This window comes from Algoriphagus sp. NF (assembly GCF_028823735.1).
Classification (GTDB): Bacteria; Bacteroidota; Bacteroidia; order Cytophagales; family Cyclobacteriaceae; genus Algoriphagus; species Algoriphagus marincola.
In genome coordinates, this window is record NZ_JAPEIB010000004.1 from 1 (window position 1) to 57,671 (window position 57,671).

Sequence of the window (57,671 nt, forward strand, 5' to 3'; positions counted from 1 at the left end):
CATGATGAATGCCGAGAAAAAGTAAGGCTGATTCTTTTCCAATACCAATTAGCTCGGTATTGTAACTAGTCGGTTGATTATTCGGAGTCCTAAGTGACCAAGTCCCCTCTGTAGGATCAAAGGAAAGCAAATCTGTATGGTTATTCCAAAAGCCATAGCCACCCAAAAAGTGAAGCTGGTCTTGATAGAAGAAAGGCCAAGCACCACAAGTATAACCGTGATTATTAAACAAGTAGTGGTTTTGCCAAGAACCACCTTCCCATTTATACACATCAAAATAGCAACTTGAAATAGCGTAGATTTCAGAATTGTAGGCTAGCAATTGAACTTTTCGGTTGTAGGCAGCCGGTATTTTGGAAAGTCCCTGAATCATTTCTTTGGAGAAATAGGGAGGAGATGATGGGCTCTCTAAAATATCAACAATTTTATCTACCTCTAATTTAAGGCGAACCATTTCTTGCGCCTTTGAATCATGCAATACCATGATAATCAGACATAAAACAGTCACTTGAAGCTTAAATAATATAGTTGAAATATTGAAAAACATCTTAATTAAATAATAAAACTATGCTTCAAACATCAATGAATATTAGAATAGTTCAAATCTAAGTTTGATAAATGGTTGTAATTTTTTAAAAATTTAAGGGATGAAAATTCCAAATAGGTTTTCTAAAAAATAGAATGAAGGGTAAATGAACGAGGTGAGGTATATCTCAGGAGGCGCAGCCGACTATATCTTTCCGAACGAAGTGAGGGATATCTTTTTGAACATAGTGAAGATTCTTAAAAGATAGCTTCGCAGATAAGTGAAGATATGGCATCGCCAAGTTAGGATCTAAGACCTTTATCTGCGGACGGAGTAAAACCAATGTTTCACCGAAGGTGTATTTCAGGAGGCGAAGCCGACTTTATTTCGCTGAACGTAGTGAAGCATATTTCGCCGAAGGCCTATTTCCAACAATCTATTGAGACTGCCACTCCGCTCCGCGGCTCGCAGTGACGGTAAAACCAATATCTCACCGACTGAAAGGAGGTGTATCTTGGGAGGCGCAGCCGACTATATCTTTCCTAACGAAGGGAGACTTAATTCACCGAAGGTATCTTATTTCCTTCTCAATGCTCGTTTCCACCAAGGCAATTGGACTTCTTCATGGTAGCCATAAGAATTGTTGCCATAACCATAACCATAGCCGTAACCATAACCGTAGCCGTAGCCCTTATCGATATGGACGTCATTCAGGATACCGTAGATCTTTTTGACTCCGCCTTTTTCTACCAGGTTGTTGAGGACCTCAGCATTTCCCTTCATGGAGTAGCCTTGACGGAATACGAAGAAGCTGATATCCGCATGTTTGAAAAGCTCTTTGGTCTCAGACACTAGTCCTACAGGAGGACAGTCAAAGACAACCACGTCATATTCACCACGGATTTCTTCGATGATTTGTCCGAATTTTTCTTGAAGCAGGAGTTCGGCAGGGTTAGGTGGAATAGGCCCTGAAAGGATAATATCTAGATTCTCATGGGAAGATGGCTTCACGACTTCTTTCCAGGAAGTATCCGAACTCAAAGCTGTACTCATCCCCTTGTCATTGATTAGACCAAACTCTTCCGCAATCTTTGGCTTCCGAAGGTCCAATCCGATCAAAATGGTCTTTTTTCCCATCAGTGAAAAAACAGATGCCATATTCATAGAGACGAAGGTCTTTCCTTCTCCTGAAATAGAGGAAGTAAATAAAACGGTCAATTTATCCCTATTGGGACTCAGATAAGACATATCCGCTCGAAGGGAGCGAAAGGATTCGGTCACAGTAGATCTTGGATTGAGTAAGACCGGCAAACTATCGGAGGTATTGCTTCGTCCAATCATGGAGATCAAAGGAACCTTAATGGCCTTTTCGAGCTCCTTAGGATCTTCAATCTTGGTATTTAGAAAGTCTTTTACCGTTATAAATCCAATCGGAAGAATCAGTCCCAAAATTAGACCTATCAAGAGGTTTAAACTGGTCTTTGGTGCTATTGGCAATTGCCCCGCTTTGGCATAGTCCAAAATCTTGTTTTTGGGCATATTGGATGCCATGGTAATCTCTGCCTCCGCTTTCTTCTGTAGCAGGTAGATATAAATATTTTCATTGATCGTAAACTGACGGGTGTAGTTCAACAAGCTTCGTTCAGTAGCTGGTAGGGAATTGATGTCCTGTTCGATCAAGCGAATTCGGGAATTGATATCGGAAAGCGTGTTTCTTGAGTTTTCTATGGCAGAACGAACATTTTCCTTCAAAGCATTGGAGGTACTTTGGATACGGGAATTGATATCCCGCATTTGAGGAGTTTGATCATTGAAGGTAGCAGATATCCGTACCCGCTCAGCCTGCAATTCGGAAAGACTTTCCACCAAGGAGGTTAAAAGCGGATCAGTTACACCTACTATGGCTGGTGCGACCAAATCTCCAAGTTGATTATTATCTAGGTAGGACTGAAGAGTCTGAAGATACTTCAGGTTTAACTCAATCTGACTTCGCTCCTGTTCCAGATCTGTCAAGCGTTCAAAGATCATGGAACCTTCTTGAGAAAGGTTAAAAATCCTGTTTTTTGATCGAAACTCCTGCAGTTGGCTTTCGGAATACTCCAAGGAATCCGAAATGCCACTTAGCTGCTGCTCGATAAAGCGAATGGTATTTTCCGATGCCTGATTCTTTTCATACAATTCCCGCTTCAAGTACTCTTCCATCAACTTATTGATGTAATTCTCCCCCAATCTCCGTAGAGGAGTTTCCATGGAAAGCGTCAGAATCGATGCTTGCTTGTTTAGAGGATTAGCCTGCAAGTCCTCCTTCATTTTAAGTGCCAAAGACGGAGTATCGATCAGTCTAAAGAAAAAAACCTCACCGGGAAGAGCTGAAATTTGATTGACAGTAAAAGAGAAAAACTCTCCTGAAATCTCTTGACCAAATTCAAAGATTGACTTCGAGAGCGAAAATGACTCCAACTTACTTTTATAAAAAGGGTCTTTAGGGTTAAAAACGGCAAAAGCTTCCTCATCCTCTACGCTAAGCTCGAAACTCTGCTCATTGATTACTTCCAGTCGGAATAGACCACCGACAACTTGTTCGCGATCCCAATCCACTGCCACATAAATAGGAGTATTTCCATAGATTTGTCGGGGCTTGAAAATCTCATCCTGAAAATATGCCACATTCAAATCCATTTCGGAAATGGTGGATTGAGCTAAGGAATAGGACTTCAAAATTCCTATTTCATTGTCGATGTTACTTTTATTTTGAAGTCCCAATCCGGCTGATTCGAAGAGATCAGCTCCAAGGGTTGGCTTATCATCTACTACCAGCACGGTAGATTCTACCTTATAAATCGGGGTGGTGAATTTGTTGAACAAAAAAGCAGATAGAACCCCCAAAAACATGAAAACAGCAATCAGTGGCCAATATTGGAGGTAGTTGAATAATAATACCTTCAAGTCGATTTCATCCTCTTGCTGCGCTAGAAAAGGGTTGGGCTGAGTTTGTGGATTGGAAGGAGAATTGGGATACATTATCTATTGATCGCAATTATAAGGTTGATAATCAAAGCAGTAGCTGTAATAGCCGAAATCACGAGTGAAATGGATTGTGCGGCATTTTCTCCGGCACCTATCTCACGAACCTTCATAGGCTCTGCATATAGCTGATCATTGGGCTGAATGAAGTAAAAAGGTGAGCTGATCAAGTTTCTATCAATGAGGTTTACCCGATGCAAGCGGGTTCCATCTGGATATTGACGAATCAATAATATTTCGTCTCGCTTTGCAATCGGCGAAAGATCTCCTGCATTGGCGATTGCCTCAAAAATGGTCATTCTATCTTGCAAAACCACATATTTGGAAGGTCTTCGAAATTCACCTAATGCTGAATAGCGAATCCCGCCTAACTTTACCTTTACATACAATTCATTTTTCAGGTATTCCCGGAGTGACTCTTCGATTTTTACTCTTGCCTCTTCCAGGGTTAAATCTTTTACCTGAATATCTCCAACGATCGGAAGACGGATAGACCCATCTTTGTTAACAGTATATCCAGTCATATAATAAATATCCCCTCCTGTTTGCCCTGCAATATTTCCCATTTGATTGTTCATCATAGGGGGCCTGCCATTGAAACCTGACTCAATGATATCTTGGGCCGTTTGCACATTGACATCGATGATATCATTGTATTGGAGGCGATAGTCAGGCACCTCGTATTCTATGAGTTCGCCTTCTGCAATGGGATCGTTGCCCTCTAGGTTTTGGAGGTAGATAATTTTTTCGTTTGATACACAAGAAAAAAGACCTAGAAAAAGTGAGGCAATGACGGCGATCGTCAGTCTTTTAGTCATAGGGTGAATGAAATATTAATTGATGTAATTGGGCAAACTTAGGAAAAAAAGGCCTAAAAACAGTCAAAATTAAATCACCAAATTCACTAGTTATACCTTAAAAAAGACCGATTTTGAACAAGAGTTGACTTTGAATACATAAAAATGTTGGTGATGCTTAATAAAGTAATATTTCCGTTCTAACGGAAAAAGCAAATAAAAAGATAGCTAAAGGTAAGATGGTGAGCCAAAGTATGAAGCCTATCTCGACGACTGAAAGGATATGTATCTTAGAAGACTAAGTCGACGAGATTAGAGAAGATAGCTACGCAGATAGGTAAAGATATGGCTGCACCAAGATAGGATTCAGGACCTCGATCACCGGATGTAGTAAAAACCAGTATTTCACCGAAGGTGTATTTCAGGAGGCGAAGCCGACTTTATTTCGCTGAGCGTAGTGAAGTATATTTCGCCATAGGCGTATTTCTTTCAATTTCGAGACTGCCTGCCCTCCGGGAGGCGGGCTGCTACACTACGCGGCTCGCAGTGACGGTAAAAACAGTAATTTCTGGAACGAAGTGAAGCCTATTTCCTCCTCCCCGGCTGATATATTTCCTCCATTCTTTTTTCTACCTCTTCTCTATAAAAGGCTACATCCTTAAAATTAGCATCGGCATAACGCTGGGCTTGATCAAGAAAGTGAGGAGAATCGGGATCGGAACTCTGACCACCTGCCAAAATACTTTTAGCTTTTACTTTCTCTCCAAATTCCACCACAGCCACAAAGCTGTTGCCTGAGCTACCATAAAGTGCATTGGTTCCCTCCTTTTGACTGGCACCATAGGATGCCAATGCTCCCCATCTTCCAGAAGCCAATCCAATCGGAATGAAGGGCTTGTCATCATCATATTTCAGATCAATATCTCCACTGAGTCGCTGAAACCTGTTGACTTGTCCCCAGGCTAAGTTCCAAGTTCCAAAGTCTTCTTTCAATTGCTCAAGGGTCTCTTCAAAAACTTGAACCATCTGCTTCTGAACATCCGCTTGAGAATGGGATTCCAGCACTTCATTTTCTACCAAATTATTTAAATCGCGGAATTGACGCTGATAGTTAATCCCATAAAAATGAGCCAAGGTCATCGCTTCGGATTCCTTGGAGGTTTTAAAATCCCAGGCCTTAAGAATCTCTTTTGCAGCCATCAGATCGGTATTGTTTCCATACTTTTCAAGAGCGTTCACCAATGCTGGAATCAAACGCTGAAAAGCAGGAATTACCGGGTCATAGGCCAATTCAATAAAGGAATCCAAATCTAGATTTTCAGCCTTTGATAACACATCCACCGCATGAATGCCACGGAAATTTTCCTGGTCAGGAGCCATATAAAAAGGATAATCCTCGGCTTTTGGACTGAATGGACCTGCTGCCGTAAATGGAGTTGAATTACAGTTTTGAATCCAGTTGGTCGGAGGATTCAGGATTGTAATGCTTTCATCTACCGTATGCAAGCCTTGCCAATCAGTTGCAGGATCTGAGCCATCTACAGGTTTGGAATAATCGTATTGTGGGTCTCTTTTGGGAATAAAATTACCATGGAAGTAAGCGATATTGCCTTCTGCATCCGCAAAGACCGTATTGTTGGAAGAATTGGTTCGAATATCCATCATCTCCCGAAACTCCTCATAATTATCAAGCTTGGTTCGGGTATAGCTCTGAATCAGGGCATTGACTGGGTCCCAATTGATTCGGGTAGCCACCCAATTGTCCCCAAGTTTGTGAGTAATTGGACCCTGATGAGTTCGGTACATGGTAAAGTCCTTAGTCTTGAGCCCCTCCGAGGTTTTGCAAGCGAGTGTCACAGGAACTTCCTCAAGTTCACGCTTTTCATCACCATACTGATAAAAATATTTACCGTTTTCCTCAACAACCTCCTGCTTAAACTCATCGATAAAATCCACACGCGTGGAAGTATGAATCCATCCTGTTTTCTCATTAAATCCTTGATACACAAAAAACTGGCCCCAAGTGACAGCACCATAGGCATTCAATCCCTCCTCGCTTACCACGTGAACTTCAGGTCGAAAATAAAAAGAGGTATGAGGATTGATTAGCAGCATGGCATTTCCGGAGGCAGTCATATCCCCACGGATTGCAATTCCGTTACTTCCCTTGGGCTCTTCATATGGATCAGGGTGATTCAAACCATCACCAAAGTCAGAGTAAGCCAAAGCCTTATTTTCTTCATAAAATGCTCTGATTCGGGAGGTAGGTATTTGCTCTATATCCCCTCCAATGGAACCCTCAAAAAAGTACATAGGAAACCAAGGTTCATAGCGCTCAATAACTTGAGGTTCCACTTCAGGATGCGTGTGCAGGTAATAATTGACACCGTCTGCAAAAGCCTGACAAAGTTCCTTCAACCAATCCGGGGCCTTTTCATAGGCAGCCTTTGCCTCTGCTTCGGTCATGTATAGATTTGCTCTCAAATCAGAATAAAGCGCTTCCTCTCCTTCGAGTTCGGCCAATCTACCCGTAGCCCAAATGTAATTTCGCTCTACCCTTCTGAAGTCGTCCTCACATTGGGCATAAAGCAATCCAAAAACCGCATCCGCATCACTTTTTCCATAAATATGAGGCACTCCAAAATCATCCCGAATGATCTCCACCCGCTCCGCTTGGGCTTCCCAATTATCAATTTCAGTCGGAGTCTTACAGGCAAAAACGAAAGAAAGAAAAGCTGCTAAGAAGAAGGTAGATCGGAGCATGTTTTTGAATTTGGGTGAAACTCTAAATAAAGTAAATATTGGGAAATTTGGCTTGGAAAATTTGAAGGGCGGTTTTTTCTTCTCTCCCTAAGGGGAAAAGATATCTCTCTTGCAAAGGAGAAAAGTAAGAAATATAACTTCGGTGAAATACACTTTGTGAAATACGATTTCAGCGAAATACACTTCGTGAAATATGCCTTCGGCGAGATAGGCTTTTTTGCAGGCAAAACGAAAACGAATTGAACTGACGAAGTACGATTTACGAAATACGGCGTTTCTGCCTCAATTGACCTCAAATCATTCCTCTGATGAACATCTTCTCTTTCGGCTGTTTTAATGTCGAATTATGAACTTGCCTGCTGCAAGCAGGTTTTGATTGATGAATATCGAAGTTTTGGTTTGCTCACAACGACGAGACAGCGCAAAGAAAAATAGGGCGGTAGGCAATTCAATAACCTCACCCTGACCCTCTCCTCAAGGAGAGGGAAATGGTTGCATGATTAGAATTAGGATTTGAAACAATCCTATTGGGTAATGTTGAATGATAAGCTTGCCTGCTGCAGGTTTTGAATGATGAACATCGAAGTTTCGGTCCTTACTACAATCTAGAAGGTTTGATCATTTTTCTCCCGCAACGTTGCAAAGGAGCAAAGAAGGAGTGCTGAAGGCACGAAATATACTAGCCCGGGGTTTCAACCCCGGGTAAAGAAACCAACCATATCACCAGCGCTGGCCCATGATCTTTGAATGGAAAACGAACTACTTTGCCAGCAAGACGGAGAAGGTCTTACGGATAACCTCTTTATAGATCAACCCGTCATAGTTGATTTTTGCGAGTTTTATCTTGATACTTTTTCGCCAAAAAGTATCCAAAAGGCTTTGTCCCAGCAAAGCCTGCCTGGCAGACAGGCTTCCACCCGCAGGTTCTACGCATGGCTCGCTGCTGCGACGACCCCCGCGCCCTAAAGACCTCTATCTCGGGTAGAACACCTATTATAGGAAGGGTTCTAGTAAAGGCAGAATGGACAAACATCGGTGTAGAGTGCTGAAGTGCCAGTCCGCCGTGGTGTACACGACTTATAACAGCCCAGTATGAGCGAAGAGGAACGATGAGCGAAATGCTGGGTAAAAAAGAAATAAAATCACCCCAGCGCTGGCACTTGATCGTTGAATTGAAAACGAACTACATTGCCAGCAAGACGGAGACGGAATTAAAAACCCACTCGATATTTCGGAAAATTCTGTAAATCTTCATTTTTCTATTCAAAATTTTACCTTTGAACAATCATAAAAACCCAACACCCATGGACTACCGATCTTTGATTTCCTCTCCTACTCTTTTGATTGATGAAAAAATCTGCCGTGCCAATATTAAAAAAATGGCGGATAAAGCATCTCTCCACCAAATGAAACTGATTCCCCATTGGAAAACTGCCCAGTCAAGGACTATTGGCAAGTGGGCAAAAGATTACGGCATTCGGCAAATCACGGCTTCTTCCATAAGGCAGGCTGCCTACATGAGCAATCAAGGTTGGGAAAATATCCACATTGCCTTCCCCTTCAATGTTAGAGAAATACCAAGGCTGAATAAAATCACAGAAAGCCAGTCCATTTCTGTTCAGATCGTCAATACCTTCACCATCTCCAAATTAGCCGAAGAACTTAAAAACTCCATCGGATTTATGATTGAAATAGATGCTGGATATGGTAGAACGGGGGTTCACATGAGTGATTTTGGGAAAATTGACGAAATTCTTCGGATTGCAGCAGGGTCTGATAAATTGAATTTTATTGGCTTCTACATACATCCCGGGCATACCTATTACATGCCAGACAAGGAGGGAATCTATCATGAGACCCGGCAGGCATTAGCCATGCTCAAATCTAAATATCAGGCTCAATTTGAAAGTTTAAAAACCCGAATCGGGGATACTCCCGGCTGTGCTGTGGCACATGATTTTGGAGATATCGATGAGATGGGTCCGGGAAATTTCGTCTTTTATGATTTAATGCAAGCAGACTTAAAAAGCTGCGAAAAATCAGATATTGCCGTTGCGCTTGCGGTTCCTGTGGTAGATATTATTCCTGAGAGAAATGAGATTCTAGTCCATGGAGGAGGTGTTCATTTAGCGAAAGATTTTTTACAAAGAGAAGATGGTCAAAAGATCTTTGGAGAAGTGGTGCTTCTGAATGAAAAAGGTTGGGAAATCCCAAGTGAAACCAGCATTGTCAAAAGTATTTCTCAGGAACATGGCTTAATTAAAGCTTCGAAGGAATTATTGGAGCAAGTGAAAGTGGGAGATCTTTTGGGAATCCTTCCTGTCCACTCTTGTATGACCGCCGATGCGATGGGCGCTTATTTAAGCTTGACAGGCGAATGGGTAGATCATGCGGAAAAGAAGAGTTTTTAAATCGACGATTTACGATTCAATTTTTCAACTGAACCGTTTTTCAAATTTTGATCGCCAGATTTTTTCTAATCGGTTTAATATCGAATGATGAACTTGCCTGCTGCAAGCAGGTTTTCAATGTCGAATGTCGAAGTTGCCTGCTGCAATCAGGTCTCGAATTTGGTAAAAGTGCTGAAGGCACGACTTATAACAGCCCAGTATGAGAGAAGAGGAACGATGAGCGAAATGCTGGGTAAAAAAGAAATAAAATTACCCCAGCGCTGGCCCATGATTTTTGATTTGTAACCCAATTAATTGTGCCAGCAAGACGAAGAGGAATCTTTATAGACGAAATACGATTTACGAAATACGGCGTTTTTGTCTCAATTGACCTCAAATCATTCCTCTAGAGTTCTTCTTCTCGCTCGGCAGTTTTAATGTCGAATGATGAATGTTCAATTTCGAATGTCGAAGTTTTGGTTTACCACAAAGACGAGACGGTGCAAGGAAAAAAAAGCGCTGAAGGCGCGATACGTAATAGCCCTGGGTAAGCAAGTCGAGGTACGAGGCGCAGCGTAACCCAGGGTCAAAGAAACAATTACCAACCCCAGCGCTGGCCCATGATTTTTGATTTGTAACCGAATTAAATGTGCCAGCAAGACGGAGAGGAATCTTTATAGACGAAACACGATTTACGAAATACGGCGTTTTTGTCTCAATTGACCTGAAATCATTCCTCTAGAGTTCTTCTTCTCGCTCGGCAGATTTAATGTCGAATGATGAATGTTCAATTTCAAATGTCGAAGTTTTGGTTTACCACGAGACGGTGCAAGGAAAAAAAGCGCTGAAGTGCCAGTCCGCCGTGGTGGACACGACTTATAACAGCCCAGTATGAGAGAAGAGGAACGATGAGCGAAATGCTGGGTAAAAAATAAATAAAATCACCCCAGCGTTGGCCCATGGTTTTTGATTTGTAACCCAATTAATTGTGCCAGCAAGATGGAGAGGAATCTTTATAGACGAAATGCGATTTACGAAATACGGCGTTTTTGTCTCAATTGACCTGAAATCATTCCTCTAGAGTTCTTCTTCTCGCTCGGCAGTTTTAATGTCGAATGATAAACTTGCCTGCTGCAAGCAGGTTCTCAATTTCGAATTGCACTCCACCTTATCTGTGGGCTCCATACTTTGAAACGGGGATTCTATCACGCAATTCCTTTATCGTACTACTCGGAACTTCTTGGCTTAACTCATAGGCTTTCGCCAAGCGACTCACCTGCTCTACCGAACTAGAACCTACTGAGAGCGATGCAATGGCAGGCTCTTCCAAGCCAAAACGAAGCAAAACAGCCTGAGGATCAAAACCACTTCCATAGATTATCTCCCGTATTTCCTCAACCTCTGCTTCTGAAAAGTTCAAATACTCCTTTGTAGGCTTATCCAATAAAATGCCTTTCGCCAAGCTACCTCTCACCAAAACCCTTGATTCACTCTCTCTTATCATTGGGAAAATCGATTCTTCAGGCCTCCTATCCAATGGACTGTATTGAGTCATAAAAAGTGCAGGAGGGTTTTGCTTAAGTACATTCCGCACCACATTGGGTCGAATTGAAGAAATCCCAAAAGCTCTGATTTTCCCTTTCTCTTTCAATATCTCAAAAGCTTCCAAAGTTTCATCCCAAGGATCATCTATGGTACCTCCATGAAGGAGGTAAAAATCCAAATAATCAGTTTGAAGTCGTTTGAGACTTTCATCCACAGCTTTCAAAATATAGGCTTTCTTAGGATTCCAATCCCATCCTGATCCATCCGGACGCCATTCATTCCCCACCTTGCTGGAAATCAACACCTGATCTCTTCTTCCTGCTATGGCCTTTCCTACATTCGATTCATTGATTCCTTTTTGATATAAATCGGCTGTATCCAGCAAATTGATTCCAGAATCCAAGGCCTGATGAATGATTTCCATGCTTTCCTTTGTGTTTTCGGGAAGGGACATACAGCCTAGGCTTATTTCGGGAATTTGAAAATTAGTTTTGGGAAGCTGTATTTTATTCATCACATTTTATCATTTTGATTTATCCCCAAGTTTTCAAAATTTATGGTTTATTCATATCAGAAAATGATTCTTTCTGCCATTAATAGCTATTTTTGCGACGCTTAGAACCTATTAAAATGAAAAAAATCGCAGTTTTTACCTCAGGAGGAGATAGCCCAGGCATGAATGCCTGTGTACGGGCAGTGGTACGTACAGCCATTTTCAAAGGCCTTGAAGTTTACGGAATCTACAGAGGCTATGAAGGTATGATTGAGAATGATATCAAACGGATGTACACCTACTCCGTCAGTAATATTGTGCAAAGAGGCGGTACTATTCTTAAGTCTGCTCGCTCAACTGAGTTTCGAACTCCTGAGGGCAGAAAAAAGGCCTATGAAAATCTTAAAGCTCACGGAATTGAAGGTTTGGTAGCTATCGGAGGTGATGGAACCTTCACAGGAGCAAAGATTTTTCATGAGGAATTTGGCATTCCGGTAGTTGGCTGTCCCGGGACCATTGATAATGATATCTATGGCACCGACTATACGATAGGTTTTGATACAGCGGTGAATACTGCTTTGGATGCTATTGATAAAATCAGGGATACGGCAGCGGCACATGACAGGATATTTTTCATTGAAGTAATGGGGCGTGATGCGGGCTTTATCGCAGTAGAGTCAGGAATTGGAAGCGGTGCCGAATTTGTCATGGTGCCAGAAACCGCCACAGACCTTGACGCTGTGGTCAAATCCCTTAAAAATCTCCGAAAAACCAAAACTTCAAGCATTATCGTAGTGGCTGAAGGAGACGATGAAGGCAGTGCTGAGGTAATCATGAATAAGGTCAAGGAGAAAATCAAAGACAAGAAGAAGGAGTTTAAAGTGACTACTTTGGGTCATATTCAGCGTGGCGGAAACCCTACGGCCCGAGATCGGGTTTTAGCTTCAAGATGTGGAATGGCAGCGGTGGAAGGATTGCTTGAAGGCAAGTTTGCCTGTATGGCTGGCATCATGAATCAAGAGGTCGTATATACACCTTTCGGAGACTGCATCGGAAAAGAAAAACCCCTGATCCAAGATCACCTGAAATTAATTGAGTACTTAAGTATCTAATATGGGCTTTATCCCGATTTTCCTTACCCTTGGAGGTGCTTGCCTCCTGTTTTTTCTCACCGTAAGAAATACCTTTCAGCGGAAAATAGCACTTGAAAAAGAACTGTTTTTCAATCTTGGGGAAAAGCTCCCTGAGTTGAAGGGGAAATCTGAAGAGTTGACTAGCAGCGAGCAGATTCTAAAGCAAATCTCTGGGCTTGAATTGAGTCCTAAAACCAAAAAAGAGGTATTAGAGCTGCTTAGAGACATGAAAGTTAATCGATCGCAATACAACAAACTGATCAAAAAAGCTCCTTACAATTGGGTCGCCAAAATCAGTGGCTTTCGGCCAATTTGATATTGATCCACTTGAGAATTTGCTCAAAATAATCTGGGTGAAACCACTGATAATCAGACTCTTTTCGAAACCAGGTCAGCTGTCTTTTGGCGTAGCGTCTTGAATTACGTTTCAGTAACCGGATAGCTTCTTCCCGATCATACTTTCCTTCCAGGTATCCGAATATTTCTTGATAGCCTACAGTTTGAAGAGCATTCAGATGACGCTGTTCGAAAAACTGCTTCGCCTCCTCAAAAAGTCCATTGACTATCATTTGATCCATTCGTTGATCGATCCTTTGATAGAGCTCTTCACGATCTCGCTCAAGTGCGATTTTTAAAATTCGAAAAGGCCTTTCCACTTTTTTTCGTTTCCTGAAAGAGCTAAAAGGTTTTCCTGTCCCTCGAATCACCTCCAAAGCGCGCATCAATCGCTGTGGATTCTGAATATCCACTTGGCTGAAATATTCTGGATCCGTGTTCTTGAGTTCTTCTTGCAGAAATTCCAGACCATTTTCTTGATAGTCCCGAATCACCATCTTTCGGAAGGAATCCGGAATATCCGGCATATCATCTAAGCCATCGGTGATAGCTTTTGCAAAAAGCCCCGAACCTCCGGTCATGATGACAAGAGATTTCTCCGAAAAGAGATCCTCTAAAATTCGCAAGGCATCGCTTTCGAATTTTTTGACATCATAGTCTTCTGAGATTGAAACAGAATCGATTAAATGGTGTTTTACCTCCGCTAATTCAAGGGAAGTAGGTTTCGCTGTTCCAATGGATAGTTCCCTATAAAACTGTCTGCTGTCGCAGGATATGATTTCTGTATTAAAATTTTTGGCTAGTTTTAGACACAAATCTGTTTTGCCCACAGCAGTAGGACCAACTATCAAAATCAGGGTCGGATTTTCGGACAATGGATCAGGAATTTTGATTTACTTTCAAAAGTCCAAACTTATAGAATGAAAAGCAAAAGCATACTAATCGTAGAGGATAACGATCTGAACCGAAAGTTTTTCGAAAATCTGATCGGTCAAATCTGGGAGTTTGAAAGTGCTCTCAACGGACGTGAGGCCATCGAAAAATTAGAAAAAAGGGATTTTGATTTGATCCTGATGGATATACAGATGCCAGAAATCGATGGTATCACTGCCCTAAAAAGAATTAGAGAAAAAAATCTGAGTCTCAGTCCCGTCATTGCGGTAACAGCTTTTGCGGATGAAAGTGAACGGGATTCCTTTTTGAGTCAAGGCTTTGATGGCTTTATTACCAAGCCCATTCGCCCAAAAGAATTCATCCTGCAAATCCAAAAAACCATCAACGGGGAAAAGCCAAAGGTATCCAAAGCCAAAAGCCCTCTGGATGTAGATGACTTGATATTGGACAAGAAAATATTCAATCAACTAAGTAAATACAATAAACCAGAAACTATACAGCAAATCTACCGTGACTTCATGGAGGAAGCTGATCAACTCCTTCCAGCTATAAATAGAGATTTTGCAGATGGGCTATACGAGGAAGTCAGCAAACACTGCCACATCATCAAGGGAAATGCCGGCACACTCGGAATCAATCGAGTGTACATAGCTGCCGCAAAAGCGGAAAAAGAAAGCCGACAAAATCAAATTTCCTCCCTTGATAAATCATTGGCTGAAATGGAGAAAGAAATCATCAGATTTAGTAAATATTTATCAGAAGAAACTATTTTTAACTCATGAGCGAAACAAAAAGAATATTAGTCGGTGAAGACAGTTCTATTATCATCAATCTTACCAAAAGTGTACTTGCATTCGAAAACTACGAAATGACTGCTGCCAAAAATGGCAAACAAGTTTTGGAAAAGTTTGAGAAAGAAGACTTTGATTTGATTCTGATGGATATCAGCATGCCTGTCTTAGATGGAATTGCCTGTACCAAGGAAATCCGTAAAATGACCGACGAAAAGAAGGCAAAAGTCCCCATCATTGCCATCAGCGGTAATATCCATAACATGACCCACGATGAATTCCGAAAGGCAGGCTTTGATGATTTTCTTCAGAAGCCTCTTGATTACGACCGCCTTTTGGCCACCGTCAAAAAATTCCTGAGTTAAATGGCAATCAAGTACACAAGGCATTTTTTGGACAAACTTGAAAACTTATTCGCTTCCTCGGAGTATATTCTACGATACGAGAAGGGAAGTTTCAAGTCAGGATATTGCATCCTGAAAGACACCAAAATTGTGATTGTGAACAAATACTTTCCCCTGGAAGGTAAAATCAATGCATTGGTAGATATCCTTGGCGAATTGCAGTTTAACCCTCAAGATTTTAAGGAAAAATCTGTTCAGGACTTCCTAAAGGAACTACAACAAACCCAACTGAAATTTTGAATATTCGATTTTTAGGTACCGGTACCTCACAGGGAGTTCCAGTCATTGGCTGTGACTGCGAGGTCTGCCGGTCGGTAGATTTCAGAGATAAACGATTTCGATGTTCTGTTCACATTGAGACAGAAGGCAAAAGCCTCGTGATTGATACGGGACCCGACTTTCGGATGCAAATGCTTCGAGCCGAGATACACCAACTTGATGCAGTCATCTATACCCACGAGCACAAGGATCACACAGCTGGACTAGACGATATCCGACCTTTTAATTTTCGCCAAAAGAAAGACATGCCAATCTATGGTCGAAGTCAAGTACTCAATCAGATTCGTCAGGAGTATTCCTATGTTTTTTCGGAGAAAAAATACCCTGGAGTGCCTCAGGTTTTGCCCATTGAAATTGACGAAGAGCCATTTGAAGTGGAAGGGATTTCCATCAATCCTATTCCCGTGATGCATCATAAATTGCCGGTTTTGGGTTTTCGGGTGGGTGACTTCACCTACATTACCGATGCTAACTACATCTCTGAAGAATCCAAAGAGAAAATCAAAGGATCAAAAATCTTGGTTTTAAACGCTCTTCAAAAAACTCCCCACCTCTCCCACTTCACACTGGAAGAAGCCATCGAAATGGCACAAATGCTGGGAGCTGAGCAAACTTATTTCACTCATATTTCCCACAAGTTGGGACTTCACCGGGAGGTAGAAAGTGAGCTACCAGAGGGCATTCATCTAGCTTATGATGGATTGATGCTATCTTTGCCTTGATGCATTTAAATTATCATTTTCTTCGCTTCCTCTGTCCTCGGCTTCAGGAAACAATGCAAGGTTTTGTGGCAGTGGCCTGCTTTTCGCAAAACAAAGATGAGCTTGTCATCGAATGGAAAAAAGAAGAGGAGACGCGGTTTTTGCGTGCACACTTTCTTCCTCCGCAGATCTTCTATTCTTTCCCTGAAAACTTTCAGCGGGCCAAACGAAATTCCATTGATCTTTTCCCTGAACTGATTGGTGAAAAAATAAAGTCCTGTCAGGTATTGAGTTTCGAAAGAGCATTCTATTTCGAAATGGAATCAGGTATGATTTTGCTACTCAAACTCCATGGAAACCGAAGCAATATTCTGCTCTACGAACCCAATAAGGAATTCCCAATCCGAGTATTCCGAAATGCACTTTTGGAAGATAAATCCTTGAATTGGAGAGAGCTCGAAAAATCCCTTGATCTCAGTCAGTCTCAATTTGAAGCGCTTAGCGGCAGTGCTTCTAAATTTCTCCCCACCTTGGGCAAAATCCCAAGAGCATTTCTGCTCAAAAAGGGTTATCCTGAGGCAGATTTGGGGGAAAAGTGGAGTCAGATGCAAGAAATAATCGATATGCTAGACAGTCCGCTTTTCACTTTGGTTCAAGAGGATGAGGATGTCCACCTTACCCTTCTTCCCAGCGAAAATGCAATTGGTCAGTATTCAGACCCTTTGGAAGCTTTAAATGCGCTTTTTCATAAGGCTTTGGTGATTGGGGCTTTGGAAAAAGAAAAGAAGCAGCTAGCCAAAAGTTATGCTGATCAAATCAAGCGAACGGAAAATTTCATCCAAAAAGCCAAGGCCAAATTGGAAGAACTCCAAAACTCACCTCCACCTGCACAGATTGCAGACGTAATCATGGCTAATCTTCATGAATTTTCTGATGGAGTACTGAGTAAAAATCTTTTCAACTTTTATACAGAGGATGAAATCAAAATTACCCTCAAACAAAACCAGAAACCACAAGAATTAGCGGCTAACCTTTATCGAAAAAGCAAAAACCGAGAGATCGAATGGAAGCAATTGGAGGAGGCGATTGATTCCAAAGAGAAAAGGCTATCGGAATTGCAACACTTGGCAGAGCAGGTGGAACTGATGGATGGGTTTCGAGACCTGAAAGAGTTTAAAAAGAATCATAAATCTGAAATCAAAGACGCTAAAAATCAAGAAAATCTGCCTTTCAGACAATTCAATATTTATGGTTTGGAAGTTTGGGTTGGAAAATCATCCAAGGACAATGATGAGATGCTACGAAGGTTTGTACATAAAAATGATATTTGGCTACATGCAAGGCAGGCTCCAGGGTCGCATACCATCATCCGAAATCCTGCAGGAAACAAGATAGCAAATGCCGTTTTGGAGCGCGCTGCATCGCTGGCAGCGTACTATTCCAAATTGAAGAATGAAAGTCTCGCTCCTGTGATTTACACAGAAGCTAAATATGTGAGAAAGATCAAAGGCTCTGCTCCAGGTTCGGTCATGGTGGACAGAGAAAAAACCCTTTTGGTGAAGCCTGAGGGCCCAAATCAAGAAATTTCGGGGGATATCAAGGACTGATTCGTGGTGGATCAGGAGCGCGAAGAGAAATTTTATTGAAGCCATTGACAAGGACCACTGTACCAACTATCCCAGTAGCCCCACCCACATACAAAAGAGCTTTCCCTGCATCTGGATTACTGCCTAAAAGCTGACCGCCGATGATAGTTACCGTGTACCCAATAGTGGCAATAAAAATCCCTGTCTTTAACTGCTTTTTGGAATTATGAAGGTTGAGTTGGACCTCATATAACTCTTGATCCATCTGGACAATAGACCTTCTCAAGGAGTCCAAATTGGCCTGTTGGGAGCTACTTTGAGCCCAAGAATTTGACATGGACAATATGCCCAAAAAAGTCACTGCAATAAAAAACCGACTCATACTATTGATTAATCCAGCTTTTGAATTCGTTTACACGCTCTCTTGCCACTACCAAGGCATCTTCTGATTTGGCGTTCATGGCAAGGGCTAATCGCCCGTTAAGATAAGGCTTGATTTCGACCAAACCATCTAAATGAATAATCATTGAACGATTAATTCTATAAAACTTTAACGGATCTAGCAAGTCGGACTCCAATTCACTGAGGGAATGATCGATTACATATCTCACTGAAGAACCAATTTCTACCAAGTAGGTCAAGCCTTCTTCTGCATAGAAATAAGCCACATTTTCAACCGGAATAAAGACAAATTTATTACCCAGTTTAGTTAAAAACCTCTTCTTATAACTTTTTGATGTATAATGCTTTACGATGTTATTAATAAAGCTCTGATCCAGTGATGGTGTTTTAGAATTTGGATTGAATTTCTGAGCCTTTTGAAGAGCTTTCACCAACCTCTGTTCATCTATTGGCTTGAGTACATAATCCAAGCAATTATGGTCAAAAGACTGAAGTGCGTATTCATCATAAGCCGTTATGAAAATTACGGGAATTTTCAAATCAGCCATCCCGGCAAAGGCTTTGAAACTCAACCCATCTGCCAAATGTATGTCGCACAGGATCAAATCATAATTGGAAATATTTTCCAATTTGGACCTAAACTCGCGGACACTTTGAACAGAATCGATGACTTTCCAATCAGAAAAATTTTGAGAAACGATGGATTTGATTCGCTTCTGGGCGAGGGGTTCATCTTCGACTAACAGTATTCTCATAGCTTCCTATCAAAGGGAGTTTAACTTCAAAAATCTTTTCCCCATCAAGAATCTCGATGGAATGATCTAAAAACCTATATCTTTCAGAAATGTTTTGAAGACCTATTCCGGTGGATTCTTCTACCGCCATTTTTGGCTGCTTGGGATTACTCACTATAAGATAGTCACCCTTGGTGTATATTTCAACCTGTAGCGGTTCTGTCTCTGTAAAGTAATTGTGCTTGACAGCATTCTCTACCAGTAATTGAAGTACTGCAGGTGGAATAAGTTTCGATTTACTTTCCTCTTCAATTTCCACTTTAAAGGAAAGCGATTGATCAAATCGAATAGAAAGCAAATCCATGTAATCATATAAAAATTTAAGCTCCTCTTTCAAGGTGATGAGTTCATTTACCTTGTTATTGAGCATGTAGCGATAGATAGAACTTAGCTTTTGCAAGTAGCTATCAGCCACTTGAATGTTTTCATGAATCAGTACTGACAAAGCACTGAGATTATTAAAGAAAAAGTGAGGGTTAAGTTGTGTATTGAGTGATTCCAATCTTGCCTCGGCGCTCAAAAGCTTAAGCTTTTCAGCCTCCAGGTTTTTCTCACTGAATTTTTTATTGAAATAATAGATCGCATTGACACAATTGAGGAAGAGATTTACTCTGAAGAGAAATCCCAAGGTCAAGAGGAAGTTTTGTTTGGTCAGGTCAAAAGGACCTCCAAAGATTAATCCGGTTGATTTTACAGAAATCAGAGCTAGTCCGGAGATCAAAACGAAGCTGGACAAAAATTGAACTGCTAAAGGATGGACTTTTTTGAAAAGTGGAAGGGTATTTTTTTCGATGAAATAATTGGCAAACCAAACGAGGTAAGACAGAATGATGATTAGGGGAAAAAGTTGATTTTTAGGAAGAGCAGCTTGAAATAATCTATCCCCATCCAATATGAGAATATTGAAAAAGGAATACAATCCCAAAAGTCCCGGATAAATGAATTTATATCTATGGCTAAACATGCCCGCTGATTTCTTCCCCTGAAATGATAAATGAATGAAAAGCAAGGGTGGGGCAATGCCCTACCCCTGCTATATGGTGGTTAAATAATTCTCTTAAAGTGTCGGTAATAATACTCCGTTGATGACATGGACTACGCCATTTTCAATCGCGACGTCAGCTACTACTACATTGTAGGTATTTCCTTCTGCATCTGTCACGGTTACATTCGCTCCAGTTCTAGTCACAGTCAAGTCCTCTCCAGCAAGTGAAGGCACCGTCTGAGAACCTTCTGCAAGGTCAGTGGAAAATGCAACTGTAGGAACCACGTGGAAGCCAAGTACTTTTTGTAATCCTTCCAAACCGATTGCATCAACCAATTCATCAAGATCTGCCACTCCAAGGGTACCCAAAAGATCTACAAAGGCATCATTGGTAGGAGCGAATACAGTGATAGCTTCTGCATCAAGCAAAGTTTGACCTAGTCCAGCAGCAGTCACCGCATCTAGTAAGACTGTCAAACCAGCATCTGTAGCAGCTTCAACTACATTTGGAAGATTTTCTTCAGGCAATAACACACCGTCAATGACATGGACTACTCCATTTTCGATCTCAACATCTGCTACAGCCACATTATAGGTATTCCCTCTTGCATCGGTTACTGTAACTGCATTTCCATTACGAGTAACAGTCAAATCCTCTCCTGCAAGTGTAGGAACGGTCTGAGCTCCTTCTGTCAAATCTGTGGAGAAAGCAACAGAAGGCACAACATGGAATCCAAGGATTCTTTGAAGTTCTTCGATACCTACGGCATCAACCAATTCCTGAAGAGACCCTAGGCCTAATGCTCCAAGAAGATTTACAAAAGCATCATTGGTAGGTGCAAATACTGTGATTGCTTCAGCATCAAGTAATGTTTGACCAAGACCGGCAGCGGTAACAGCGTCCAAAAGAACAGTAAGGCCTGCAGCTTCTGCAGCCTCGACAATATTCGGCACATCTGGCTCATTCGCAGTAGGCAATACCACTCCGTCGATTACGTGAACTACACCATTTTCGATTGCTACGTCAGCAGCTACTACATTAAAAGTGTTTCCTCTGGCATCAGTCACAGTCACATTGGATCCAGTACGGGTAACTGTCAAGTCCTCACCTGCCAAAGTAGGTACTGTTTGTGCACCTTCAGCCAAATCAAAAGAGAATGCTGTTGCAGGCACTACATGGAAACCAAGGATTCGTGTCACTTCTTCAATTCCAACAGCAGCGACCAATTCCTGTAGAGAACCTAGGTTCAATGCAGCCAAAAGATCAAGGAAAGCTTGATTGGTAGGAGCAAATACGGTGATAGCTTCAGCATCAAGAAGTGTTTGGCCAAGGTTAGCAGCAGTAACTGCATCCAAAAGAACAGTCAAACCAGCTGCTGTAGCTGCTTCTACTACGTTTGGAAGCGAGAACTCAGGTAAAAGCACTCCGTCGATCACATGAACAACTCCATTTTCAATGGCTACGTCTGCGACTACTACATTTGCTGTGTTACCCAAAGCATCTGTCACAGTCACTCCGCTTTCACTAGCTTCTACTGTCAATTCCTGACCAGCTAGAGTCGTGAATGTATTGGTAGCTTCTAGATCTGTAGAGAAAGCTACTGCAGGTACTACGTGGAAACCCAAAATAGTCTGGAGATTTTCGATTCCTCCGATTTTAGCAACCAATTGGTCTAAATTCTCTGCATCATAAGCAGCCAAAGCAGCTGCAAAAGCATCATTGGTTGGCGCAAAAACAGTCATTGCTTCTGCTCCTAACAAGGCTCCACCAAGATCGGCAGCAGTAACAGCATCAATCAGCGTGGTCAATCCAGCACTTTGTGCAGCTTCTACCACATTTGGAAGCATCAAATCAGGAAGCATCACACCGTTAATTACATGGACTACACCATTTGCAATTTCGATATCTGCTGCAACCACTTGAGCTGTACGTCCTAGTTGATCGATAACAGTCACAGTTCCACCAGCAACTTCAACGGTGATTTCTTGTCCGGATACGGTTGTGAAAGTATTGGTAGGCTGTAGATCGCCAGAAAAGGATACTGCAGGCACTACATGGAATCCAAGTACAGTTTCTAAGTTTTCGATACCTCCAATTTTCAATACCAACTCATTCAAGTCAGCAGCATTGAAAACCTCCAAAGCAGCAGCAAAAGCTTCATTCGTTGGAGCAAAAACAGTAATAGCTCCAGCTGAAAGCAGAGTATTTGCCAATCCGTCAACTGCAGTCACCGCATCTAGTAAGGTAGTAAGACCAGCCTCAGTAGCTGCTTCTACCAAATTAGGAGCAGGCAATTCAATAGAAGGAATCAAAACACGGTCAATCACATGGACAACTCCGTTTTCGATTTCCACATCAGCCTGTACTACTCGCGCAGTATTTCCAGCAGCATCGATTACAGTTACGATACCTGGAGCGCGGTTTACTACTAATTGCTGACCAGCTAAAGTGGTCACTACATTAGTCTCATTAAGTTGGTCTGAGAAAATTGTGTTTGGTACAACGTGAAAACCAAGGATGGTTTCAAGATTCATTGGACCTCCGATTTTTTCTACCAAATCATTCAAATCTGTCGCTCCAAACTCAGTCAAAGCATTCGCAAAGGCATCGTTGGTTGGGGCGAAAACAGTAATTGCGCTTTGCGCTTGCAAAGTCGCTTCCAAGCCGGGAATAGCCCGAATGGATGTCACAAGAGTGGTCAAACCAGCATCCTCAGCTGCTTCTATGAGCGTGGGATAAGGTAAAGGGCCTTGATAGTCTTCATTCTCACAAGCGACGAATGAAAAAAAGACGACCCCGACTAAAAGGTACTTTAAGAGTTTTGTCATAGCATGTTATGGTTAGTTTGCTTTCAAAACTCTGTATAGACACGAATTGATTTCTGAATAATCGCGAACTGTAGATTTTTCACTGTGAACTGTAAGATTTTCACCCTGAATTGAAAAAAGCCCCGGAGGGCTTTTAATTCTAAATCCAATAATTGGAGGTTGAAATGCAGTTTTAAACTCAGATCAGTCTCTACTTCTTAATTCACAATATGAATTTTGAGCATGTTGGTCTTGCCTTTGGCTTTGAGTGGCATACTGGCAGTATTGATAATGATATCACCAGAATTTACATGGTCATCACGCTTCAGGGTATTCTCGATATCTTCGAATGTAGCGTCTGTGGAAATTTGATTCTCATAGTAATAAGCCCGCACTCCCCATACCAAAGACATTTGAGTAATCAATTTTTGGTTTCTGGTGAAAACAAAAATACTTGCCTTTGGACGATGAGATGAAATTCGGAAAGCTGTAAAACCTGAAGAAGTAATCCCCACGATAGCTTTTGCCTTGACGTTTCTTGAAAGTCTGGAAGCCATCAGGATGAGGTTATTGCTCAAGAAAGTCGGTGCACTTTCTGGGATTTTGTAGAGGTTGTGGTAAATATCTGAGTTATCTTCTAGATACTTGATAATGCTAGACATAGCCTTTACAGCATTCACAGGATATTTCCCTGAGGCTGTTTCGGCAGAAAGCATCACCGCATCTGCACCATCAAGAACCGCATTCGCCACATCATTGGTTTCTGCCCGGGTAGGTCGTGGATTCGAGATCATACTTTCCATCATCTGAGTGGCGATGATGACTGGCTTGCAAGCAAGCTTACATTTCTCGACCATTTTCTTTTGCCATAAAGGGACGATTTCCTGAGGCACTTCCACCCCTAGGTCTCCCCTAGCTACCATGATGGCATCTGTCGCTTCGATGATATCATCGATATTGTCCAAAGCCTCCGGTTTCTCGATTTTTGCCACAATCCTGCAGACTTTTCCTGCTTTTTGGATTCGCTCTCGCAAATCCGTGATATCATCTGCTGATCTGACAAAAGATAGCGCAATCCAATCTACCTCTTGCTCCAAACCAAAAACTAAATCTTCCAGATCCTTTTCGGTAAGAGAAGGGGCAGACACTTTCGTATTGGGTAGGTTAATTCCCTTTCTGGACTTTAAAATACCACCGTGAACTACCGTGCAGTTTACATTTTTACCATCGGTATCCTCTACGATCAGCTCCAGATTACCATCGTCAATCAAAATACGATCACCAGAAACCACATCGTTAGGCAGGTTTTGATAAACCGTAGATACCAAGGAAGCATTTCCCACCACAGGGTCATTGGTAATCGTGATTTTATCCCCTGGAACAATTTCAACTCCGTTATTCTCTACTTCTCCCACTCGGATTTTTGGACCTTGAAGATCCTGTAAAATACCAAGGTGTAGATTTTCTTCTTTATTGATTCTTCGGATAATTTCAATTACCTCTTTATGGATAGCATGACTACCGTGGGAAAAGTTAAGCCGAAATACATTGGCCCCAGCAGCTGCTAAGCTTTTGATCGTTTCATAATTATTGGAAGCAGGTCCAATGGTAGCAAGAATTTTAGTCTTGTTGAATTGATTCATTATTAATAGGTTAATAGGTTTTCTTTTGATTTTAATTTCGAGATATCAAGCTTCATGACATTTTGTACATAAGGAATCTGCCGGAGATTGGAAACAAAAATTTGAGCGTCAAGTAGCTCTGTTTCATCTTGTACCAATAGAAAATAATCCATGGTCCTTAGTTCGGGGATTAAGTAAGATACATTTCTTTCTGAGGTGATTGCCTTGTTTTTCAGAAGCTGAATAAATCCATGAGGTAAAGAAAGGAAATATTGGCTAATTTTCAGATTGGGAGCAGACAAAAACTCCAATTCGATATCATCCTCCCGCGTCAGATCTAATTGGAGCGCACGATTAATCAGCCAGGCCATTTTGTAGTCCTTGACAGGAGATACAATACCCAAAAGCTCAAAATCATAGGTATGCTCAATTTCTAATCTGACTTTCTTCATTTAGGCTTGGCAAGACTTAGCTCAAAGTTAGAAATAAAAAAATGACGAAAAATGAAGCAGCACCTCTTTCAGATTTTTTTTGGGAAAATAAGCCCTTGAAAAAAGGGCTAACAACAAACCAATCAAAAGGCTAGCTTCTTCGACAAAGATTGAAAAATCCTCAAATACTAGGAATATTGACCCTGAAATTTGAAGATTTTAATTAAATTTCTGTGTTGAGTAACAAAGTTGGTAAAAAATTTACTTAGACCTTTTCTTTGCCTATTCGCTTTTAAATATATTTCTTTGCGGAGTGTTATTAACTAAACTGATCACAAAATGTCTGAAATTGCACAAAAAGTAAAAGCCATCATCGTAGACAAACTTGGCGTAGAAGAATCTGAAGTGACTATGGAAGCGAGCTTCACCAATGATTTGGGAGCTGACTCTCTTGACACTGTAGAACTGATCATGGAATTCGAAAAAGAATTCAACATCTCTATTCCAGACGACCAAGCTGAGCAAATTGGCACTGTAGGTCAAGCTGTCTCTTACCTTGAGGCTAACGTAAAATAATCATTCTTTCATTCATTTTATGAATTTGAAACGAGTTGTAGTAACGGGTATAGGCGCCATCACTCCCATTGGCAATACTTCCGAAGAATTTTGGAAGGGATTGACAGCGGGCGTAAGTGGCGCTGCACCTATTACCAAATTCGACGCATCACTTTTCAAAACCCAATTTGCCTGCGAAATCAAAAATCTCGATGTAGATAATTTTATCGACAGAAAAGAGGCAAGGAAAATGGATCCTTTCACGCAGTATGCCATGATCTCCGTAGATGAGGCGATGGCTGACTCAGGATTGGATTTGGACAAAATTGACAAAGCACGTGCAGGGGTTATTTGGGGATCTGGAATCGGTGGATTGCGTACATTCCAAGACGAGGTTACTAGCTTCGCTTTAGGAGATGGAACGCCTAGATTCAATCCTTTCTTTATTCCTAAGATGATTGCTGATATCAGTGCAGGTTTTATTTCCATCAAATATGGATTTAGAGGCCCTAACTTCGTCACCGTTTCGGCATGTGCTTCTGCCACTAATGCGCTAATCGATGCATTTAATTACATCCGAATGGGCAAAGCTGATATTTTCATATCAGGTGGCTCTGAAGCTGCTGTAACCGAAGCAGGAATCGGTGGATTCAATGCGATGAAAGCATTGTCGCAAAGAAACGATTCACCTGAAACAGCTTCTAGACCTTTTGATAAGGATAGAGATGGTTTTGTGTTGGGTGAAGGTGCCGGAGCTCTTATTCTTGAAGAGTATGAGCATGCAGTAGCGAGAGGTGCCAAAATCTATGCAGAGCTAGTCGGTGGTGGAATGTCAGCAGATGCAAATCATATTACCGCTCCACATCCTGAGGGATTAGGAGCTAGCGAGGTGATGGAATCTGCATTGAAGGATGCCAATCTGAGTCCTGCGGATATTGATTATATCAATGTGCATGGAACCTCCACTCCGCTGGGTGATGTGAGTGAAACCAAAGCAATCCAAAAAGTATTCGGAGAACACGCTTACAAGCTCAATATCTCCAGTACCAAGTCCATGACTGGTCACTTATTGGGAGCTGCTGGAGCTATCGAAGCAATTGCCTCTATCATGGCTATCAAACATGGGATTATTCCTCCGACGATCAACCATTTCACGGATGATGAAACCCTTGATCCCAAACTTAATTTGACATTTAATCAGGCTCAAAAGCGTGATGTAAATGTCGCTTTGAGTAATACCTTCGGTTTTGGCGGACACAATTGTTCTGTCATCTTTAAGAAAATAAACTGATTACCAGTTGAATTTGCTGAAGCGTCTGGGAATTCAAAACTTATTTCTGAGTAAAAAAGACAAAAGGCTTGCCTCCTCCATCAAAATGATGACTGGAGGCAAGCCTTTTAATATTTCCCTCTATCAGCTGGCCTTGACTCCGGCGGCTTTGGGGGAAGAAAGCCCACAAGGCTATCGAGTAAGCAATGAGCGCTTAGAGTTTTTAGGTGATGCCGTTCTCGGTTCAGTCATTGCCGAATACCTTTTCCAAAAATACCCCTTACGGGATGAGGGATTCCTCACCGAAACTCGATCCAAGCTTGTCAATCGAGAAAGCCTCAACCAGACCGGAATCAAAATCGGTATCAAAAATATGCTCTGGGAGTATATTGAGGATAGACCCTTTACTGCAAATAAATCTCTCTATGGGGATATTTTGGAAGCGATGATCGGAGCCATTTATTTGGACAAGGGTCATGCTTTCACCAAGAATTTTATCCTGCAGCGCATCCTCCTTCACTTTGATATCCAAGGGATGATCGCAACCACCTCCAATTACAAATCAAAAATCATCGAGTGGACTCAAAAGGAAAATAAGGAAGTGGATTTTAAGATAATTGAAATCAATGGCAACCAGCGGTACAAAGAGTTTGTTGTAGCTTTGAGAATAGAAAATCGAGACATAGCCGTTGGAAAAGGCCCTACTAAAAAGAAAGCAGAACAGGAGGCCTCCAAAATTGCCTGCGAACAATTAAAAATCCCCCATTAGAATTCCCCTTCAATCAGTATGAAATTAGCACTTGCCACAGTCAATCAGACACCGCTAGACTGGACGGGAAATCTCCAGCGAATCATTGCTGCAACCGACCAAGCAAAGAAAGAAGGTGCAAGACTTATTTTTTTTCCTGAGCTCTGTATTACTGGTTATGGCTCAGAGGATCTATTCCTCAGCTATTGGTACCCTGCAAAAGCTTTAGACCAAGTCCAATTGCTGCTACCTCATAGCCAAGGTGTAACGATCGCAGTAGGTCTCCCCTACCGAATCCAAGACAAGGTCTACAATACCATGGCCTTGCTAGAAGATGGTGAATTGAAAGGCTTTGTTGCCAAGCAGTTTATGGCAATCGACGGTGTTCACTATGAATTCCGCTGGTTTACTCCATGGAAAGCCAATGAACAGATCGAAGTTGGTTTCTTTGGAGAGAAAATCCCCTTTGGTGATATCACCTTCGAAAAGGAAGGAATTCATTACGGATTTGAGATCTGTGAAGATGCCTGGAGAGGAAAAGAAAGACCAGGCTATAGACTTTGTGATCGAAAAGTAGATTTGATCATCAGTCCCAGTGCCAGTCACTTTGCCATGGGTAAAACCCTTGAGCGCAAGCAATTAATCGAAGAGAGCTCGAAGATTTTTGACTGCTTCTATGCCTATGTGAATCTCCTTGGAAATGAGTCAGGAAGGATGATTTTTGATGGAGAGGCGCTTTTCGCTAAGTCGGGAAAAATTCTTTTTCGAAATCAACTTCTTTCATTTCAAGACTATCAGGTCATGACCTTCGACTACCAGGATGAGGAGCAAGAAATTGCAGAAATTCATCCCAAGGAGTGGGAGTTTGCTCAAGCTTCTGCTCTGGGTCTTTTTGATTACCTAAGAAAAAGTAAAAGCAAAGGATTTGTACTTTCACTTTCCGGTGGAGCAGATTCCTCGACTATTGCCGTATTGGTTGCTGAAATGGTGCGCAGAGGTCTTGAAGAGCTGGGATTACAAGCATTCTGTCAAAAAATTGGCTTAAGAGAGTGGGAAAATTTTTCAGCAGATCCTGAAAAACTGCTTGTAAATGAACTTCTAACCACGGCTTACCAAGGTACTTCCAATTCATCCAAGGACACTTTTGAAAGCGCTCAATCCTTGGCTGAAAGTCTTGGGGCTAAGTTTTACCACTGGACTATTGATGAGGAGGTTTCGTCCTACACCACCAAAATCGAAAATGCCTTGGGAAGGAAGCTGACTTGGGAAAAGGATGATATTACCTTGCAAAACATTCAGGCACGAGCACGTTCTCCGATTATTTGGATGCTAGCTAATATCAACAATGCACTGCTTTTAGCTACTTCCAACCGTTCGGAAGGCGATGTAGGCTATACGACAATGGATGGAGATACGAGTGGTAGTATTTCGCCCATTGCAGCTGTAGATAAATATTTCGTCCTCCATTGGTTAAGATGGGCAGAGAAAAACCTCAATAGGCCGGGACTTAAAAAAGTCAACTCCCTTCAGCCTACTGCCGAACTTCGACCAAGTGAACGAAGACAAACGGATGAGAAGGACCTGATGCCCTATTCGCTGATTGTGGAAATTGAAAAACTAGCGATTCGGGATAGACGATCCCCTATGGACATTTATTGGCTCTTAAAAGAAGAACTGGATCTGAATCCAGAAGAATTGAAAGGTTATGTAAAAAAATTCTTTCAACTTTGGGCAAGGAATCAGTGGAAGCGGGAAAGACTCGCTCCTTCCTTTCATTTGGATCAATTCAATGTTGACCCTAAAACTTGGTACCGATTCCCTATCCTTTCCCAAGGATTCTCAGAAGAACTCGCACAATTGGAAAAAGCTTAATATCCCATGAATTTGACACAGTTTTTAAATTACATCGTCTGGGATCCAAACCCGGCTGTAATCCCCGGATTTGATCGACTAAGATGGTATAGTCTTCTTTTTGCCCTTGGCTTTATTATTTCCCAACAGTTTATGGTCTACTTTTTCAGAAAAGAAGGACATAAGGAGGAATTGGTCGATAAACTGACCATCTACATGGTGTTGGCAACTATTATCGGTGCCCGGCTAGGACATGTTTTGTTCTATGAGCCAGCCAGGTATTTGAGCAATCCGATTGATATTTTGAAAGTTTGGGAAGGTGGACTTGCTTCTCATGGAGCAGCCATAGCCATTCTGATTGCGCTTTGGATGTATGCGCGCAAAACGCCAGGGCAAAGCTACCTCTGGGTAGTGGACCGGATAGTCATCGTTACAGCCATGACGGGAGCGCTCATCCGTTTGGGAAATTTGATGAATTCCGAAATCGGTGGAAAGGACATGGAAAGTGACCAAGGAATCGTCTATGCCCGTGATTTGGAAGAAATATTGGAATCCTTGCGAGTACCCATTGTTTCGATCGATGCTTACAAACCAGATGACCGTAGTGAAGAACTCAGCGGAAATGGCATTGTCCCGGTAAATGTGAGAATCGAAATCAGTAAAGGTGATTTCAGCAAAGAGACTTTAGAAAACACACTGCAAAGCGATGTGAAGTATGCCCTCACGCAGTTTAATAGCTCCAAAAAGTATTTTGCAGAACCTCTTGAAACACCCCTCAATTTGACACTTGAGGAAAATAGAGACAGCTTTATCGCAATTGTCAAAACCTTCGGTAAAGCCAAACATCCGACGCAAATCTATGAATCAGTGACTTACTTCATCATATTCCTGCTACTCTTAGGGATTTGGTGGAAGTATAAAGAACAAGTGCCGGAAGGACTTCTTTTGGGGCTTTTCCTGGTTCTTGTCTTTGGGATGCGCTTCGTTTGGGAGTTTTTCAAAGAAAACCAAGTAGAATTCGAAGAGGGGCTTCAATACAATATGGGTCAGCTCCTGAGTATTCCATTGGTACTTGGAGGGATATTCCTGATTATCAGAGCCTTGAAAAACGGACTCAAGCCCCTCAAAGATCAGGGAACTGGATCATGACCCTGACCACCCCAAGGGTGACAGCGGGAAATTCGCTTGATTCCTAGCCATCCACCTTTCAAAGGTCCATGCTTGAGGATAGCTTCTTTCGTATATTGACTACAAGTGGGGGTATACCGACAGGAGGAAGGAAAAAGTGGCGATATCGTATACTGATAGACCAATACCGGAAAAATGGCGATCTTTCTAACAAGGTTTTTCCACATGAGTTGTCTTATTGGTCTGATTGATTTGAAAACCAAAACTATTGATTGAAAATTCCCGGTGAAAAATCCTTTTGTACATATTTTCATTTTTATGCTGCTAGCCTTAGGCTGGAGCCATGAACTATGTGCACAGGATACTAGCTTAGCCCCTGCGAGGCAAAGTCCACCTGACAGTGTTTATGTGAACAATATATTCATCATCGGGAATGAAAAAACGCAAAAGAATATCATTCTTCGGGAGCTTGACTTTGCTAGTGGATACTATTACGATTGGGATACTTTTCTAGAAATCCTACAAGCTGACCAAAATAAAATCTACAACCTTCGGCTTTTCACCTCTGTGGAGATTACGCCGCTCTTCACGGAAGATGATCAGGTAGAAATCCTGATTCGGGTAAAGGAGCGTTGGTATATTATTCCTTCCATCATTTTTCAATTGGCGGACCGTAACTTCTCGGAGTGGTGGACTAATCAAAACCGGGACCTTTCCAGAGTAAATTATGGTCTTCGGGTCTCACATGGAAATGTGGGAGGTAGAAATGAAAAGCTGAGATTTAGCGGTCAACTTGGGTTTACCCGAGCGTTGGACCTGCGGTATAGCAAACCTTACATCGATAAGAATCAAAAACACGGGCTAGCTACCCAGATCACATTCTTTGAGCAAAAGACTTTGGCCATTCGATCGGCAGATAACCGTCAGGTCTTTTTCACCAATGAAACGGAAGACATTCTTCGGAAAAGTCTAACGGCCGCTGTTCAATACACCTATCGGCGAACATTCTATAATTTTCATTTTTTGACACTGGGCTATTCATCCAATACAGTGGATGAGGACGTTTTAACAGAAAATCCCAACTACTTTCTACACGGTGAGAACTCGCTCCGATATCTCTATATGAGTTATACCTTCCGTCATGATAATCGTGACCTTGCTGCTTATGCTACCAAAGGAGAATTGCTTCAAGCAACAGCAACCAAGTATGGAATTTTCAATACTGATGATATTGATGAGATAGAAGTTAGCATTACGGCGAATAAGTATTTGCCCATCAATGACAAGTTTCATTTTGCCACAGGACTAACAGCTAACTGGTTTTTGAGTCCAAATCAGCCTTATACACTTGTACGAGGTGTGGGGTATAACCCGAACTTCATTCGAGGCTATGAACTGAATGTCATCGAAGGACAGCAACTGTATGTTCACAAAAACTCATTCCGTTGGAAATTCCTCGATTGGGCGATCGATATTTCGAACATCATGCCCCTTGAGCAATTCAGCACGATTCCATTTCGCTTTTACCTCAGTGCCAACTTCGACCATGGCTATGTGAAGGATAGAAACCAAATCCCTGAAAACGCACGACTGACCAATCAATATCTCTATGGATATGGCTTAGGAATTGACTTGGTGGGATTTTATGATGCTGTTTTCAGACTGGAATATTCACTCAACAATTCTGGACAGGGAAATCTTTTCCTAAATATCAAAGCCCCTTTCTAAGACTCTGAGGAGGAAGCAATTACAAGTATTTGTAGTTATTTATTTTTTAACCTAAATTCAAAGGAGACTTTTAATTGACTCCGATGAAAAAGGTCCTGACTTTTATTTTGACCTGGGGGATTATTCAATTTGCTTTTGCACAAAACGACCCTCTGACCCAAACTCATGGTGCCCGAATGGTAGCCTTGGGAAATATGCGAGTTCACCTCCCGGACACTTGGTCTTACTTCAATAATATCGGAGCATTGGACAGGACAAGCTATACCGGAATCGTGGTTGGCTCTGACCATCGATACAACCTCAAGGAACTTTCCACCTTTAGTCTAGCTGGAAGTTTTCGGAATACTTGGGGAACTTTTGGCGCAGGAATTAGCCGTTTTGGTGGGCCTCTGCTCAATCATCAAACTCTGGGTGTAGGATATTCAAATACGCTTGGGATCAGCAGCTTTGGAATAAAGCTGGAATGGGCGCAAACGCAAATCGAGGGATTTGGAAGTGCGGGAGGATTGGTGGTCAGCATTGGAGGCGTGACAGAGCTGAGTCCGTCCCTTTTCCTAGGAGCGCATATCAGCAATATCAATCGTGGAAAGATCAGCCCAGAAAGCGAAAGCAGACTGCCTACCTCGGTGCAATTGGGACTTAATTACCTACCTTCTGAGTCTCTCAGTCTTTTACTGGAGTTTGAAAAGGATATCCTTCAAGATCCCATCGTAAAGGCTGGAATCGAATATCGCCTGAAAGAGTGGGTAATCCTTCGAACTGGTGTAAATTCTCAGCCGGCTAAGATTTATGCTGGATTTGGAATTCAAAAAGAATCTTACGGTTTTGACTATTCCTATGGCAATCAATCAGCTCTGGGAAACACACATCACCTTAGCCTTTTCTACCGATGGAACGACTGAGGAAAATCGGACTATCGGCGTTAATTCTATTCCTTTTAGGTCAAATTGCATTTGCCCAAACACCTCCAAAACCTGAAATCAACCCTGAAGATCTCATCGAACGTCTTTTCCCCATTCCTGAAGATGATATTGACTATGAAAGCATTTATGAAGTCCTACTCCAACTCTACCTCAACCCGATCAATCTGAATCGGGCGGATTATGAAAGCTTGCAGGCGAGTTATCTCCTGAATCCAAATCAGATCGAGAGCTTCTTTAAATACCGTGACCAACATGGCGATCTGATTTCCCTGTATGAACTTCAGGCAATTCCTGAATTTGATCTTGCCACTATTGAGCGTTTACTTCCATTTGTGACTTTGGAGGAAAAAAATCAACGAACAAAGGGTTTTTGGCAGCGATTATCTGAAGAAGAACAAGCCTATTTCATTTTTAGACACAGAAGGGTCTGGGAGCAAAGGAGAGGCTTTAGTCCAGCGGACACGAGCAGTACAGGACGTATTTCTTCCCGGTATTTGGGTGATCCAAATGACTTATACCTGAGGTTTCGGATTCAGCATGCGAGGGATTTTAGTCTTGGATTTACCTTAGATAAGGATGCTGGCGAGCAATTCACTTGGGATCCAACAACCCGTCGATACGGCTTCAATTTTTTTTCCTTCCATTTTCATCGCTATAAAGTTGGCAAGTGGAAAACCCTGGCATTGGGAGATTTTCAAGCTTCATTTGGTCAGGGTTTGGTCTATGGTGCAGGATACACGTTAGGCAAAGGTGCTGAAACAGTGCCTACTGTCAGGCGTAGTAGTGTGGGAATCCTCCCTTACACAGCCGCATTGGAATTTGGATTCTTTCGAGGTGCTGCCGCGACCTATGAGCATCGAAAATGGGAATTTACTGCTTTGGCATCCTACGCTCCTCGTGATGGTCGTACTAGAGAAGCTCTTGACAGCCTTGAAGACACCAGTAGCTTAATTAGCTCATTCAATCAAAGTGGGCTTCATCGTACTCCCTCCGAACTAGCCACCAAAAATCAATTCCGTGAACTCAGTTTAGGAGGTGCTATACAATACAAGCCAGTTTCTAGAGCACAGCTTGGTGCTACTTTTCTCCACACTGCTTTTAATAGAAGCTGGATACCCCAACAGCGGCGCTACAATCAATTTGAATTTAGAGGAAGAGATAATCAATTGGGAAGTTTTTATTTCAATTATAATTGGAAAAACTTTCTCTTTTTTGGAGAAAGTGCCCTTTCAGCTTCCGGAGGAAATGGGACCGTGATTGGAATGATTTCCAGTCTTAGTCCGAAAGTTGACTTTTCCCTACTATGGAGAAATTACGGGAAAAACTTCCATAGCTTTTATGGGAATGCTTTTGCAGAAAGTACCCGCCCTATCAATGAGCGGGGAGTCTATATGGGCTTGGAAGTGCGTCCTGACAAGAATTGGAAGCTAAATGCCTACTATGATTTTTTCAGATTTCCTTGGCTAAGATTCAGGTTATACAACCCCTCAACTGGCTATGAATGGCTGACTAGATTGAGTTATCGTCCATCCCGTACCTTGAATGCGTTTGTTCAATTCAGAGAAGAGCAAAAAGATCGAAACCTTCCAGATTTGAATGAGCCGGCTACCCCCTACCGCAGTCAAGCCATACGAAGACGAACAGGCCTTTTGAACTTGGATGTTCAACTGACCAAAAATCTATTTACACGAAGCAGGATTTGGTGGACAGGAGTTGATTTTGGCAGTAATTCAAGCAATGGATTTATGATTATCCAAGATTTGAGATTTGCTAGAGAAAAATGGAAAATCACCGGTCGCTATGCACTTTTTGATACAGATGACTTCGACAGCAGAATTTACGCTTTTGAAAACCATGTGCTTTGGACCTTTTCCATTCCTGCATTTTCAGGACAGGGACAGCGCTATTACCTTTTGGGTGAGTATGATTTGAGCAGAAAACTTCGGCTATATTTTCGATTTGCCCGAACTACATTTACTGATCGGGAAAAAATCAGTTCTGGACTACAGGAAATTCAAGGCAGCCGACAAACTGAGACCACACTTTTGCTTCGATACTATTTAAATCGCTAAATTTCCATCAATGGTAGGCATTGTCCCTTCATTTTTGATAATTTTCCATAAAAGACCATCAAACCTTATGAACAAAATATTACTAACAACTTTCAGCTTGCTGTTCAGTATTTCCTTGACCTATTCGCAAGGGCTGGATCTTAGCAAGTTTGAAAAGAATGAAGGATTTGTAGACTTCTATCTCGATCGGGAGAAAGGTAAAATTTATCTCCAAATCGAGGACCTTGAAGAAGAGTTTCTCTATGTCAATTCACTCACGGCAGGTGTAGGGTCCAATGACATCGGACTCGATCGCGGCCAACTTGGAAACACGAGAATTGTAGAATTCCGACGATCGGGCAACAAGGTTTTCCTGGTCCACAAAAACTATGATTTCAGAGCCTATTCGGACAATCCCTATGAGGTCAAATCGATTCAAGATGCTTTTGCAGAATCAATTTTATGGGGATTTGAAATCAGCCAAAAAGACGGAGAAAGCCTCATCGTAGATGCCACCAACTTCTACATGCAGGATGTCCATGGAGTTGGAGATAGACTGAGCCAAAGACGACAAGGAACTTACCGAGTTGATAATTCGCGGTCAGGTCTTTACTTTGATATGATCAAAAATTTCCCTGAGAATACTGAAGTAGAAGCGACCATCACCCTCACAGGAAATGCTACAGGTGGATTGATTCGATCCGTCACACCTAGTCCAGATGCAGTGAGCGTGAGGCAGCGACATTCTTTCATCAAACTTCCTGATGATCAATACCAACCTCGAGAATTTGATCCAAGAGGTGGATTTTTCTCTATCAGCTACATGGATTTCACGACCCCAATCTCTGATCCAATCATGAAGCGATTCATAAGCAGACATCGCTTGGAAAAGAAAGACCCTAATGCAGCTGTTTCAGAAGTGGTAGAGCCAATAGTATATTACTTGGATAGAGGAACGCCCGAGCCTGTAGCTTCAGCCTTGATCGAAGGTGGAAACTGGTGGAGTCAGGCTTTTGAAGCTGCAGGATTCAAGAATGCCTTCCGGGTTGAAATGGCTCCTGAAGGAATGGACCTGATGGATGTACGGTACAATGTCATACAGTGGGTGCATCGCTCCACCCGAGGCTGGTCCTACGGAAGTAGTGTCAGAGACCCTCGAACAGGAGAGATCATCAAAGGACAGGTTTCTTTGGGTTCTTTGAGAGTACGCCAAGACTACCTGATTGCTCAAGGTCTTTTGCAACCATTTGAAGACGGAAAACCAGCAGATCCGAGAATGTTAGAAATGGCTTTGGCAAGATTGCGCCAGCTTTCAGCCCATGAAATCGGACATACCATTGGTCTGGCTCATAGCTATGCTACATCCGCAGAAGGTCGATCCTCGGTGATGGATTATCCTCATCCCTACATTACTCAAGCATCCAATGGAGAACTTGATCTTTCCCAAGCTTATGATGACAAAATTGGCGAATGGGATAAGTGGGCGATCAAATACGGCTATGGAACTCCAGCTCAAGGACAAAGTGAGGAAGAGTTTTTGGAAAAAACCTTAGAAGATACCTACGCTGCAGGATATGAGTTTATCACAGATTCTGATTCCAGAGACCCAAGTGGAGCCCATCCCCGCTCCCATCTGTGGGACAATGGTGCTTCGGCAGCAGAAGAACTAAACAGGATGTTAGATCTTAGAAAAAACAAACTAGCTTCATTTGGATTGAATGCCATCCCAGAAGGTACACCACATGCTATGCTGGAAGAAGTGCTCGTTCCCTTATTCCTCATGCATCGCTATCAAGTGGAGGCGACAAGCAAATTGATTGGTGGCTTAGACTATACCTATAAAATCAAGGGAGACAATCAGCCTGACCACAGCTGGATTCCAGCATCTCAACAAGAAGAAGCTCTTGATGCCCTACTTCGCACAATCAGTCCGCGTGAATTGGAAGTGCCAGAACATATATTGGCTTTGATCCCACCGAGACCTTATGGATTTGGCAGAAATAGAGAAACTTTTGTCTCCCGTACAGGCCCAGTCTTCGATCCTATCGCTCCGGGAGAGAGCGTGACAGATGCGGTTTTCACCTTCCTTTTGGAAAGCGGTAGAGCCAATCGCCTACACTTGCAAGCTATGCAAAATGCTGATCTTCCGAGTCTCGAATCTGTTTTGAATAAAGTGACTGCTCAGCTGTTTTCCAATACTAACCGCGTGGATTTACAGCAGGAAATCAAAATGATGACCGAAGCAAAATATGTAGATTATTTAATCGCACTTTCCAAAAATTCGGATGCCTCCAATTCAGTTAGAGCCATAGTGAGAGCAGAATTAAAAGAAATCTCCAAAATGGGCGGACCAAATGGAATGCTTGCCATGCATCGCGATTACCTTTCGGATAAGATTGAAAGCTTCCTCGAGCTTCCACAGGAAATATCCTCGCCAGAAGCCCTCAAAATTCCAGATGGCGCCCCAATTGGGATGGAAAGTATGAGTTGTGACTTTGAATATTGAATCATAAAGATCCCGGAGAAATTCGGGATTTTTTATTTCTATAAAAGAAAATCATAATAAAAATTTATATTTCAGATAGTTACATTCATTTTTAATCTATGCCACAAAAGAAAAGATGTTTTGTAGTGATGGGCTTTGGGATCAAGACCGACTACGTCAATGGCAGAAAGCTCAACCTGGATAAATCCTATCGCCTCTTGGTCAAACCCGTGGTTGAATCTAGGGGTCTTGATTGTTTCCGAGCTGATGAGATCCCTCATTCGGGCAATATCGATGTGAAAATGTATCAGGAACTGCTGGAGGCGGATCTAGTCATCGCGGATCTTTCGACAGCCAATCCAAACGCACTCTACGAATTAGGAGTACGCCATGCCTTGAGGCCGTTTACCACGATTGTCATTTCCGAAGATAAGTTTGTCAATCCATTTAATCTTAATCACCTTTCCATTTCTAGCTATCAGCATTTAGGTGATGCCATCGATTTTGAAGAAGTCCATCGCTTTAGAGAAGCACTGGGTAAGCTTATAGATACGGTATTAGGGAAAAAGAAGACCGACAGCCCTGTCTATACTTTCTTAAACTCATTGGTACCTCCCAAGGTGCAGGAGCAAATAGATGCTGCAATTGGCCGAGCCAAAGCCGCAGAAACTCCACAAAAGGCATCTGAAAATCTGGGAGTGGCTACTTCCTTGCTGATTCAGGAGGCAGAAGATGCAATCGAGGTGAAAGAGTTTGCAAAGGCAAAGCAGCTTTTTGAGACCGTAAGAACTCTTTCAGGAGATAAAAACGATAGTTACATCATCCATCGATTGGCATTTTGTACTTACAAGGCAGCCCTTCCCGATACCGTTTCATCCCTGCATCAGTCGCTAGCCTTATTGAATTCCATCAATTTGGCCCATACGAATGACGCCGAAACAGTCTCTCTGGCTGGGGCAGTTGAGAAAAAGTTATATGAGGTGGGGGAAGGAAATCAGCATTTGGAAAATTCGATTTTGTACTATCAGCGGAGTTATTATCTGCTCAATAACCGATACAACGGGGTAAATCTCGCTCTGACACTTCTCTATAGAGCTACTTCGAGTATTGCAGAAAATGATCAAGAAAGGATTGCAGATTTGGTTTTTGCGCGGAGGACCTGGCAGCGAGTCCTATTTCTCTGCGAACGAGATTGGCCGATAATCAATCAAAAAGAAGCAGGAGATCTCCAACGCATGCAAAATGGGAATAAGGACGGCCAAGAACTCAAAGAATACTATCAAGCAGAGAAATATTGGATTCAGGTCAATAAAGCAGAGGCTAGTTATGGCTTGGGGGATTTCGAAACCTACCGCATTGCTTTAGCGGAAGCTGAAAAAATCCCACATCATCCCTGGCAAGTTGACAGCTTTCATCAACAAATGGATAAATTAGCAGTCGAATTGAAAAAAGTGGGGCATTTACTTGAACCCAAATGGGAAGCTCCTGATTAATCTATAAAAAAGACTCGATGAATATGAATAATCCTTTATTGGACAAATTTGAAGCACCTTTTGAAACAGCACCATTTAACCAAATCAAGACAGAACACTTCCTGCCCGCTATCCAAAAGTCAATCGAACTTGCTAAGGATGAAGTAAAAGCTATCAAAGCTTCCCCTTTACCAACTTTTGAAAATACTATTGAAGCTTTGGACCGGGCTGGGGAAAAGCTTGGAGTGATTGCAGGAATATTTTTCAATCTGAATTCTGCAGAAACCAATGAGGAGATCCAAAAGCTTGCGAGGGAGATTTCCCCACTTTTGACAGAGCATTCCAATGATATTCTTTTGGATAAAGAACTCTTCGAACGAGTTGAGCAAGTTCACTCTCAAAAAGAGCAGCTTAACTTAAGCCCGGAACAAGAGACGCTTTTGTCAAAGACTTATAAATCTTTCGTGAGAAATGGAGCAAATCTCAATGAGGAAGACTCTCAAAAGCTTCGCAAAATCGATCAGGAACTGGCTCAGCTTTCTCTGAAATTCGGAGAGCACGTGCTAGCTGAGACCAATCGGTATGTACGATTTGTAGAAAATGAATCCGAGGTAGAGGGACTTCCGGAAAGTATCAAAGAGGCTGCAGCACAGACTGCTGAAGAAAAGGGAAAAGCAGGACAATGGGCATTTACGCTGGATTATCCTTCTTATGTCCCGGCCCTGACTTATTTGAAAAACCGTGAATTGCGTAAAGAACTTTTCATCGCCTACAACACCAAATCTTCTAAAGGCGATGAATTGGATAACAAATCGGTGATCAAAGATATCCTCCAACTTCGCTATGAACGAGCCAAACTACTTGGATATCAATCACATGCCTATTTCGTACTGGAAGAGCGGATGGCAAAAACTCCAAAAGAGGTATTGGAGTTTCTGGAAAACTTGCTAGAAAAAGCAAAGCCGAAAGCAAAAGAAGATGTGTCTGAAGTTGCGGCTTTTGCCAAAAAACTGGACGGAATCGAAAGACTGGAACGATGGGACTTTGCCTACTACTCCGAGATGCTCAAAAAAGAAAAATATGAGTTGGATGATGAGCTACTACGCCCCTATTTTCAATTAGAGAAGGTCGTAGATGGAGTATTCCAAACAGCCGGAAAGCTATACGGGATTCAGTTTACACCAAATAAGGACATTCCTGTTTACCATTCAGATGTGACAGCCTATGAGGTCAAAGATCGAGATGGAAAGCATCTAGCTGTATTTTACGCGGACTTTTTCCCTCGGGCTGGAAAGCGCAATGGCGCTTGGATGACTAGTTACAAGGGCCAATATCAATTAGAAGGAAAAGATCACAGACCCCATGTTTCCATTGTCTGCAACTTTACCAAACCAACCAAAACCAAACCTAGTCTCCTGACCTTCAATGAGGTAACGACTTTATTTCATGAGTTTGGACATGCGCTGCATGGCATGCTGGCAAATAGTAATTACTCTTCGCTGTCAGGCACGAGCGTCTATTGGGATTTTGTAGAATTACCATCCCAGATTTTTGAAAACTGGTGCTACGAAAAAGAATGCTTAGACCTATTTGCAGTTCACTTTGAAACCGGAGAAAAAATCCCACAAGAATTAATCGATCGAATCAAAAAAGCTGCAAACTTCCAACAAGGCTATCAGACAGTTCGTCAGATCAGTTTTGGACTATTGGATATGGCATACCATCATCAGGATCCATCCAAAATCGAAGATATAGCAAGCTTTGAAAAGCATGTAATGGAAAAGACGGACTTGCTACCAAAAGTACCAAATACACTCATGAGCACGGCTTTTTCCCATATTTTCCAAGGTGGCTATTCAGCTGGCTATTACAGTTACAAATGGGCAGAAGTGCTGGATGCGGATGCTTTTGAGTTGTTTTTGGAAAAAGGAGTCTTCGACCCTGAGACAGCTGAATCCTTCGCTAAAAATATCCTTTCAGCAGGTGGTACAGAGCACCCTTCCAAACTATATCAGCGATTTAGGGGAAGGGAACCCAAAGCAGATGCCTTATTGAAAAGGGCAGGTCTGATTTAAATAGCAAAACCTAAGCAACATAAATATGAAGAAAAGAGGAATCTGGGTTCCAGCCTACGTAAAGGCACTTTTAGTGATGATTTTCATCATTGTGACAGTTTTCTTTCTAATCGTCGGAAAGAGCATTTTAGTGCCGCTGTTTATGGGAGGTTTTTTTGCCATTCTCTTCACTCCAGTCAGTAATTGGCTGGAGTCAAAAAAAGTCCCACGAACATTATCCTCCTTTGTTTCCCTTTTATTGATGACACTTGTAGTAGGAGGACTTTTGTACTTCATCATTGGAAATGTAGCAGCCTTCTCCAATGATTTTGATAATGTATCAGGAAAAATCTCCAACTATGCCAGTGAGATAGATGAATGGACAAAGTCCACACTTGGAATGGATTATGCCATCCAGGAAAAGGCAGACTTTGAATACATCAAGAATGTCTTGGATGAGCATAGTTCAAGCATTTCAAATTTTGCCTTGAAAACGGTAGGTTCCTTGTCTGGAATTGTATTGATTCCTGTATTTATGTTTTTTCTGCTTCTCTATCGAGACCATCTAGCGCAAATGATGATAATGATCTATAGAGATCATGACCCGACGCTAGTAAAAATGCGAATTACAAGCCTTCGAAAAGTCATCCAACATTATATCGTGGGTGTGGGGAAGGTGATGATCATTTTGGCGATCATGAACGTATCTGCCTACACAGCTCTTGGGATTAAGCATGCTATATTTTTTGGAGTTTTAGGCGCCATTCTTAACATCATTCCTTACGTAGGCCCTTTCTTTGGAGTACTTCTTCCTATTGTTTATTCATTCCTGACCAAAGACAGTCTATTTTACCCGATTGCTGTTTTGGTAATTTATCAGATTATCCAAGTGATCGAGGGAAATTTCCTTACCCCAAAAATCGTCGGAGGGAATGTCAATCTCAATGCCTTCATTACTTTCTTGGGCCTTCTGATAGGCGGAACCATCTGGGGAGTAGCTGGAATGATCTTGGTCATACCTACCTTGGCGATATTAAGAGAAATATTTGATCTGAGTGAGGAAACAAAGCCGTTCGCATTTATGTTGGGCGAAGATAAAAGTGATAAAAAGGAAAAGCCCAAACCAAAAGATGAGATACCTGCAGATTAGTTTTTTGCTGATAGGATTTCTATTCACAGTTTCCTGTGATACAGACGAGGATAAGAAAGGTCGTTTTCTCCTAAAAGGAAATGAAAAACTTGATGAAAACGACCCTCGATCTGCCATTCAGTTTTATGCCGAAGCACTTTCAATTGACTCCTCTTATGGAGACGCCTGGTACAATAAGGCTATGGCCCATATCCAGCTAGGTCAATTTCAGGAAGCAACATTGGATTTTTCTGAAGCCATTCGATACCTAGAGAAAAAGGATCAAGCCTATTTTCAGAGAGGCCTAGCCTACTTGGATAATGGTGAATTTTACAAAGCCCGAGAAGATGCCTTTTGGATGCAGGAGAATCAGGCAGAGAATTGGGAAGGATTCTTTTTGGGAGGATTGGTTTTTGAAAAACTCGGTGAGTTTGATAAGGCTATCGATTCCTTTGGGAAAGCCTTAGAACTAAACCCTGAAAATAGCGACCTGCTCGTGAATCAGGCTACAATTTTTTACTACCAAAAAGACTTTTCAAAAGCTGATTCACTGCTGGATAAAGCACAAGAAATCAATCCCTTGGAGCCTAATCTTCATAACGTCAAATCGTTGATTGCCTTTGAAAAAGGCAAGTACCAAGAAGCTCTTGAGGACGTGGAGAAAGCTATTTCATTGAATACCTCCCAGCCTTATTTTTATAATAATAAAGGTCTTTATCTCTTGTATTTGGGAGATCTGGAGGAAGGAATAGAATTTATCAACAGAAGTTTGAAAATGAAGGAGGACAACCCATTTGCTATTCGCAATAAGGGTATTTATTACGTTTTGAAAGAAGATATTATTTCGGCGAGGCAACTTCTAGACCCTCTGTACAAAGACTATCCAGAAATGGAATTATTAGAGGAATATTATCTAAAAGCTCAGAATTGATGGCTTTTTGCAGAAACCACCTCTTTGATTGCCTTCAATAGTTCTGCTGCATCAATCGGCTTCGCTACAAATCCATCAAATCCGCTGGATTCAATTCGCTCCATGATTTCAAGCTTTGCTGCGGCTGTAAGGGCTATAATCGGGATATCTTTTATAGCCTTGATGCGCTCAGTAGCTTCAAACCCATCCATGACCGGCATTTGAATATCCATCAAAATACAATCGTAATTTTTAGACTGAACTGCATCCACTGCCAAGCTTCCATTTGGTACTCGATCGTAGGTGTAGCCCCACTTCTTAATGATTTTGCCCAAGACTAGTGCATTGACGTCATTATCCTCCGCCATCAAAAGATGCAGCGTAGAAAAATCACGGTTAAATCCATTAAGGATTACTCCTTTGGGAGTTTGATCTTGATCAAGTTCAAATTCCATATCAAAATAGAAGACAGATCCTTTTCCTACTTCGGACTCCAGGGAAATGTTTGATCCCATGAGTTTCAAAAGTCTTCGGGTTATAGATAGCCCAAGGCCTGTGCCTCCATATTTTGAATTGAAACTAGGCTTGACTTGATCAAAATCGTCAAAAATTCTTTCCTGATGCTCTTTTGCAATTCCTACTCCTGTATCCTGCACCTCAAAATGGATCTTGATTCGATCTCCTTTTTGTCCCAAGAATTTAGCTCTTACATCTACCTGACCTTCATGAGTAAACTTCAAGGCATTGGTAATCAGGTTATTTAGAATTTGAGAAAGACGGGTTTTATCGCTCTTTACAATCACATTGAGATTCGGATCTATATCGAGATTCAATTGATTCTTACTATCTCTAGCGTGGAAAGCAAGTCCTTTCAAGACTTGGTTAATAGTTTCCGAGAGATGGAAAGGAGCATTTTCTATGGATAATTTACCTGCCTCTATTTTTTGGAAATCGAGTAGATCATTGATCATGATGATCAAGTTATCCACTGCAAAACTGATTGTCTGAAGCGTGTTCAACTGGGAATCAGTTGGATTCTCTTGTTTCAACGAATAGACAGATCCCGAAATGGCGTTCAAAGGAGTGCGAAGCTCGTGACTAATCATGGATAAGAAGTCTGACTTGATTTGACTCGCCTTTTCAGCAGTTTGACGGGCATCATCCAATTTGGACTCAAACTCTTTTTGATTGCTTATGTCAGTCAGGTAGCCGTACCAAACCATATCTCCATTTTCCAAAACCTGAGGACGGGCTGCTCCCATGACCCATCTGAATCCGCTTGGTTCCTTCTCATCTCTAACTCGGAATTGACACTGCCAAGGCTCCAGCTTACGCGCAGATGCCACAGTACTCATGACCAAGTTTGGAATGTCTTTCGTGTGTACCTTGGTAAGGGCTGAGGTGATATCGTTGAATTCTTCGATTTCTGACTCGGATATTCCAAGAACAGATGAAATTCCCTTTGATAGGAATGAGAAATTCATTTTACCATTCTGATCCAAAACCAACTGGTATAGCCCGCCAGGCACTTGCTCGGTCAAGTTGATCAAGAAATTGCTACTCTCCTCCAGCGTTTTCTCAAGGGAACTCTTCTCAGTAACATCTTTGAACGAATATATCCGATAGGAATCCTTAGCTGTCTGATGCAGCTTACAGGATAATTCCAAAACTACAGATTTACCGTTTGGAAAGCTCGCTTCTCCAAGCCATGGTTTGATTTCATTGCCATCCTGATGAGAGGCAAGCCAAGATTGCAAAAGACTACTTTCTTCAAAAACTTGACAGAGGTCATCCAAACTCTTAATCTCCAAATCTTCAGTATGAAGTAGGTTTGAAAAAATCTGATTTTGGAAATAAAACTCTCCGTCTCCCTTTACAACCAAAATGGGCTCGGCTGAAAGTTCGAGGAAGCTTTTGAATAATTCCTTTTCGTCTTCAAGAAGCTTTTGGGAAGTTTCGTCAATCAAGGCGCCAACCCAAAGATCCTTTTCATCTGCCCCTTCCTCTTTATTCATCAAAAGACTAAAAAATCGCTGCCCCCAAGCAAATTTCTTTTCTACCTGATCGATATTGATACTTTCCTCGGAAATAGACTTGATCTTCTCCAAGAGCGACTTTCGATCCTTTTTGGAAGAAACCCCAAATTTTGAGAGGCTTTTTTTATCCCAGTCAATCTTGTGTTCAGTAGCATCAAATTGAAAGGCAATAGCTGGTCCGTAGATAGCCGCCTTTTGCTGAAGCTCCAGTTCCTTTTTGATGGCTTCCTTCTCAGCCAAGCTTTCCGAGACATCCCGAGCTATCAAATTGAAGTTATTCTCAGAAAACTGAACAGAGAATTCCAAATATCTGAATTGCCCATCTTTTCCTTTGATCTTGGCATGGAAAAAGGTTTCCATTTGCTGCGCTTTCCCCTTTTTCCAAATCTTTCTAACCCTTGTCAGATCATCTGGATGAATCAGGTGGCAAAGATCTCCCTGCAATAATTCCTCGGCATGGTAACCAAGTACAGGAAGCACAGCAGGATTGAGATAGGTCAAATAGTCATGCTTTCCGGCAGCCAATAAATCCAGTTGACGTTTGAAAAATTGCTGAATCTCAGGACCTGAAGGAAGGCCTTTTGCCCTCAATTCCTTGCCTTTGTAGAAAAGGAAATAATTTGTCCCTGCATCCTGCGGAAGCTCCAGCCGAAAAGAAAACTCACGACCGTCATGAACTAGCTGAAGCTCCTCTTTGAAAATATAATTGCTAATATCTAAGCCCAATCCTATAAGGCTTTTTTCATTCAGGCTAGACCCGATAGATTCTTCAAAGGATTCATTGGAGTAGAAAATACTATAAGGATAGGTATCATCAGCCAAAAACACCATCTCTGATGACTCAAAGATGAGCTTTTTGAACGTGCTGTTGATCCCTTTTTCTTTCATTTTTGACAGGATGGACGACTTTAAGGCTAAATTTTCTTGATTTGGGTGATTAAAAGCCTGATCGAGCCGTAAACATACAGCAATTTGCATTTCATAGCAAATTTTTTACTTTTCAAATCAAATATTTTTCTAAAAATTTACAAAATATCCGATTTTTGCCCATAAGCGAGTTCGAAAGCCATCCCGAAAGAATCCGTCTGTCCGGTAATCAATGCTATATTCCAGTTTTTGCTGTTTGGAAATTAGCTTTCCTATTGTGGTGACCAAGCGGTTTTCGATATCAAAATCTCCTCCTTGGAGTGAAAAAATCGGTTCGTTTGACAAAACCAAGTAGTATTCACCTGGGTCCAAATCTTCCCCCTGAAGTGGAATATCAACAGCTAAGCGGTAGCGAAGTCTAAATTCTGTAGCTTCTCCATCCGTAAAAGTTTGGTCAGTTCTGAATCGATGAGCAATACGAAAGGTCCTATTTCTGTCTAGAAGAGCAAATTGCTGAACCACACGAAAAGCATTTGCTCCATCTTGGAATCGATAAAAAATACCACCAGCGACACTGCTGACTGGACTGAGTGACCAACTGTAAAAAGACATCAAATCAGTTCGATAGTGTCTAAACTGCCAGCGCTCAGACTCCTCATCCAGATTTCTGAAAATTATTTCCTGATTTTCTACTTTGAAGTTTAGCTTTTGTCCATTTTTAAGACTTTTCGTAGCCGCAAACTCAGGGAAAAATCCAGTAAAAAACACATGTTCTTGGGCCTTTGACAGATTTACAAAACCCAGCATCAAGGAAATCAATACTAATTTTCGCATCAAAAAATCAAATTATCCATTATCCTAACTTCTACTTCTTGCTGCGAGATAAATGTGCCACTGTGATCAAAAAGCCCTTCCCAAAACTTACTAATCTCCCCTTTTAGCTTTCCGGTGTATTCTAATTCATACCTGATGACAATTCCTTCATTTTCGTCTTCATCAAAAAAATCTTCCAAATCATCGCTTTCACCTGAATATTGAATTTGTAGGCGATTGATTTTATAATCTTCAAACTCAGACTGTAAATAATCTCTAATACTAGCCCGAATAGACTCTTCTAGCTCCTCAAAGGGTATTTCAATCTCTACGTCTACAATTGCTCCCAGGGTATCAAATTTTACGCTATGGAATCGTTTTTCCCACCAAAACTTTCCCTCATAAGCTCTGCCTTCATTTGAAAACTCCTCATACCATTTCACTTTCTTTTTCCCTTCAAAGGCATCGTTCAGCCAATCAACAGCAGCCGAAGGAACATCCTTTTTTTTGACGCCTTTCTCTTGTTCGATTTTCTTTTGAGCAAAAGAAACTTGATTGAGGCCAAGGGTAAAAAGGCCGAAGAGTACTATTCTTAAGATTGGATTCATCATTTTTTCTAAAATAAAAAAAACCGTCACCAAAGATTGGCAACGGTTAATTTTTTATAAGGTTTTTAAGCTTAAAGTATTCCTGCCTTGATCAAATTTAAAGCAGAACCTGCCTTAAACCATTCAATCTGACCTTCATTGTAAGTATGATTTACAAGGAACTCATCCTTAGTTCCATCAGCATGAGTAAGGACCACCGTAAGCGGTTTATTTGGTGCAAACTCGGTCAAGCCTAAGATATCAATAGTATCATCTTCCTGAACTTTGTCATAATCAGCTGGATCATCAAAAGTCAAGGCAAGCATTCCTTGCTTCTTAAGGTTGGTTTCATGGATTCTGGCAAATGATTTTACCAAAATGGCTCTAACTCCCAAGAATCTAGGCTCCATAGCTGCATGCTCTCTAGAAGAACCCTCTCCATAGTTTTCATCACCAACTACTACAGTACCAATACCCTCTTCCTTGTAGTGCCGTTGGGTAGCTGGTACCTCTCCATATTCACCCGTGATTTGATTCTTAACTTTGTTGGTCTCGTCGTTGTAGGCATTTACAGCTCCGATCAACATATTATTGGATATATTATCCAAGTGACCTCGGAATCGCAGCCAAGGACCTGCCATGGAAATATGATCTGTAGTACACTTACCTTTTGCTTTTATAAGCAATTTGAGGCCTTTCAAATCAGTACCTTCCCAGGCAGGGAATGACTCCAATAGTTGTAGTCTGTCAGATTTTGGATCGACAATTACATCAACTTGAGAACCATCTTCCGCAGGAGCTTGGTATCCAGCATCTTCTACTGCAAATCCTTTGGTAGGCATTTCCAAACCTCTTGGCTCATCTAGTCTTACTTCTTTCCCCTCTTCATTGATCAAGGAATCAGTCATTGGGTTGAAAGTCAAATCCCCGGCAATGGCCAAAGCCGTCACGACTTCTGGCGAGGCTACGAAGGCATGCGTATTAGGATTACCGTCAGCACGCTTCGCAAAGTTTCTATTGAAGGAAGTAATAATGGAGTTCTTTTCTTGCTTTTCAGCTCCATGACGTGCCCACTGACCGATACAAGGTCCACAGGCATTTGCAAGGACTACCCCTCCCATTTTACCGAAGGTGCCCAAAAATCCATCTCGCTCTACCGTATATCTCACCTGCTCTGAACCAGGCGTAATAGTAAATTCGGATTTAGCGACCAATTTCTTGTCCACAGCTTGCTGCGCCAAAGACGCCGCTCTGGAAATATCCTCGTAGGAAGAATTGGTACAAGACCCGATCAAACCGACCTCTAGTTTAGCCGGCCAGTTGTTTTCCTTAACTGCAGCAGCAAACTTAGAAAGTGGCCAAGCCAAATCTGGTGTGAATGGTCCATTGACATGAGGCTCAAGCTCTGAAAGGTTGATTTCGATCACTTGATCAAAGTATTGCTCAGGGTTTGCATATACCTCATCATCACCTGTCAAGTGCTCGGCGATACCATTGGCCAATTCAGCGATATCTGATCTGCCTGTACCGGAAAGGTAAGCAGCAGATTTTTCATCATAGCCGAAAATGGAAGTGGTGGCACCGATTTCAGCACCCATATTACAGATGGTTCCTTTACCCGTAGCAGAAAGAGAGCGGGCTCCTTCACCAAAATATTCTACAATCGCTCCAGTTCCTCCTTTTACGGTAAGAATCCCAGCAACCTTAAGGATTACGTCTTTTGCTGAAGTCCAACCTGACATTTTTCCGGTCAGCTTCACACCGATCAATTTTGGAAATTTCAGTTCCCAAGGTAAGCCAGCCATCACGTCACAAGCGTCTGCACCACCTACACCGATCGCGACCATACCTAGACCACCAGCATTAGGTGTGTGAGAATCTGTTCCGATCATCATACCTCCTGGGAAGGCATAATTTTCTAAAACCACCTGGTGAATAATACCGGCTCCTGGCTTCCAAAAACCAATTCCATACTTATTGGATACAGAGGCCAAAAAATCATAAACCTCTTTGTTTTTGTCGTTTGCTTTCTGAAGATCTTTCGCTGCGCCTACTTCCGCCTGAATCAGGTGGTCACAGTGAACTGTAGATGGTACAGCTACCTGGTCTTTACCAGCTTGCATAAATTGCAAAAGGGCCATCTGCGCAGTGGCATCCTGCATAGCTACTCGATCGGGCTGAAAATCCACATACGATTTTCCCCGCTCGTAGGCTGCCGTGGCAGGCCCGTCAGAAAGGTGAGAATACAAGATTTTTTCAGTCAAAGTCAAGGGTTTCCCTACAGCCTTACGAGCTGCAGCAATACGCTCCGGATACCGGGCATATACCTCTTTGATCATTTCAATATCAAAAGCCATTTAATTGGATTTTAGGTGGATAAAAGGTTCTAAATTATTAAAGCAAATATAGGAATTTAGGTCAAAAATCGGAAACCAACCAAATAGCGAAAGAAGCTGTCTATCCTTATTTGAAACCAATCCAAAGAGTGCAACTCCTTGCTTTTTTAGGAGAAAAAAAAGAAAAGGCAAAACATCAGGTAAAGGAACCCTCCCAGAAAAAGCCAAGCCGTATATCGAATCAATTGAGATGCTTTGATTCCCGTAATTGCCAATAGTGGCAATGCCCAAAATGGCTGAAGTAAATTGCTGATTTGATCTCCGTAGGCAAAAGCTAGAATACTCTTCGCAGGATCAATCCCCAGGGCCTGAGATGCTTGCATGATAATCGGGCCTTGTACAGCCCACTGCCCACCGCCGGATGGGATCAAAAGGTTGACAATGGCGGCTGAAAATAAGGTAAATACACCCAAAAGGCCGGAATTTGCATTATCTATAAAAAGAGAGGCTAATAAATCAATCATGCCTGATTGAGTCACCATTCCCAAGATTCCAGCATAGAAAGGAAACTGAATAAAAATATCTGTGGCACTTTTGATTCCTTCCCCCACTGCTTCACTGAACCTATTCAAGTCTCGATATACGAAAAGTGTAAAACCGAAAAGTAGAAAATTCACCAAGTTAAGGTTTAGAAAACCTAACCCAGAACCTGATTCAGACCATATCAATGAAATGAAAACCAATAGAAAAAGGAAACCCACTATCATACCTTTAGACAGAAAACTTCCCACCGGAATAGGACGGAGAGGGTGGCTATATTTTGGTTTTTCTGCAGTTTGATTTTTTGAATTGAGCCATAGAAGTATGAAAAGAAAAACCACCACCAAACCTCCTGTAATCAGCAAATTTTCTAATGAGAAAATGGTTCGGTCTACTGTCACTTGACCAATAGTATCACTTAAAAAATGATCCTGCTCCGCTACTTTTAAGGTTGCTGACCCTGAAAGACCTCCGTGCCAAACTGCCATTCCGAGATACCCGGCCGATGCTAAAAGTGCAGAATTACAGGCTATCGACTTTTCTTCCATCGCCAATGAAACAAACCTCGCCAGCAGCGCTCCGACTACAAGACCAAAGCCCCAATTTAGCAATCCAGCACCCATGGTAATTAGGGCCGTGAATAAAACAGCCTGCAGTGAAGTATTGGGTATTTTAGATATTTTCTTCAAAAACGAATGAACTGGTTTAGCCAAGGCCAAGGCATAGCCAAAAACCAAAATAATCATCATTTGAAGGGTGAACTCCAAAAGACTAAAAAAACCATCCTTCCAGGAAAATACAGTTTGCTGAATGCTTGAAAGAAAATCATTGCCGTTTTTCAGCGACAGGATTAAAGCCCCAGCGAACACAAAAACAGTCAAAATAAGTACGATATCAAAGGGGCTAGGGAAAGTGAGGCCTCGCGTATTTTTTTTCAATACCAAATAGTTTCGGAGTTAGAAATATTTACTGTAATATTAGCTTATAATCGCTCAAAACAAAAAGGAAAGGGTTCCCCCATACGACCTAAATCCATGGATTTTAGTTTTAATGCATTTTCTGTTTCCTTGATAATCAGCAGCTTGGCTGTAATGGGTATTTCGGCTTCAATCGCCTTCCGATTGGACACCACTACCCGATGGATCGCTATGACCATGTTTTTCATCACAGTCTGGGGATTTTTTTACGGGTTGGAGCTTGCATCCACCACCTTAAAGGACATGCTGCTGTGGGTGAAATTTGAATATATCGGAATCTCTTTTGCACCCGCCTTATGGTTGATTTTCACCTTGAAATATACCGGATATAGAAATTGGGCGAAGCCACCGGTGCTGATTGGTTCTTTTACAATTCCAGCAATCACCCTTTTGATGGTTATATCAAATGAGCTACATGGGCTTTATTATGAAAAAACATTTCTTGTCCTCGACGGTCCTTTTCCAATCATGGGGATTGAAAAAGGACCCTATTATATCATTCATGTGATTTACTCGTATGCGGCATTCTTGCTTGGAACGATAATTCTTTGGAGACGCTTTGAAAAAGCTGATCAACTTTTTAAGAATCAAACAAAACTTCTGATTGCAGCAGGTGCTTTTCCAATAGTCTTCAACCTTTTTTACCAGACAGGTGTAATTAAGCTTTTTGGCTATGTGGATTTGACCCCTTTTGCCTTTTTGTTTACCTATTTGGTCTTAGGGATAGCGATTTTGCGATATGGGCTTTTCAGTATCAAGCCTATTGCACAAGGCAAAATCATGGAGGCGCTGACGAAAGGCGTGCTGGTATTAAATAGCTCCAATAAAGTGGTTGATTTTAACCCTACAGCTAGAGCCTTCTGTGCTGAACCTAAGAAAATCAGGATTGGTGCTACTCTTGAGAGTATTTTCTGGAAAGAAAAAGCAATCCTTGAGCTATTCAATGGTTTTGAGCAAAAGTCTATCGTCCACAAACCAAGCTTTGGGGATACAACAATCCGAGTAGAGATTATCCCAATTCGTGATAAGGAAATGGAGGATTTGGGAAATATCCTTCTGATCGATGATATCACAGAAGAAATCAAAACCAATCAGCAATTACAAAAACAGAAAGAAGATCTTCAGCAACTGAATGATTTGAAAGATAAGTTTTTTAGTATCATATCTCATGATTTAAAAGGTCCCATCTTCGGAGTCAAGGAACTTGTTCATATGACACAAACTGGCCTCATCAGTCAAGATGAATTTCTAGAGATGATGCCTGAAGTGTCTAAAAACATGGAGCAGGTCGCCATTTTACTGGAAAACTTGCTGGCTTGGGCTTCCAGTCAAATTCGTGGTGAACAGGTAGATATTCAACAGTTTGACATATTGCCACTAGTCAACCAGCAAAAGAAACTTCTGAATCGCTTAGCAGAGGACAAAAAAGTTAAAATTGAGATTGATATCGAAGAGTCAATAAGAGTCTCGGCAGATCGAAATATGATTGATTTGGTGCTCCGAAACTTAATCACGAATGCCATTAAATTTTCTCGAGCTGGAGATCGAATTCTTTTAAGTGCTTCTAAAGAAAAATACCAAGCAAAAATCTGCATCAAGGATTCTGGAGTCGGAATCAGCAGAGAGAATATTCAAAAGATCCAACAAGGTGAATCCTTCACTACCCGAGGTCTCAATAATGAGACTGGAACAGGCCTAGGACTGGTTCTTGTCAGAGAGTACATTTTTAAGAATAAAGGAAAGCTTGAAATCGAAAGTGAAGAAGGCAATGGTAGTACTTTCTGTGTGTATTTACCGCTAGCAGATTAAGTCATCTACAGGCTGAGTAAAAACTTCAGTGTATCCTCGCCATCAGCATAATCTTCCGGACCTGGACTCTGAGCTTTCCCGAAAGGTATGGCTTCTTTAAAAACTTCCGTATTCCCTACGACGCATTGAATTTTATCCAACTGACTGGAAATAAGGCGCTCCAATTCCTCCATCCCATCATACACTTCATAAAACAGCACCGAAATAGGTGATACTAATTGTGAATCCTGCTTCAGAAGTAGAAATCCATTATCTAGGTGAGGCTCATTATTGACCAAATAGATGGATTTATTGTATTCATAATTATTATGGTATTTGTGATGATCACCAACAGATGCATACACCTCCAAGAGCCCAAGTACTTTCTCTAAAATGTCATTATTTGGAACAAAAACCTTGGAAACATTTCTACATCCCAGTCCAAAATATAAAAACACATCTTTACCCAAATCCAGAATCTCCTGATCGGTTTCCTGACCGGTCAAAATGGCTACAGAAGTCCTGTTTTGACGGATAAGGGAGGGGTATTTTCCAAAATAATAATGAAAGTATCTGGAGGAATTATCACTTCCCGTAGCGATGTAAGCATCCTTTGCTTTCAGCATCTCAGATATTTGAATATTGGACTCAAAGGAAGGCTCTAAACTGATGAGTTGATCAATCAGCCACTTCATCAAAACCGTATCAGCAGAACTAAGCTTGGCACTGATTGTATGACCTGATAGCAAGACGCAGGCTAAATCATGAAAACCCACTGCCGGAATATTACCTGCCATCAAAACTCCGACATCTTTGGATTCTCCCTCAGTTGGAAGTTTATACTTTTCCAACCAAGCCCGAATGGATTTCTCCTCGAGCATAAAGGCTAGGCCTTCGAAAGCTCGTTTACAGTTTTCCAGCGTAAACCAATTGTTTTGATTTTGTGCCCGGTAAAACAATTCGTTTTCTTCTTCTTTTAGTAAATCTTGGATTTTGTGCCCTAGTTGGACAAATGCTTGGATACGTCTTTCTGGAGAAATCATCTTACAAATTTACCAGATTGCGGTAAACTGGATAGAATTATTTTAAATTAGTTAGCATGACAACTTTTTTTTGTGGGTCTGTGTTTAGCTTGTTAATTTTGGAAATAAATTTCGATCAATATGGCAATTATGATTACGGACGAGTGCATCAACTGTGGTGCCTGCGAGCCAGAATGTCCAAATACAGCAATTTATGAAGGTGGAGTCGAATGGACTTGGGGGGGAGGAACTTCTCTCAAGGAAGTGACTTTACCGGATGGCACTGTAGTAGATGCTAATGAAAAGCAAGAACCTGTTTCAGATGAGTTCTACTACATCGTCACTGAAAAATGTACCGAGTGCAACGGTTTTCACGAAGAGCCTCAATGTGCGGCAGTTTGCCCTGTGGACTGTTGCGTAGACGATCCTGATCACCGTGAAAGTGAAGACGAGCTCTTGGCCAAGAAAGCATTTTTGCATGCAGAATAAAAGGAGGTTTAGCCTCCTTTTTTCATTTGTTGCTGATAAACAGCAGTTTATTGCCATTTTTTGACCATTTCTAAAAAATTTTTACTTCAATCCTTTGAAAACTAGGAAGGCTTTTGCCTATCTTAGTTGCAAATAAATACCCAGCACCAAAAAATTAATTGAATTGTGGAAGATCGAAGAGGTTATGATCGGGAAGATATTTTCTCGAAAAAAGTAAAAGCAGGTAAACGTACTTATTTTTTCGACATCAAAAGTACCAGAGGAAATGATTATTACCTGACTATCACAGAAAGTAAGCGAAAAACAAACGGAGATTCTTTTTCTTACGAAAAACACAAAATCTTTCTTTACAAGGAAGATTTTTTCAAGTTTGCAGAAGCGCTCAATGAATCTGTAGAGCATGTAAAAAATGAACTTCTCCCAGATGTGGATTTTTCTCAGTATGAAAACGAAGAAGAGGAAAACAGCTATCGGGATGAACTCCGGTGGGAGTAAATATTGACTGAGTTTGTTTCAAATTTTGAAATAGTATATTAGAGGAGGCTTTGGCCTCCTTTTGTGTTGTATGCAGCGTTTTTTTATATATCTGATTATATTTATTGCAGTCTTTCTGCTTTTCGGTTGGTATTTCTCCAATATCACCCTTTACCTGATTTTATCCCTTATCCTGGCAGCCTTACTGAGACCTCTTACCAACCGGCTCAACGACTTCCATGTCATGGGACAGCATATCCCAAGATGGACCGCCATTTTGGTTTCTTACATCGCCATTATTTTGTTTTTAGTATCCATCGGACTGCTATTTTTCCCACTGATTAATAATCAAATCTCCATCCTGAGTTCGCTTGATTATGAAGAACTCTACGAACAGGCCAAGATCCCTATTTCGAGGTTGGAAGACTGGCTCATCAATTACCAATTGATAGATTCTCCGCGTGGTGAGTTATTTGATCAAATTCAAAAAACCTTACTGGAAACCATAGCAGGTATAGATGTAGGAAAATTCATCAGCTCGATTATCAATACGGCAAGTAGTCTATTTATTGGACTTTTAGCAGTTGCCTTTATCACTTTTTTCCTTTTGTTGGAAAATGGACTTTTCAGAAGAAATGTACTGAATCTCATACCGAATCCATACTTTGAACTTTCTGTAGCCACTTTTACTAAAGTCGAAAAGTTATTATCAAATTACCTGACAGGCCTTTTTATTCAAGTTATAGTGATTTTTTCGATAGCAAGCCTTGGGCTCACTTTTGCAGGAGTAGAATATGCACTGACTATAGCCCTTTTTGCTTCAGTAGCTAATTTGATCCCATATGCAGGCCCGATCTTAGGTGCAAGTTTTGGAATAGTTGTAGGAATATCTACCGGAGACTACGCAGGAAGTACAGAGATCAATTATCTCATTTTCAGGATTTTGTCTGTATTTGCTGTGGTACAGATTACGGACAACATACTTTTACAACCCCTGATTTTCTCAAAATCCGTCAAAGCGCATCCCCTTGAAATATTTGTTGTTATCTTTGCCGGAGCAAAAATAGCCGGGGTTCTGGGGATGATTTTCGCCATCCCTGTTTATACGATTTTCAGGGTTTCGATCATGGAATTCTACCAAGGCTATCGCTCCTATCAAATATTCAAAATCAAATCCTAGAATAAATGGCATTACAATGTGGCATTGTAGGACTACCCAATGTAGGTAAGTCCACTTTGTTCAACGCACTCTCGAGTGCCAAAGCCGAAGCGGCAAATTTCCCCTTCTGTACCATCGAACCAAACGTCGGTGTAGTAACTGTTCCTGATAAGCGACTCAATGTACTAGAGGAGCTTGTTAATCCTCAGCGTGTATTACCTACAGTGATTGAGTTTGTCGATATCGCGGGCTTGGTAAAAGGTGCGAGTAAAGGTGAAGGATTGGGTAATAAATTTCTGGCAAATATCCGTGAAGTTGACGCGATCATTCATGTGATTCGATGCTTCGAAGATGAAAACATTGTCCATGTAGCAGGTAGCGTTGATCCGATTTTTGACAAGGAAGTCATAGATACAGAGCTCCAATTGAAGGATTTGGAATCCATCGCTAAAAAAATTGCCCGGATCGAAAAAGTAGCCAAATCCGGTGATACCAAAGCGAAGAAAGACCTAGAAATACTTCTACGATTCAAAGAAGGGCTAGAAAGCGGCTTGAATGCCCGTGCTATCGAAGTTGAGAAAGAAGATTTGGAAGCAGTCCGTGATCTTCACCTACTTACCATCAAGCCGGTTCTTTACGTAGCCAATGTAGATGAACCCAGTATTCTCACAGGTAATAAATACGTAGAGACCCTTCGGGAAAAAGTAAGTGAAGAAAATGCTGAAGTCATCGTACTCTGTGCAGCGATTGAATCCCAAATTGCAGAATTTGATGATCCTGAGGAAAAGTCTCTTTTCCTTTCCGAATACGGATTAGAAGAAAGCGGGCTAAATAGACTCATCTCTGCCGCTTATTCACTTTTGGATTTGATCACTTATTTCACAGCTGGCCCACAGGAAGTACGCGCCTGGACTATCAAAAAAGGCTGGAAAGCTCCACAGGCAGCTGGAGTAATTCATACTGATTTTGAACGTGGATTTATCAAGGCAGAGGTAATCAAACTAGCCGATTACCAGCAATTTAAGTCTGAGGCTGGATGTCGTGAAAATGGAAAAATAGCCATTGAAGGGAAGGAATACGTCGTAAAAGATGGAGATATAATGCATTTTAGGTTTAATGTTTAACATTTTTTCAAAAAAAATTGTACTTTTGCCTTGCTTATCCACCCAAAATTGCGTTTAGTATTTTATAAATAATTGTCTCATTTATTTTTAAAACATCGTGAGAGTTAGATTAATATTTTCCTTAAAAAACAAAGGCTCCTATTTGCCTTTCCACCACCAGTACATCTTGGCCCAATTTCTAAAAGGTCTTATTGTCAAAGGTGGTCGAGAAGAATTCTTCAATTACAATTACTTCAACTTCTCTGGACTGAAAGGTCAGACCAAAGTAAGTAGAAGTGGACTGCACTACTATTCCAGTCTGGTCACCCTAGTCCTCTCCTCCCAAAGTGAGGATTTTATGGACTATCTGCTGGAGCAAGTTTTTGCCACTCCAAAAATTGAATTGGGAAATCTCATCTTATCGCCAGAATACACTGAGCTCGAAAACGAACCAGAACTAGAAACTTCGAAT

General features: G+C 41.6%; 47 protein-coding genes (1 of these 47 running past the window's edge). 28 read left to right on the forward strand and 19 right to left on the reverse strand.

The window, feature by feature from the left end; translation table 11 throughout:
• The coding region (locus OU792_RS02555; RefSeq protein WP_274669375.1) for a hypothetical protein at window positions 1–454 on the reverse strand (454 nt) is incomplete at its 3' end.
• A 414-nt stretch (window positions 455–868) separates the two neighbouring features.
• Here OU792_RS02555 and OU792_RS02560 point away from each other — a divergent pair.
• Window positions 869–1,000 (forward strand): hypothetical protein, encoded by a 132-nt coding sequence (locus tag OU792_RS02560; protein ID WP_274669376.1) that lies wholly within the window; start codon window positions 869–871, stop codon window positions 998–1,000.
• 102 nt (window positions 1,001–1,102) lie between these two features.
• Here the strand turns inward: OU792_RS02560 and OU792_RS02565 are convergent, their stop codons facing one another.
• From OU792_RS02565 to OU792_RS02575, 3 genes are all read right to left on the reverse strand, one after another.
• Window positions 1,103–3,547, reverse strand: a complete 2,445-nt coding sequence (locus tag OU792_RS02565; protein ID WP_274669377.1) for a GumC family protein — start codon at window positions 3,545–3,547, stop codon at window positions 1,103–1,105.
• Complete coding sequence (locus OU792_RS02570) at window positions 3,547–4,368, reverse strand: polysaccharide biosynthesis/export family protein (RefSeq protein WP_274669378.1); 822 nt, start codon at window positions 4,366–4,368, stop codon at window positions 3,547–3,549. The genes OU792_RS02565 and OU792_RS02570 overlap by 1 nt, the downstream gene beginning before the upstream one ends.
• Before the next feature lie 564 nt (window positions 4,369–4,932).
• Window positions 4,933–7,110, reverse strand: a complete 2,178-nt coding sequence (locus tag OU792_RS02575) for an acylase (protein WP_274669379.1) — start codon at window positions 7,108–7,110, stop codon at window positions 4,933–4,935.
• Window positions 7,111–8,414: 1,304 nt separating this feature from the next.
• Here OU792_RS02575 and OU792_RS02580 point away from each other — a divergent pair.
• Window positions 8,415–9,521: an alanine racemase gene (locus OU792_RS02580; protein WP_274669380.1), complete on the forward strand. Its 1,107-nt coding sequence runs from the start codon at window positions 8,415–8,417 to the stop codon at window positions 9,519–9,521.
• Between the two features lie 1,147 nt (window positions 9,522–10,668).
• Here OU792_RS02580 and OU792_RS02585 read toward each other — a convergent pair.
• The gene (locus tag OU792_RS02585; RefSeq protein WP_274669381.1) at window positions 10,669–11,559 is read right to left on the reverse strand and encodes an aldo/keto reductase; all 891 of its coding nucleotides are present in this window, start codon (window positions 11,557–11,559) and stop codon (window positions 10,669–10,671) included.
• 116 nt (window positions 11,560–11,675) lie between these two features.
• On the opposite strand from OU792_RS02585, the gene pfkA reads away from it, so the two are divergent.
• Together pfkA and OU792_RS02595 are read left to right on the forward strand one after the other, a co-directional pair.
• Window positions 11,676–12,650: a 6-phosphofructokinase gene (pfkA, locus tag OU792_RS02590; protein ID WP_026945897.1), complete on the forward strand. Its 975-nt coding sequence runs from the start codon at window positions 11,676–11,678 to the stop codon at window positions 12,648–12,650.
• A gap of 1 nt (window position 12,651) precedes the next feature.
• The gene (locus tag OU792_RS02595; RefSeq protein WP_133392039.1) at window positions 12,652–12,987 is read left to right on the forward strand and encodes a hypothetical protein; all 336 of its coding nucleotides are present in this window, start codon (window positions 12,652–12,654) and stop codon (window positions 12,985–12,987) included.
• Here the strand turns inward: OU792_RS02595 and miaA are convergent.
• Entirely contained in the window at window positions 12,965–13,882 is a 918-nt protein-coding gene (gene miaA, locus OU792_RS02600; RefSeq protein ID WP_274669382.1) for a tRNA (adenosine(37)-N6)-dimethylallyltransferase MiaA, read from the reverse strand. The two genes, OU792_RS02595 and miaA, sit on opposite strands and share 23 nt — an antisense overlap.
• Before the next feature lie 45 nt (window positions 13,883–13,927).
• Here miaA and OU792_RS02605 point away from each other — a divergent pair, with 45 nt between their 5' ends.
• Genes OU792_RS02605 through OU792_RS02625 form a run of 5 tightly spaced genes read left to right on the forward strand, consistent with a single transcriptional unit; the run spans window position 13,928 to window position 17,683 of the window.
• Entirely contained in the window at window positions 13,928–14,683 is a 756-nt protein-coding gene (locus OU792_RS02605; protein WP_274669383.1) for a response regulator, read from the forward strand.
• Window positions 14,680–15,057, forward strand: coding sequence for a response regulator (locus tag OU792_RS02610; RefSeq protein WP_026945901.1), 378 nt, complete (start codon window positions 14,680–14,682; stop codon window positions 15,055–15,057). The genes OU792_RS02605 and OU792_RS02610 overlap by 4 nt, the downstream gene beginning before the upstream one ends.
• Window positions 15,058–15,336: a hypothetical protein gene (locus OU792_RS02615; protein ID WP_026945902.1), complete on the forward strand. Its 279-nt coding sequence runs from the start codon at window positions 15,058–15,060 to the stop codon at window positions 15,334–15,336. It abuts the gene before it with no gap.
• Window positions 15,333–16,097, forward strand: a complete 765-nt coding sequence (locus tag OU792_RS02620) for an MBL fold metallo-hydrolase (protein WP_274669384.1) — start codon at window positions 15,333–15,335, stop codon at window positions 16,095–16,097. The genes OU792_RS02615 and OU792_RS02620 overlap by 4 nt, the downstream gene beginning before the upstream one ends.
• Before the next feature lie 53 nt (window positions 16,098–16,150).
• Entirely contained in the window at window positions 16,151–17,683 is a 1,533-nt protein-coding gene (locus OU792_RS02625) for an NFACT RNA binding domain-containing protein (RefSeq protein ID WP_274669385.1), read from the forward strand.
• Here the strand turns inward: OU792_RS02625 and OU792_RS02630 are convergent.
• From OU792_RS02630 to OU792_RS02655, 6 genes are all read right to left on the reverse strand, one after another.
• A complete protein-coding gene (locus OU792_RS02630) occupies window positions 17,673–18,044 on the reverse strand; it encodes a hypothetical protein (RefSeq protein WP_026945905.1) in 372 nt (123 codons plus the stop codon). The genes OU792_RS02625 and OU792_RS02630 overlap by 11 nt on opposite strands.
• 1 nt (window position 18,045) lies before the next feature.
• The gene (locus tag OU792_RS02635) at window positions 18,046–18,819 is read right to left on the reverse strand and encodes a LytR/AlgR family response regulator transcription factor (RefSeq protein WP_026945906.1); all 774 of its coding nucleotides are present in this window, start codon (window positions 18,817–18,819) and stop codon (window positions 18,046–18,048) included.
• Complete coding sequence (locus OU792_RS02640) at window positions 18,794–19,822, reverse strand: sensor histidine kinase (RefSeq protein ID WP_134202087.1); 1,029 nt, start codon at window positions 19,820–19,822, stop codon at window positions 18,794–18,796. Before OU792_RS02640 ends, OU792_RS02635 begins: the two co-directional genes overlap by 26 nt.
• Before the next feature lie 93 nt (window positions 19,823–19,915).
• A complete protein-coding gene (locus tag OU792_RS02645) occupies window positions 19,916–22,672 on the reverse strand; it encodes a fasciclin domain-containing protein (RefSeq protein WP_274669386.1) in 2,757 nt (918 codons plus the stop codon).
• Window positions 22,673–22,869: 197 nt separating this feature from the next.
• A complete protein-coding gene (gene pyk / locus OU792_RS02650) occupies window positions 22,870–24,294 on the reverse strand; it encodes a pyruvate kinase (protein ID WP_274669387.1) in 1,425 nt (474 codons plus the stop codon).
• 2 nt (window positions 24,295–24,296) lie between these two features.
• Window positions 24,297–24,725, reverse strand: a complete 429-nt coding sequence (locus OU792_RS02655) for an IPExxxVDY family protein (RefSeq protein WP_026945908.1) — start codon at window positions 24,723–24,725, stop codon at window positions 24,297–24,299.
• A gap of 318 nt (window positions 24,726–25,043) precedes the next feature.
• Here OU792_RS02655 and OU792_RS02660 point away from each other — a divergent pair, with 318 nt between their 5' ends.
• The 5 genes from OU792_RS02660 to OU792_RS02680 are packed head-to-tail and all read left to right on the forward strand — an operon-like array spanning window position 25,044 to window position 30,277.
• Window positions 25,044–25,280: an acyl carrier protein gene (locus tag OU792_RS02660; protein ID WP_024282156.1), complete on the forward strand. Its 237-nt coding sequence runs from the start codon at window positions 25,044–25,046 to the stop codon at window positions 25,278–25,280.
• A 19-nt stretch (window positions 25,281–25,299) separates the two neighbouring features.
• On the forward strand, window positions 25,300–26,550 hold the full coding sequence (gene fabF, locus OU792_RS02665; protein WP_026945909.1) for a beta-ketoacyl-ACP synthase II: 1,251 nt from the start codon (window positions 25,300–25,302) through the stop codon (window positions 26,548–26,550).
• A 7-nt stretch (window positions 26,551–26,557) separates the two neighbouring features.
• On the forward strand, window positions 26,558–27,298 hold the full coding sequence (rnc, locus tag OU792_RS02670; RefSeq protein WP_274669388.1) for a ribonuclease III: 741 nt from the start codon (window positions 26,558–26,560) through the stop codon (window positions 27,296–27,298).
• An 18-nt stretch (window positions 27,299–27,316) separates the two neighbouring features.
• On the forward strand, window positions 27,317–29,149 hold the full coding sequence (gene nadE / locus OU792_RS02675; protein ID WP_274669389.1) for an NAD(+) synthase: 1,833 nt from the start codon (window positions 27,317–27,319) through the stop codon (window positions 29,147–29,149).
• Window positions 29,150–29,155: 6 nt separating this feature from the next.
• Window positions 29,156–30,277 carry a prolipoprotein diacylglyceryl transferase gene (locus tag OU792_RS02680; RefSeq protein ID WP_134202084.1) on the forward strand — a complete coding sequence of 374 codons (1,122 nt, stop codon included), beginning with the start codon at window positions 29,156–29,158 and terminating at the stop codon, window positions 30,275–30,277.
• Here OU792_RS02680 and yidD read toward each other — a convergent pair.
• Window positions 30,259–30,483, reverse strand: coding sequence for a membrane protein insertion efficiency factor YidD (gene yidD / locus OU792_RS02685; RefSeq protein WP_026945913.1), 225 nt, complete (start codon window positions 30,481–30,483; stop codon window positions 30,259–30,261). The two genes, OU792_RS02680 and yidD, sit on opposite strands and share 19 nt — an antisense overlap.
• A gap of 91 nt (window positions 30,484–30,574) precedes the next feature.
• Here yidD and OU792_RS02690 point away from each other — a divergent pair, with 91 nt between their 5' ends.
• From OU792_RS02690 to OU792_RS02725, 8 genes are all read left to right on the forward strand, one after another.
• The gene (locus tag OU792_RS02690; RefSeq protein WP_026945914.1) at window positions 30,575–31,984 is read left to right on the forward strand and encodes a BamA/TamA family outer membrane protein; all 1,410 of its coding nucleotides are present in this window, start codon (window positions 30,575–30,577) and stop codon (window positions 31,982–31,984) included.
• A gap of 83 nt (window positions 31,985–32,067) precedes the next feature.
• Window positions 32,068–32,886: a hypothetical protein gene (locus OU792_RS02695; protein WP_274669390.1), complete on the forward strand. Its 819-nt coding sequence runs from the start codon at window positions 32,068–32,070 to the stop codon at window positions 32,884–32,886.
• Window positions 32,874–34,979: a ComEA family DNA-binding protein gene (locus OU792_RS02700; RefSeq protein ID WP_274669391.1), complete on the forward strand. Its 2,106-nt coding sequence runs from the start codon at window positions 32,874–32,876 to the stop codon at window positions 34,977–34,979. The genes OU792_RS02695 and OU792_RS02700 overlap by 13 nt, the downstream gene beginning before the upstream one ends.
• A 67-nt stretch (window positions 34,980–35,046) precedes the next feature.
• On the forward strand, window positions 35,047–37,464 hold the full coding sequence (locus OU792_RS02705) for a zinc-dependent metalloprotease (protein WP_274669392.1): 2,418 nt from the start codon (window positions 35,047–35,049) through the stop codon (window positions 37,462–37,464).
• Between the two features lie 98 nt (window positions 37,465–37,562).
• On the forward strand, window positions 37,563–38,936 hold the full coding sequence (locus OU792_RS02710) for a tetratricopeptide repeat-containing protein (RefSeq protein ID WP_134202080.1): 1,374 nt from the start codon (window positions 37,563–37,565) through the stop codon (window positions 38,934–38,936).
• Between the two features lie 23 nt (window positions 38,937–38,959).
• Window positions 38,960–40,990, forward strand: a complete 2,031-nt coding sequence (locus OU792_RS02715) for a M3 family metallopeptidase (protein ID WP_274669393.1) — start codon at window positions 38,960–38,962, stop codon at window positions 40,988–40,990.
• Between the two features lie 25 nt (window positions 40,991–41,015).
• Complete coding sequence (locus OU792_RS02720) at window positions 41,016–42,119, forward strand: AI-2E family transporter (protein ID WP_274669394.1); 1,104 nt, start codon at window positions 41,016–41,018, stop codon at window positions 42,117–42,119.
• Complete coding sequence (locus tag OU792_RS02725; RefSeq protein WP_274669395.1) at window positions 42,100–43,029, forward strand: tetratricopeptide repeat protein; 930 nt, start codon at window positions 42,100–42,102, stop codon at window positions 43,027–43,029. Before OU792_RS02720 ends, OU792_RS02725 begins: the two co-directional genes overlap by 20 nt.
• On the opposite strand, the gene OU792_RS02730 is transcribed toward OU792_RS02725, so the two are convergent.
• The 5 genes from OU792_RS02730 to OU792_RS02750 form a co-directional block, all read right to left on the reverse strand.
• Window positions 43,020–45,932, reverse strand: a complete 2,913-nt coding sequence (locus OU792_RS02730; RefSeq protein ID WP_274669396.1) for an ATP-binding protein — start codon at window positions 45,930–45,932, stop codon at window positions 43,020–43,022. The two genes, OU792_RS02725 and OU792_RS02730, sit on opposite strands and share 10 nt — an antisense overlap.
• Window positions 45,933–46,061: 129 nt before the next feature.
• The gene (locus OU792_RS02735; protein WP_274669397.1) at window positions 46,062–46,745 is read right to left on the reverse strand and encodes a DUF2490 domain-containing protein; all 684 of its coding nucleotides are present in this window, start codon (window positions 46,743–46,745) and stop codon (window positions 46,062–46,064) included.
• Window positions 46,745–47,335 carry a hypothetical protein gene (locus OU792_RS02740; protein ID WP_274669398.1) on the reverse strand — a complete coding sequence of 197 codons (591 nt, stop codon included), beginning with the start codon at window positions 47,333–47,335 and terminating at the stop codon, window positions 46,745–46,747. The genes OU792_RS02735 and OU792_RS02740 overlap by 1 nt, the downstream gene beginning before the upstream one ends.
• Before the next feature lie 68 nt (window positions 47,336–47,403).
• Window positions 47,404–49,668, reverse strand: a complete 2,265-nt coding sequence (locus OU792_RS02745; protein ID WP_133392018.1) for an aconitate hydratase — start codon at window positions 49,666–49,668, stop codon at window positions 47,404–47,406.
• A 146-nt stretch (window positions 49,669–49,814) separates the two neighbouring features.
• Window positions 49,815–51,125 carry a TIGR00366 family protein gene (locus OU792_RS02750; RefSeq protein ID WP_274669399.1) on the reverse strand — a complete coding sequence of 437 codons (1,311 nt, stop codon included), beginning with the start codon at window positions 51,123–51,125 and terminating at the stop codon, window positions 49,815–49,817.
• 96 nt (window positions 51,126–51,221) lie between these two features.
• Between OU792_RS02750 and OU792_RS02755 the strand changes: the two genes are divergently transcribed.
• Window positions 51,222–52,973 carry a sensor histidine kinase gene (locus OU792_RS02755; RefSeq protein WP_274669400.1) on the forward strand — a complete coding sequence of 584 codons (1,752 nt, stop codon included), beginning with the start codon at window positions 51,222–51,224 and terminating at the stop codon, window positions 52,971–52,973.
• 5 nt (window positions 52,974–52,978) lie between these two features.
• On the opposite strand, the gene OU792_RS02760 is transcribed toward OU792_RS02755, so the two are convergent.
• Complete coding sequence (locus tag OU792_RS02760) at window positions 52,979–53,995, reverse strand: acyl-CoA reductase (protein WP_342453722.1); 1,017 nt, start codon at window positions 53,993–53,995, stop codon at window positions 52,979–52,981.
• A 120-nt stretch (window positions 53,996–54,115) separates the two neighbouring features.
• On the opposite strand from OU792_RS02760, the gene OU792_RS02765 reads away from it, so the two are divergent.
• From OU792_RS02765 to cas6, 5 genes are all read left to right on the forward strand, one after another.
• Window positions 54,116–54,463 carry a 4Fe-4S binding protein gene (locus OU792_RS02765; protein ID WP_026945927.1) on the forward strand — a complete coding sequence of 116 codons (348 nt, stop codon included), beginning with the start codon at window positions 54,116–54,118 and terminating at the stop codon, window positions 54,461–54,463.
• A gap of 165 nt (window positions 54,464–54,628) precedes the next feature.
• Window positions 54,629–54,958: a DUF3276 family protein gene (locus OU792_RS02770; RefSeq protein ID WP_026945928.1), complete on the forward strand. Its 330-nt coding sequence runs from the start codon at window positions 54,629–54,631 to the stop codon at window positions 54,956–54,958.
• Between the two features lie 70 nt (window positions 54,959–55,028).
• Window positions 55,029–56,117: an AI-2E family transporter gene (locus OU792_RS02775; RefSeq protein ID WP_134202071.1), complete on the forward strand. Its 1,089-nt coding sequence runs from the start codon at window positions 55,029–55,031 to the stop codon at window positions 56,115–56,117.
• Window positions 56,118–56,122: 5 nt separating this feature from the next.
• On the forward strand, window positions 56,123–57,220 hold the full coding sequence (ychF, locus tag OU792_RS02780) for a redox-regulated ATPase YchF (RefSeq protein ID WP_274669401.1): 1,098 nt from the start codon (window positions 56,123–56,125) through the stop codon (window positions 57,218–57,220).
• 97 nt (window positions 57,221–57,317) lie between these two features.
• Window positions 57,318–57,671 carry the 5' portion of a CRISPR-associated endoribonuclease Cas6 gene (cas6, locus tag OU792_RS02785; RefSeq protein ID WP_100627243.1) on the forward strand. Its footprint extends 540 nt past the window's final position, so 354 of the gene's 894 nt are visible here — the first part of the coding sequence; its start codon is at window positions 57,318–57,320; its stop codon lies off the right edge, out of view.

Bases quoted from the DNA above. Each gene is read 5' to 3' on its own strand.
- OU792_RS02560 (WP_274669376.1), top strand. From the start codon at position 869: ATGTTTCACCGAAGGTGTATTTCAGGAGGCGAAGCCGACTTTATTTCG.
- OU792_RS02565 (WP_274669377.1), bottom strand. From the start codon at position 3,547: ATGTATCCCAATTCTCCTTCCAATCCACAAACTCAGCCCAACCCTTTT.
- OU792_RS02570 (WP_274669378.1), bottom strand. From the start codon at position 4,368: ATGACTAAAAGACTGACGATCGCCGTCATTGCCTCACTTTTTCTAGGT.
- OU792_RS02575 (WP_274669379.1), bottom strand. From the start codon at position 7,110: ATGCTCCGATCTACCTTCTTCTTAGCAGCTTTTCTTTCTTTCGTTTTT.
- OU792_RS02580 (WP_274669380.1), top strand. From the start codon at position 8,415: ATGGACTACCGATCTTTGATTTCCTCTCCTACTCTTTTGATTGATGAA.
- OU792_RS02585 (WP_274669381.1), bottom strand. From the start codon at position 11,559: ATGAATAAAATACAGCTTCCCAAAACTAATTTTCAAATTCCCGAAATA.
- pfkA (WP_026945897.1), top strand. From the start codon at position 11,676: ATGAAAAAAATCGCAGTTTTTACCTCAGGAGGAGATAGCCCAGGCATG.
- OU792_RS02595 (WP_133392039.1), top strand. From the start codon at position 12,652: ATGGGCTTTATCCCGATTTTCCTTACCCTTGGAGGTGCTTGCCTCCTG.
- OU792_RS02605 (WP_274669383.1), top strand. From the start codon at position 13,928: ATGAAAAGCAAAAGCATACTAATCGTAGAGGATAACGATCTGAACCGA.
- OU792_RS02610 (WP_026945901.1), top strand. From the start codon at position 14,680: ATGAGCGAAACAAAAAGAATATTAGTCGGTGAAGACAGTTCTATTATC.
- OU792_RS02615 (WP_026945902.1), top strand. From the start codon at position 15,058: ATGGCAATCAAGTACACAAGGCATTTTTTGGACAAACTTGAAAACTTA.
- OU792_RS02625 (WP_274669385.1), top strand. From the start codon at position 16,151: ATGCAAGGTTTTGTGGCAGTGGCCTGCTTTTCGCAAAACAAAGATGAG.
- OU792_RS02630 (WP_026945905.1), bottom strand. From the start codon at position 18,044: ATGAGTCGGTTTTTTATTGCAGTGACTTTTTTGGGCATATTGTCCATG.
- OU792_RS02635 (WP_026945906.1), bottom strand. From the start codon at position 18,819: ATGAGAATACTGTTAGTCGAAGATGAACCCCTCGCCCAGAAGCGAATC.
- OU792_RS02640 (WP_134202087.1), bottom strand. From the start codon at position 19,822: ATGTTTAGCCATAGATATAAATTCATTTATCCGGGACTTTTGGGATTG.
- OU792_RS02645 (WP_274669386.1), bottom strand. From the start codon at position 22,672: ATGACAAAACTCTTAAAGTACCTTTTAGTCGGGGTCGTCTTTTTTTCA.
- pyk (WP_274669387.1), bottom strand. From the start codon at position 24,294: ATGAATCAATTCAACAAGACTAAAATTCTTGCTACCATTGGACCTGCT.
- OU792_RS02655 (WP_026945908.1), bottom strand. From the start codon at position 24,725: ATGAAGAAAGTCAGATTAGAAATTGAGCATACCTATGATTTTGAGCTT.
- OU792_RS02660 (WP_024282156.1), top strand. From the start codon at position 25,044: ATGTCTGAAATTGCACAAAAAGTAAAAGCCATCATCGTAGACAAACTT.
- fabF (WP_026945909.1), top strand. From the start codon at position 25,300: ATGAATTTGAAACGAGTTGTAGTAACGGGTATAGGCGCCATCACTCCC.
- nadE (WP_274669389.1), top strand. From the start codon at position 27,317: ATGAAATTAGCACTTGCCACAGTCAATCAGACACCGCTAGACTGGACG.
- OU792_RS02680 (WP_134202084.1), top strand. From the start codon at position 29,156: ATGAATTTGACACAGTTTTTAAATTACATCGTCTGGGATCCAAACCCG.
- yidD (WP_026945913.1), bottom strand. From the start codon at position 30,483: ATGTGGAAAAACCTTGTTAGAAAGATCGCCATTTTTCCGGTATTGGTC.
- OU792_RS02690 (WP_026945914.1), top strand. From the start codon at position 30,575: ATGCTGCTAGCCTTAGGCTGGAGCCATGAACTATGTGCACAGGATACT.
- OU792_RS02695 (WP_274669390.1), top strand. From the start codon at position 32,068: ATGAAAAAGGTCCTGACTTTTATTTTGACCTGGGGGATTATTCAATTT.
- OU792_RS02700 (WP_274669391.1), top strand. From the start codon at position 32,874: ATGGAACGACTGAGGAAAATCGGACTATCGGCGTTAATTCTATTCCTT.
- OU792_RS02705 (WP_274669392.1), top strand. From the start codon at position 35,047: ATGAACAAAATATTACTAACAACTTTCAGCTTGCTGTTCAGTATTTCC.
- OU792_RS02710 (WP_134202080.1), top strand. From the start codon at position 37,563: ATGCCACAAAAGAAAAGATGTTTTGTAGTGATGGGCTTTGGGATCAAG.
- OU792_RS02715 (WP_274669393.1), top strand. From the start codon at position 38,960: ATGAATAATCCTTTATTGGACAAATTTGAAGCACCTTTTGAAACAGCA.
- OU792_RS02720 (WP_274669394.1), top strand. From the start codon at position 41,016: ATGAAGAAAAGAGGAATCTGGGTTCCAGCCTACGTAAAGGCACTTTTA.
- OU792_RS02725 (WP_274669395.1), top strand. From the start codon at position 42,100: ATGAGATACCTGCAGATTAGTTTTTTGCTGATAGGATTTCTATTCACA.
- OU792_RS02730 (WP_274669396.1), bottom strand. From the start codon at position 45,932: ATGAAAGAAAAAGGGATCAACAGCACGTTCAAAAAGCTCATCTTTGAG.
- OU792_RS02735 (WP_274669397.1), bottom strand. From the start codon at position 46,745: ATGCGAAAATTAGTATTGATTTCCTTGATGCTGGGTTTTGTAAATCTG.
- OU792_RS02740 (WP_274669398.1), bottom strand. From the start codon at position 47,335: ATGATGAATCCAATCTTAAGAATAGTACTCTTCGGCCTTTTTACCCTT.
- OU792_RS02745 (WP_133392018.1), bottom strand. From the start codon at position 49,668: ATGGCTTTTGATATTGAAATGATCAAAGAGGTATATGCCCGGTATCCG.
- OU792_RS02755 (WP_274669400.1), top strand. From the start codon at position 51,222: ATGGATTTTAGTTTTAATGCATTTTCTGTTTCCTTGATAATCAGCAGC.
- OU792_RS02760 (WP_342453722.1), bottom strand. From the start codon at position 53,995: ATGATTTCTCCAGAAAGACGTATCCAAGCATTTGTCCAACTAGGGCAC.
- OU792_RS02765 (WP_026945927.1), top strand. From the start codon at position 54,116: ATGGCAATTATGATTACGGACGAGTGCATCAACTGTGGTGCCTGCGAG.
- OU792_RS02775 (WP_134202071.1), top strand. From the start codon at position 55,029: ATGCAGCGTTTTTTTATATATCTGATTATATTTATTGCAGTCTTTCTG.
- ychF (WP_274669401.1), top strand. From the start codon at position 56,123: ATGGCATTACAATGTGGCATTGTAGGACTACCCAATGTAGGTAAGTCC.